Source organism: Nocardia vinacea (genome assembly GCF_035920345.1).
GTDB classification, from domain to species: domain Bacteria; phylum Actinomycetota; class Actinomycetes; order Mycobacteriales; family Mycobacteriaceae; genus Nocardia; species Nocardia vinacea_A.
On the sequence record NZ_CP109149.1, the window covers coordinates 6,594,442 to 6,652,112 of the forward strand.

The window sequence follows — 57,671 nt, forward strand, 5'->3', positions numbered from 1 at the left end:
CTCGGTGCCGGTCTGGCGTTCCTCACCCTGACCGCCGTGGACCAGTGGCTGCGCACCCGGCGAAAAACCGCAGCGGCCGAGGGCAGAACCGGTCTGCGGCTGGCCCTGATGATCGCCATCGGCATCGGCCTGCACAACCTCGGTGAGGGACTGGCCATCGGATCCGCTTATGCGGTCGGTGAATTGGCGCTCGGCACCTTCCTGGTGATCGGGTTCGCCATCCAGAACACCACCGAGGGCCTCGCGGTCGTCGCCCCGCTGACCGAACGCCGCCCACCGCTGCTGCCCCTGCTCGGTCTGGGCCTGATCGCCGGAGCCCCGGCAATCGCGGGCGCGGTCCTGGGCGCGACGGTGAACAACGCCGAACTGTCCGCGCTGTTGCTGGGCGTCGGTGTCGGCGCGATCATTCAGGTCATCGTGCAGATCGCGCCGAGTCTGCGGGAACAGCCGGACGGGAAGTTCACCGCGGCCACGCTCGGTGGGGTCGTGGTCGGTGTGCTGGTGATGTATTCGACCGGACTATCGGTGAGCGCATGACCAGCACGCCACGTTCGGACCTACCGCTGTGTTCAGGGTGCACGCGGCGCAGCATGCTGATCGGGGTAGGTGCCGCCGCTGCAGTAGCCGCGGCCGGATGTGCCAGCAGTAGCGCGGAATCCGAGCCGCTGCGGATACCACTGACCGAGATCCCCGTGGGCGGCGGGCGCGTGTATTCGCGACAGGGCGTGGTCGTGACCCAGCCGAACCCGGGTGAGGTCCGGGCCTTCTCGTCCGTATGCCCCCATCAGGGCTGCGCCGTCGCCGAGGTCGCCGACGGAACCATCGAATGCCCCTGCCACGGCAGCAAATTCAGTATCACCGACGGGTCGGTAATGCACGGTCCTGCCCGCGAAGCGTTGGAGACCCGCACCGTCACCATCGAAGCGGCAGAGATCGTCATCCAATAGCGCCGCCAACCGACCAGGCTTCCCGGCGGCGGCGAACGCTGCAAACAGCCCACCATCACCGATCATCGCCCCCGCCGGCAAGAACAACAGCGCCGTGTACGGAACGGTCCCAGCCGCGGCGCCCGACAGCGAAACGCTGACCAAGAACACCGCACCCCGCCGCCGGTTAGAATTGGCTCAACCGGTTATGCGTTCGATTCGGACAGTGTTTTGGTCGAACGTGGTGACGGGAGTGTGGGATATGAGCACGCACGAAGGACCCGTTCTGCGGTTGGGTCGTAGGACACGGGTGCTGTTGATCGTCCTGCCGGTGGTCGTCGTGTCGTTGCTGGTGATTCCCCGTCTGACCGGCGCGTATGTGCACTGGTTGTGGTTCGGTGAGGTCGGCTATCGCGGTGTCTGGCTCACCGTATTGCTCACCCGTTCGGTGTTGTTCGTCGTGGTCGCGATGTGCGTCGGCAGCGTGGTCTTCACAGCGATGTGGCTCGCGTTCCGGTTCCGGCCGCTGTTCGCCGCGCCCGCGGAAGTCGACGTTCTGCGGCCGTATCGCGGCGTCGTGCTGCGGTGGCCGATGCGGTTCGGGCTGGGTATCGCCACCGGCATCGGCGTGCTGTGCGGGTTGGTCGCGCAATCGCAGTGGATGACAGTCCAACTGTTCCTCCACGGCGGTTCGTTCGGTGTGGACGATCCCGAGTTCGGACACGACATCGGGTTCTACGTCTTCGATCTGCCCTTCTACCGGCTAGTGGTGAACTGGGTGTTCGTCGCGACCGTCCTGGCTTTCCTCGCGAGCCTGGTGACCCATTACCTACTCGGCGGGCTGCGGCTGTCTGGAAACCCGAAGGGCATTCTGCGCGCCGCGCGCGTGCAACTCGCGGTGTTGGTCGCGATGTTCATCGTCGTGAAGGCGGCGGCCTACTGGCTCGATCGGTACACGTTGCTGTCGAGCAGCCGCAAGGAGCCGACGTTCGCAGGCGCCGGCTACACCGATATCAACGCGGTGCTGCCCGCTCGCCTCATTCTCTTCGCCATCGCGGTCCTGTGCGCCGCGGCCGTATTCGCCGCGGTCGTGGTGCGGGACCTGCGGATCCCGGCGATGGCCGCCGCATTGCTGCTGTTGTCGTCGATTCTGGTGGGCGGTGTGTGGCCGCTGGTGGTGGAGCAGTTCTCGGTCCGCCCGAACGCCGCCGACATGGAACGCGTCTACATCGAACGCAATATCACGGCGACCCGGCAGGCGTACGCGATCGGCGGCGACCGGGTCGACTACCGCGCCTACCCCGGGGTCGGCACCAAGCCGCCGCCGGAGGTCCCCGCGGACCTGACCACGATCGCCAACGCCCGTCTGCTCGACCCGAACGTCCTCTCACGCACCTTCACCCAGCAGCAACAGCTGAAGAACTTCTACAGCTTCCCGACGAATCTGGACCTTGACCGATATCGCATCGACGGGCAACTGCGCGATTATGTGGTGGCCGCCCGCGAATTGACCCCGAATGCGTTGAGCGGCAACCAGACCCACTGGGTCAACCGGCATACCGTCTACACCCACGGAAACGGATTCGTCGCCGCGCCCGCCAACCGGGTGAACGCCGCCGTGCGCGATGCCGTGGGCGATGCCGCGGCAGGCAACAGCGGCTACCCGATCTACTCGGTGAGCGATATCGCCTCACAGGAGTCGGGACATCAACTGATCCCGGTGGACCAGCCCCGCATCTACTTCGGCGAGGTGATCGCGCAGGCCGACCCGGACTACGCCATCGTCGGCGGCGGCGCGGAACCGCGCGAGTACGACACCGACACCACCAAGTACACCTACGCCGGAACCGGCGGTGTACCGATCGGGAACTGGTTCAACCGGCTGGCCTTCGCCACCACCTATACCGAGCGCAACATCGTGTTCTCCAAGGCGATCGGCCCTGGATCGAAGATCATCTTCAACCGCGACCCGCGCCACCGCGTCGAACTCGTCGCGCCGTGGCTGACCACCGACAACAACCCGTACCCCACAGTCGTCGACGGCCGCATCGTCTGGATAGTCGACGCTTACACCACGATCGACGGCTACCCATACGCCAAGCGGAGTTCTCTCGAAGCCCTCGCGCCGGGAAGCGACACCGGCATCCGGCATCCCCGCGAGATCTCCTACCTCCGTAACTCGATCAAGGCCACCGTCGACGCCTACGACGGCACGGTCACCCTCTACCAGGTCGACCGGAACGATCCGGTGCTGGCGGCATGGATGCGGGTCTTCCCGGGCACCGTCGAACCCGAGGAGTCGATCACCGCCGACCTGCGGGCGCACTTCCGGTACCCGGAGGACCAGTTCACGATCCAGCGCGAGATGCTGGCCAAGTATCACGTGGACGAACCGCGAGAGTTCTTCACCACCAACGCCTTCTGGTCGGTGCCCAGCGATCCGACCGTAGACACCAACCCGCACCAGCCCCCGTTCTACGTCCTACTCGGCGAGCCGGGCACCGCGCGGCCGTCGTTCCGGTTGTCCAGCGCGATGGTCGGATTCAACAGGGAATTCCTGTCCGCCTACGTCTCGGCCGATTCCGATCCCGAGAACTACGGCAGGATCACCGTCCTGCACCTGCCCACCGACACCCTCACCCAGGGACCCCAGCAGATCCAGAACTCGATGATCTCCGACACCAGGGTGGCCTCGGAGCGCACCCTGCTGGAGCGGTCGAACCGGATCCAGTACGGCAATCTGCTCACACTGCCGATCGCCGACGGCGGGGTGCTCTACGTCGAACCGCTGTTCACCGAGCGAATCTCGACGACACCGAACGGGTCGACCTTCCCCCAGTTGGCACGGGTCCTCGTCAGCTATCGCGATCCGGGTACCGGTGGGGTCCGCGTCGGCTACGCACCGACCCTTGCCGAGGCGCTCGATCAGGTGTTCGGCCCCGCCACCGGCCGAGCCGCCACCGCACCCGGCGGCAGCCCCGCCGCCCCGCCGCCGCAGAGCGAACCGCCCCCCGTGCCGATACCGGTCCCGCCCGCGACCACGCCGCCCCTGGACCAGGCGAAGATCGACGAACTCAACGCGCAGATCGAGGCCGTCCGCGAGGCCCTCGAACGCCTCCAGAACCAGGTGGACCAACTCGGCCGACCCGGTCGATGACACTCCTCGCGGCGATATCCCCGCACTGCAATTACGCCTGATCGACGGATCCGAGACTTCTGCGTGTCAGCTCGGCAGCATTGGTTGTCGCGGCGGGCCGCCAACATTGTGCTCAACGCGAATCCGTGCGGCACCGCGACAACCAGCCAAACCTGTCCCGACAGCGACCCACAACCCGAAGATCTGAAGCCAACGAGGAGGCGTTTTACGGGGAACTTCTCCCGAGCGTTGGCACACTTGGGTGCCAACCACCGGTTCCGAAACCATCAAAACATCCTCTGACCTGGAGCCGCCTGGGGGAATCGAACCCCCGACCTTTTCATTACGAGTGAAGCGCTCTACCGACTGAGCTAAGGCGGCGTGCCTTTCGGCCACGCGAGTCTATCGTCCCGACGGTCGGATCGCGAAAACGGGTGGTAGCGGTCACGCGGTTTGGGCGGAGATGAGGGTGGCGACCATGGCGGCGAGGGCGAAGCGAGGTTTGACGTTGATGTCGAGGGCCTCGCGGCAGGCGAGGACGGCTTCGATGGAGCGGAGCAGGCCCTCGGGGCGGACGCGGTCGGCGAGGTCGTGGATCTGGTCGGACATATCGGGGTGGGTGAGGGTGACGCCGGAACCGTTGCGGGCGGCACCGAAGCGGACAGCCAGAGCGTCACGGTAGACGCCGGCGACGTCGATGAGCGCGCGGTCCAGGGCATCTCGGCCGGTGCGGGTGGCACGGGATTTCTGCCTGCGCTCCAGGTCCTTGAGCACACCGGCCGAACCTCGGGTCGCGCCGGCGGCGCCCTTACCGGTGCCGCCCGCGCCCATTGCGGTCGCCAGTTCTTCGCGCTCACGTTCGTCGCGGGCCGCACTCATCTGCTTGGCCTCATCGTCGGCGGATTTCACCAATTCATCCGCGGCGGCATACGCGGCACCCGGCCGCGAAACCGCGCCCACCAACGCCAGCGCCCGCTGCCGACGAGCACGCGCCTCCTCATCGGTGGCCAACCGCCGAGCCCGCCCGACATGACCGCCGCTCACCGATGCCGCCCAGGTGGCGGTCTTCTCATCGAGCTTGTCGCGCTCGCGCAGCACCCGCGCGATGGCGGGCACCGAGGGCGTCACCAGATGTACATGCCGACAGCGCGACCGCAGCGTCACGGAGATGTCCTCCGGATCCACCGATGGCGCGCACAGCAGGAATACCGTCCGATCCGGTGGCTCCTCGACCACCTTCAACAGCACATTGCCCGCCGCCTCGGTCAACCGGTCGGCGTCCTCGATCAGCACCACCTGCCATCGACCGGTACTCGGCCGACGCGAGGCGATCTGCACGATCTCGCGCATCTCCTTGGTGCTGATGCTCAGCCCTTCCGGAATCACCCGCCGCACGTCGCCGTGCGTTCCGGCCATCGTGGTCGTGCACGCATGGCACCGACCACATCCGGGCTCCCCTTCGTCCGTGCACTGCAACGCGGCCGCAAAGCACAGCGCCGCAACGGATCTCCCCGATCCGGGCGGGCCGGTGAACAGCCACGAATGCGTCATCGCGCCATTGCCGGTCCCCCCGCGCGCGGCGACCGCGGCCGCCCGCAATTCGGACTCGACCGCATCCTGCCCAACCAGCCGATCGAAGACACCCGCCACGCGCTACACCCTAGCCGCCCCCTCCGACAGCCCTGCCCGGACGGCCGAACGGATCCGAATCAAGCTCGCTGGTAGGTGGTATTAGCACCGTCGAGCGCCTCCCGAAGGATGTCGGCGTGCCCACTATGGTGGGTGATCTCGCGCAACACGTGCAGCAGCGTGAACCGCACGGTCCACCACACGCGGTCGGGCGTCCACGGTGTCGTCGGAGTCGGGATGGACGTGCTCAGATCCGGCTCGGTGCGAATCAGCTTCGCGGTCGCCTCCGCCACCTCGTCCCAGGTGGCCAGCAGTCCCGCAACGGTATCGTCGGGCGCCATCACATATTCACCCTCGAATTCGGCCAGTTCCTGCTTCGCCGTCTCATCGCGCTCGACGATGACCTTTGTCCAGTGCCGCTCGCAGTTGACGACATGGTGCAGCAGTCCACCGAGCGTCAACTCGCTGACGGTTGTGCGCTGCCGTGCCTGCTGCTCGTCGAGACCACGCAGGGTGATTCGAAACAGCTCGCGCTGACTGTCGAGTGCGAGGATGAGATCTTCGCGTTCCTGATCGATGGCCATGGCGGTCCCCTTCTCGTTCGAGCTTCGATACCGGGGCGAGGCTACGGCAAGGCGCCGACGAAACCGTCAGGACTTCTTCGCGGCCGTTTTCTTGGCGGTGGTTTTCTTGGCGGCGGTCTTCTTCGCCGCCGTCGCCTTCTTGGCCGGAGTTTTCTTTGCCGCCGCCTTCTTTGCCGTCTTCTTCACCGGACCACGCGCGCGCCGATCGGCGAGCAGTTCCGAGGCCCGCTCATCGGTGATCGAATCGACCTCGTCGCCCTTGCGCAGGCTGGCATTGGTCTCACCGTCGGTGACGTACGGACCGAAACGCCCGTCCTTGATCACCATCGGCTTACCGGTGGCCGAATCGTTCCCGAGCTCGCGCAACGCCGCAGCACTGGCGGCCTGGCGTCCGCGCCGCTTGGGCTCGGCGTAGATCTTGAGCGCCTCGTCCAGCGTCACGGTGAAGATCTGGTCTTCGTTGACCAGCGAACGAGAATCGGTGCCCTTCTTCAGATATGGGCCGTAGCGCCCGTTCTGCGCGGTGATCTCCTCACCGGAAGCCGGGTCGGCGCCGACAACGCGCGGCAGCGACAACAACTTCAGCGCATCGTCGAGCGTAATCGTCGCCAGATCCATATCTTTGAACAGCGATCCGGTCCGCGGCTTAGGTGCCGCAGCCTTTTTCGCGGTCTTTTTCGCGGGCGCGGGCCCGTCCTCGGCCGCGGGCTCCGGCAGGATCTCGGTGACGTACGGCCCGAAACGTCCTTCCTTGGCGACGATTTCGTGTCCCGTCGCCGGATCGGTACCCAGCGTGCGTCCCTCCTGCGGTGTCGAGAAAAGCTTCTCGGCGACGTCGGGGGTCAGCTCGTCCGGCGGCAGATCATCGGGCAGATTCGCCCGCTGCGAAATCGAATCCCCTTCCGGGTCATCGGGATTGGCGACCATCCGCTCCAGATACGGCCCGAATCGACCGACCCGAACCACGACGTCGCGACCCTCGCCATCGACGAACAGCTTGATCGAATTGACCTCGCGGGCATCGATATCATCGAGCCGCTCACCGACCATCCGCTTCAGACCGCCGGAGCGCGCGACCGAACCCTCGACACCGTGATCGCCACCGAAATAGAAGCTGGACAACCAATTTCCGCGCTGCTCACGCCCGCCGGCGATGGCGTCGAGATCGTCCTCCATCGCGGCGGTGAAGTCGAAGTCGACCAGCCGACCGAAGTATGCCTCCAGCAAACCGACCACCGCGAAGGCGACCCACGACGGCACCAGCGCACTGCCGCGCTTATACACATATCCGCGGTCGAGAATCGTCTTGATGATCGACGAATACGTCGAAGGTCGACCGATGCCGAGGTCTTCGAGCGTCTTGATCAACGAGGCCTCGGTATACCGCGCGGGCGGATTCGTGCTGTGCCCGTCGGGATTCAGCTCCACCGCCGTGACGCGCTCGCCCTCGTCGAGCGCGGGCAGCCGGGATTCGGCGTCGTCGGACTGACCGCCCGCCTCCTCGTCGACACTCTCGACGTAGGCCTTGAGGAAGCCCGGGAAGGTGATGGTCCGACCGGAGGCCGAGAACACGCATTCCTCGCCGGTCCCGGCGACACCGGTGATCCGCAGCGTCAACGTAGTGCCCCTGGCATCGGCCATCTGCGAGGCGACCGTGCGCTGCCAGATCAGTTCGTAGAGCCGGAACTCGTCATTGTCCAGCCGCGCATGCAATTGGCCCGGGGTCGCGAAGGTATCGCCCGCCGGGCGGATCGCCTCGTGCGCCTCCTGCGCGTTCTTCACCTTGCGGGTGTACTGCCGCGGCGTCGGGTGCACATATTCCGCGCCGTACAGCTGGGTCGCCTGCGACCTGGCCGCGGCGATCGCCGACTCCGACAGCGTGGTCGAGTCGGTACGCATGTAAGTGATGTAGCCGTTCTCGTACAGCCGCTGCGCGACCCGCATGGTCCGCTCGGCATTGAACCGCAGCTTGCGGCCCGCCTCCTGCTGCAGCGTCGAGGTCATGAACGGCGCGTACGGCTTACGCGTATATGGCTTGGCCTCCGCTGACGAGACCACCAGATCGGCGCCCTCGAGCGCCTCGGCGAGGCGGCGGGCATACGGCTCGTCGAGTACGACCACGCCATTGCCCTTGAGCTGCCCGTCCGGTCCGAAGTCCCGGCCGGTGGCGACCCTGGTCCCGTCGACGCTGACCAGTCGCGCCCCGAAGGTCCGCGGATTGGTGGCATCGCCGTTTTCCCCGCCCGCATCCAGCTTCGCCGCGATATCCCAGTACTCGGCCGAGCGGAATGCCATCCGCTCGCGCTCGCGCTGCACGATCACCCTGGTCGCGACCGACTGCACCCGGCCCGCCGACAGCCGCGGCATGACCTTCTTCCACAGCACCGGGCTGACCTCGTAGCCGTACAACCGGTCCAGGATGCGCCGGGTTTCCTGCGCATCGACCAGATCGTTGTCCAGATCGCGGGTATCGGCCGCGGCGGCCAGAATGGCGGGCTCGGTGATCTCGTGGAACACCATGCGTCGCACCGGCACCTTGGGCTTCAACGTCTCCAACAGGTGCCAGGCGATCGCCTCGCCCTCACGGTCGGGGTCGGTGGCGAGGTAGAGCTCGTCGGCATCGGCCAGCAGACTCTTGAGCTCGGAAACCTTGGCCTTCTTATCCGGACTCACCACATAGATGGGTTCGAAGTCGTTGTCGACGTCGACGCCGAGGCGCGCCCAGGACTGGCCCTTGTACTTGGCGGGCACGTCCGCCGCACCGCGCGGCAGGTCCCGGATATGACCGACAGAGGCCTCGACCGTGTAATTGCGGCCCAGATAGGGCGCAATTTTGCGGGCCTTGGTCGGGGACTCGACGATCACGAGACGACGCAGGGGACGGCCCTGGTCGGCTGCACCGCGGTCTCGTGTTGCCACCGGCGAATACACCTTTCCTTATCGACCCGCGCGGCGCTTTTTCGCGCTGTGCGCGGCTGGGGCAAGCGGCGGCGACGGGGAGTGACGTTGCCACCAGACACGTTTATACCTTGACGCGACGTGTGGCCGAGCGCTTGCGACTCGAACCACAGAGCGTACCTGCGTCGCTGGTGATCAGTATGCAGTGCCCGTCGCGATACGACCGCACCGCAGGTACGCGTCGGTTTTGTCTTACCCCAGATATAGCTCGTCCCTCACCTCCGTTACCGGTGGTGAGGGACGAGCGAATTGTTTCGACGCTCAGCTGAGCGCACGAACTCCGGTGGCCTGTGGGCCCTTGGTGCCCTGGCCAACTTCGAACTCGACCTTCTGGTTCTCCTCGAGGGTGCGGAAGCCCGACCCTTGGATCTCGGAGTAGTGGACGAAGACGTCGGCGGAGCCGTCCTCGGGCGCGATGAAGCCGAACCCCTTCTCCGCGTTGAACCACTTCACAGTTCCCTGTGCCATTCTGTTCCTTCTCTTTTCTTACCGGAACGGCGGACAAGTAGGTTCATCCACCGGGTCCGTTCCGACCGATGTACTGTTGGTTCCCCCTGCAGGAAAGCACCAAGCACATCGTTCGCAACATCGATCCTGCTGACGGTTTGGACTTTGGATCCGTCCCTCGAACACAGAAGCTTGCGACCAGGAACTAGTGAACCATGTCTTCGAGCAATTCAACAGTCGAGTTACCGACAATTTGCAAAAAAGTTGATCTTGCGAATGCGCAGGTGAGGGACACAATGCCAGAATCCAGACTTGTGGTTCGTTTGCTTACGGATAACCGAGCCAGTGTCTGGCAAACAGCCTGTGACCCAGGTCGCTATTTGGTATCGAAATGGCAGGCACGGCTTCCCAAGCGCACACGTTTCACACTTTCTGCGCGTGTCGCGGAGCCCGAGTCGTGAATCCGACCGAACCGCTAACTCCGCCACGCGCCAGCAACGGCCGAAGTTACGGGGCATCGTTGCTGAATCGTGTCCTTGATGCGGCGCCCGAGGACGACCCCCGCCTCACCCATGTCGTCGAGCTCGCCGCACGGCCCGCAGCCACGACTACCTGGCCAGATTGGGCCGCGCCCGACGTCGTCGCCGCGCTGCGAGCCGCCGGAGTCGAGGCGCCGTGGACTCATCAGACCAGCACCGCGGACCTCGCCGCGGGCGGCAGGCACGTTGTCGTCAGCACCGGTACAGCATCCGGGAAATCGCTCGGCTACCAACTACCGGTGCTCACCGCATTGCGCGAAGATCCACTCGCCACTGCCCTTTATCTGGCGCCGACCAAGGCATTGGGTGCTGACCAGCTTCGGGCAATAGCGGAATTGACGCATGAGGGGCCGTTGCGGGATGTCCATCCGGCCACATACGACGGGGACACACCGGCCGAGGTCAGGCAGTGGGTGCGGGCGAATGCCCGCTTGATCCTCACCAATCCGGACATGCTGCACGTCGGCATGCTGCGCTCACATCAGCGCTGGGCCAGGGTGTTGCGCAGGCTGCGCTATGTGGTGGTCGACGAATGCCACGCCTACCGGGGCGTATTCGGCTCGCATGTGGCGCTGGTGCTGCGCAGGCTGCGGCGGATCGCGGCACATTACGGCGCGGATCCCGTATTCATACTGTGCTCGGCCACCACCGCCGAGCCCGCGGCTGCGGCATCCCGGCTGATCGGCGCGCCCTGCGTTGCGGTCACCGAAGACGGATCGCCGCAGGGCTCGCGCACCATCGCACTATGGGAGCCGCCGCTGTTGACCACCCTGACCGGCGAAAACGGTGCGCCGGTTCGGCGATCCGCGACGTCGGAGGCGGCGAGGATCATGGCCGATCTGGTGGTCGAAGGCGCGCGCACGCTCGCATTCGTCAGGTCGCGGCGGGCCGCCGAGCTGACCGCGATCGAGGCGCGCAGGCTCCTCGCCGACGTCGATCCAGAGCTCAGCAAACGAGTCGCCGCCTACCGGGCAGGTTATCTCGCGGAGGATCGGCGCGAACTGGAGGCCGCGCTGTCGGACGGGTCGCTGCTGGGGGCTGCCACTACGAATGCGCTCGAGCTCGGCGTCGATATAGCGGGGCTGGATGCGGTCGTGATCTCGGGTTTTCCGGGTACGGTCGCCTCGTTCTGGCAGCAGGCCGGGCGCGCGGGCCGGCGCACGCAGGGATCGCTGGTGCTGCTGGTGGCCAGAGACGATCCGCTGGACACCTTCCTGGTCCACCACCCTGAGGCGCTGCTGGACAAGCCGATCGAGGCCACCATCACCGATCCGCACAACCCCTATGTACTGGGTCCGCAATTGCTGTGCGCGGCGCTGGAACTGCCGCTCACCGACAATGAGGTCGATGAGCTCGGGGCGGGTGAGGTGCTCACCGATCTCGCAGGTCAGGGGTTGATTCGACGCCGGAACGGTGCGGTGCGCGACGGTAGCGCGCGCTGGTTCGCGACGGCCGAGGCGCAGCCGCACGATGCCGTCGACGTGCGCGGTGGCATCGGCACACCCATTGCCATCGTGGATGGCGAGACCGGCAGATTGCTCGGCACGGCCGATGCTGGGAGAGCGCGGGCGACGCTACACGAAGGGGCCGTTCACCTGCATCAAGGCGATACCTATCTGGTCGATGAGCTGGATCTCGAGGGCGGAGTGGCCTTCGTGCGAAGCACCGATCCCGGTTGGACCACCAGCGCCAGACAGGTCACCTCCATCGCCGTCGACGCAGTGACCGAGCAGCGCCGCCACGGCCGAGTGACGACCGCATTGGCGCAGGTCAGCGTCACCAGCCAGGTGATCGGGTATCTGCGCACGCTGCGCACCGGCGAAGTGTTGGACCTGGTCGAGCTGGATATGCCGGAGCAGACGCTGCCGACCCGCGCGGTGCTGTACACGGTGACACCCGAACTGCTCGCCGCGGCAGGCCTGGATACGCCACGGGTGCCGGGTGCGCTGCACGCCGCCGAACATGCGGCGATCGGCCTATTGCCGCTGGTCGCGACGTGTGACCGGTGGGATATCGGCGGCGTTTCAACCGCCGACCATCCGGATACCGGGCTGCCGACAGTGTTCGTCTATGACGGGCAGCCCGGTGGTGCGGGCTTCGCCGAACGCGGGTTCGCGCAGCTACGTCGCTGGTTGTCGGCGACGCTCGCGGTGATCGAGACGTGCACCTGCGCGGTCGGGTGCCCGTCCTGCGTGCAGTCGCCCAAGTGCGGCAATGGCAACCATCCGCTGGACAAGGCCGGTGCGGCCCGCCTGCTGGCCGCGGTTCTGGGCGAATTGGCCGCCGGTACGGGCAACTGAACAGCGCGGCGAAGGCGCCGCGCCCGATTCGTGACAGCGCCGACCTCCGAACGTGATCGCTTGTCCACCTTTCCGGATGGTCACCAGGGGTTATAGGCGCATGTCGCCGTGCCTCGCCCTGCGATGCCGAGCGCGTCGGACCGTCGAATAAAGAGGATTAGATTCATGTTAACTGAGGTATTGCCACGGACGTTACCGCCCGACGTGCAGATTCATTCGATTGCGTTCTGCGGTTACTAAGTAAATGAGGCAATGGCGTATTTATTCGAGCATCGCAATTACCGAATTCCGGCATCGTGAAAGTACCACTGGCGAGTGTAAGTACGTACCGGTCACGCTCCGACTTCTACAGGTCCGGCACGAGCAACCGCGCGAACAGTCCGCTTTCCTAACAGACCCATTGGTACATTCTCTTCAACAGTGACAGTCGCATCCCACTGCACGACTTCACACTGCTGAATCCGCACTCCCATCCGTTGCGCGATCTCCGCCGCTTCCGTACATCCGACATCGGCCCCGCGCGCGAGTTCCCCCGCCGCCGCCAATGCCGCCAAATCCGCCGCAGCCTGCGCCCGGTGCCGCGCCACAACAACCGCCCCAACCTGAGCGATCAATAGCGTCGCGCCGATCAGCGCAGCCAGCGCCAGACAGGCGAACGCCGTCGCGACACCCTCGTCCCGCCGCACCGTGACGCCACGCCGGGCTGCACCACCCAGCGCAAAGACACTGCGCCCATTGGCGGCTCGGCGGCCTCCGGATGCAAATGCTCGGCACACGCGGCCGACTAGGCCGTCCGTGGCCCGCCGCGGGGATGCGCAAGGTCCGTGCGCATCGCCCAACGCGAACGCGATGTACCAACGGGCGAGGCGACTGGCCCCGATGGCGCAGCGGGCACGTGTGGTTCGCCCGTCGGCGATGTCGCTTCGGTTGTGGTCGCCTCGTTGGCAGGGTGGGCTGTTCGGCGGAGCCGCTTCTACTGCTCGGTCACTGGGCATCCTTACTGCCGCGGTTCGGTCGCGCGGCACGTCGCTGTCTTTCATCTGTGTTGCGCCCGGTGGCACGTCGCGGTCCGTTGGTCGGCCGTTGTTGGTCACGGCTCGGCTCCTGGCTCGCGGGTGGCGACAGCCTCGGCGTGCAGGACCAGTAAGGGCAGCAGGGGTGCGCGGGCGGAGACCGCCGCGACTACCCGGTCGCCCTCACTGCGCAGCGAGATGTCGGCGGTCGGCGGAGCTACCCGCCGCGCCGCCGACACCGCATTCGCTTGATCCCCGCGGGCAGCCAACCGGGCCGCTTCGCGAGCGGCGTCGACACAGCGCACCTGCGTCGACGCCGCGAGCAAGGCACCGACGCACAGCACCACCGCAAACACGATGGCAACGAGCGCGATCGCCGCCTCAACCGTCACCGCACCCCGATCGTCACCGAGATGCGTTGCACCACAGTAGTTTAATCGACAACTACCCTCCGCTACACCGCGGTGTTCAACGCCTTGTCGATGATCTTCGTCAGCGCGTTCACAATGCTGTCCCCGGTAACCACCCCATAGAGCACGGCCCCGAACGCCGCAGCCGCAATAGTCCCGATCGCATACTCCGCCGTACTCATCCCGTCGTCCGCGACCAGCACCCGCAGCACCCGAGCCCGAATCTCCATGCCAACGGCCCCCAGCCGAAGCACCACCCGATCCCGCATCATCCCCATTCGCACTGTATTCCCCTCTCATTCCCGCCTGCGCGGCCACTCCGCGCCGACACACTCTTCCCCGCCGTGCGCACCCCGGCACCGCGGCGCGCAGCCCACCCCTCCCGAGCAAAGCACTCGGCAGCTCAGCAACGGCACCTTCAACGCCGCCGCGTTCGACAGCCCCGTGCGCCCCCCGCACCGGGGCGACAATGTCCCGCGTGGCTACTCCGCGCCCATATGCTCTTCCCGGCCGCGCACGCCCCAGCACCGCACCACACACCTCGACGCTCCCGAGCGCAGCATTTGGTAGCTCAGCAACAGCACCGTTGGCAGAGCCGTGATCGACAGCGCCCCGCGCGGCCGTCTCCAGCCCGACAAAGTCCGGCGCGATCGCGCCCAGGTGGGTACTGCTCCGAGTGGGCGTCCCCATCCCGGCACTGCGCGGCGTGATCGTCCATAGCTCAACACCGGTCCGAGCAGCGGTCCCAAACCCGACTATGCCCGGCGGAGGCGTCCCCGGATCGGCGTTGTTTCGCACGGCAGTTCCCGGCTGCGGCAGGCTCGCACCAGTCCGCCTCCGAGGACGCGGCCGATGACGACGATGTCGGTACAGACGAAGGCCGATAGGTAGCAGAGCAGTGCCCCGCTCAGCACGGCTGGGCTCTGTAGATCCCAGCTCGGTAGCGCACCGTGCTGCGCTGTCTGTGGCAGCAGAACTGTCGGAACCGGCAGCGCCTCGCTCGGTCGTTCGTAGCTCCGTCGTTCGCGAACCCGTCGCTCGTGATGCAGTACTTCCCTGCGCTGTAGTTCTCACAGCAGTCCGCCTCCGAGGACGCGGCCGGCGAGGCCGACTACTACGGGGACGATGCCGAGGCAGACGAAGGCTGGGAGGAAGCAGAGGCCTAAGGGGCCGCCTATGAGGACTCCGGCGCGTTCGGCGCGGGCGGCGGCCGCATCTTCGACTCCGCTGCGGCGCTGTTCTGCCAGTTCGCCGATGGCGCTGGCGAGCGAGGCGCCGGAGCGGGCGGAGCGCCGGGCCATGCGTGCCAGTGAGTCGACCTCCTCGGCACCCGGTTGGTCTGCGCCGTCGCGCGCCACCTGATCCCAGGCGGTTGCCGCGTCCGCACCCAGTGCCAGCAGGTCGGCTGCCTTGCGTAATGCCGCGCCCAGGGCTGGCGGCGCGCTCGGTGCCACCGCGCGGGCTGCAGATGCCATCGGCAATCCGGCTCGTAGGCAGGCGGCCAGCAGGTCGAATATCGAGGCTATGGCCAGCGGATCGCTGTTGGTGCCGCGTGGAGATGACGGGGCGACCGGCTGTGGGCCCGCCTCTCGCAGCGTCCGCAATCGCCGATTCACCGCAACTCGTCCGGGCAGCACGAACAATGCCATTGCGAGCAAAAGCACTGGTGCACTGGACATTCCAGCCATACGCAAACCCTTCGAAACTGTGTATAACCAGCAGATTTGATTCATACGAAGACCTTTCGCGTGATCGCGTCGGTCCACAGCAAGCCGATACACGCCAATGCCGCGCCGAGTGGTAGCAGCACAGTTCCGGCACCCGGGCTCAGCAGCACGTGCAGTGGAGCGGCACCCATCAGTTGTCCCAGGCCGATACCGAGGAGCGGTAGGCCCGCCAAGACCGCCGCTGTGGCGCGAGCACCGGCCAGTGCGGCTGTGATGCGCGTGCGAAAACGGATGCGCCCCAATAGGTCCGCGCGAGCGGCCGAGAGCAGCTCCGCCAGAGCGAGACCGTGGTGCTCGGCAACCTGCCACGCGTCGGCGATCCTGGCGAGTTCCGCATCGACGATCGAATCGGAATCGCGCAACCCGTCCGCGCCGGAACCACCGAGTCTGCTGCGCGCCGCGCTCACCGCGAAGACGCGTGCGGCCTCCCCGCGCGACTCCTGCGCGGCAACCTCCGCCGCCGCACTCGGATGCGCACCCACCCGCAGCTCCCCGATCACCGCCTCGAGCGCGTCCAACAGATAAGCGCACTCCGCACTGCGCCGCCGTTCCCGCCTCGCCCACCGCACCCGAATACCGACCGTTCCCCCAACCAACACCGCCGCAACCAGCGGACCGATTCCAACGGCCAACGCCCCCACGATGACAACACCGATCGCCACCCGAAACCCACTGCCCCGACCGAGCGTTCGGACATCGCCTGATGCCGTGAACAGGCTGGTGAACCGCCGCCGCGAACTCGGCGGCGGCGCCAGCAAAATCCCGATCGCCAGACACACCAATCCCGCGATCATCGACCGAGCCGTTCGCCGACCAGGCACCGCGACGGTGCCATCCGACCAGCAATTCCCGAGTGCACCGCTGCCGCGATCAGGCTGGACCGCAACGCTGCCGGAGTCGCGTCCACAAGGAGCACCGGCACCGCATCCGACGACGGGGCCGCAAGCACGCGCGACAACGAAGCCGTCCGGGTTATGAGCGCTGTGCGCTGCATTCCCGCATTCACCGGTCGAGCCGTTCGTCGAGGAGGCGAATGAGGGTGGGGGCGGCCGGGGTGGGGGCTTGGTCGGAGTGCCAGGCGGCGGTTATGGTGACGCGGCCTTGGGGGTCGCGGTCTACGATGCCGATTTCGCGGAGGCCACGGGAGCCGTCGGCTCGGCGGTGGACGTGCAGCACTACCTGGACTGCTGCGGCGAGTTGGCTGTGGAGGGCGGCTCGGTCCATACCGCCCAGTGCGGCAAGGGCTTCCAGACGGGCGGGGACCTCGCGTGGTGAGTTCGCGTGGACCGTGCCCGCGCCGCCGTCGTGGCCGGTGTTCAGGGCGGTCAGGAGGTCGACTACCTCCGCGCCACGAACTTCGCCGACGACGATTCGGTCGGGGCGCATTCGCAGGGCCTGCCGGACAAGATCGCGGACGGTTACCGCGCCGACGCCCTCTACGTTCGCGGTGCGCGCGACCAGGCGCACGACGTGGGGATGTGGGGGTGCCAGTTCGGCGGCGTCTTCGACGCAGATGATGCGTTCGTCGGCGGCGACCTTGGCCAGTAGGCCGGACAAGAGCGTTGTCTTGCCCGCGCCGGTTCCACCGACCACCAGGAAGGCGAGTCTGGCCCGAATGATCTGCTCCAGTAGAAGTTTCGCGTCGGCGGGTACCGCGCCCGCCGCGGCGAGCGCATCCAGTCCCTGTGTCGCCGGACGCAGCACGCGTAGCGACAGGCAGGTGCCGCCGTGTGCCACCGGCTCCAAGACCGCGTGCAGCCGGACTCCGAACGAATCCCCCAGTGCCGCTTCCCTTCCGGATAACCGGCCGTCGACCCACGGTTGTGCGTCGTCGAGCCGCCGCCCGGCCGACAGCGCCAACCGCTGTGCCAAGCGGCGCACCGCAGCCTCATCCGGAAAGGCGACCGAGGTTCGTTCCAGCCCACGGCCCCGGTCGATCCACACCGCATCCGGCGCAGTCACCAACACATCGGCGACCCGGGGATCCTGCAGCAGCGGCTCCAACAGCCCCGCTCCGGTCATCTCGGTCTGCAACAGCCGCAATGCCCGCAGCAGATCGGTATCACCGAGTACACCACCGGCCTCGGCTCGGATAGCAGCCGCCACCTGCGCCGGATCCGGATCTCCCGACGCACCGGACAGCCGTTCCCGCACCCGATCCATCAACTCCGACGTAACCAACGCACTCACCGCGAACCCCTCCCAACCGAAGCGGCAAGAACCTGCCGCAACGTCCGGCGCATCGCCCACGCACTCGAAGCCGCAGATCGCCCAGCACCGAGCACCTCATCCGACAGCGCAGATCGCCCCATGCCGAGCACCGTCGGGACAGCGCACGCGGCGTTCCGATACCGCTGCAGCAGCTCGTATTCCATCGGCGCACGCGCCCCACCACGGCGCACCGGATTCTCACGCACCGCCGCGCGGACCCGAAACGACGGCTGGGACGTCGACGCACTCATCGCAGCGCCTTCCCGGCCGGAGCGCTGAGCACCCCGAGCACTGCGTCCGCAGCGTCGCGGAGAGGCCCGCGGCGCAAAGTAAGCCCGCCGCGTTCGAGGCGGGCGGCCAGTCCGGGTTGGGTTCGGACGGCGGCTAGGAGGGGGAGGTCGAGGACCTCGGCGACCTCCGGGCCGCGGAGTCCGCCGGGTGCCGGGCCGCGGACTACCAAGCCCTGGTTGGGATTTCGCTTACCGATATGAGCGGCGACCGATTCGGCGGCGGCTACGGCGCGCAGGCGGGCGGGGACGACCAGGACGACGAGGTCGGCCGCGTCGAGTATCTGGTCGGCGTGGGGGCCGCGTTCGCCCGAGATGTCGCATATCACCAAATCGCCTGCGGCACGGCCCGCTTCGATGACGGCGCGGACGGCGGCAGCGCCGATTTCGGCGGGCAAGCGTCCGGCACCGCCGCGGCCGCAGGACAGCACCGCCAGTCCCGGGACGGCTGCCGGCAGTGCGCTGTGCAGTGCGGCGGCCGACACCCGACCGTCCTCGATCACCAGATCCGGCCAGCGCAGTCCGGCCCTGGTTTCGATGCCGAGCAGCAGGTCGAGACCGCCGCCGAGGGGTGCGCCGTCGACGAGCACGGTGTCGCGCCGGAACCGCTCGGCGGCGGATCGCAGTCCGGTCGCCGCGGCCAATGTAGAGGCGCCCGCACCGCCGCTCGCACCCGCGATCGCGACGACAACACCGTCACCCACGCGATATTCGCCGTGCTCAGCAAACTTCTCGATAAGTCCGACCGCGGCACCGGGCAGCGCGATGACACGCTCGGCACCGACAGCCGCGGCGGCCTGCCAATCGGTCAATCCGGGCTCCCCGTCTGTCACCAACACGATGCCGATCCGTCGGAGGTAACCGGCCCGTGCACAGCTCTCGGCCGCCCCCGTGTCGAGGATCACCAGAGGTGCCGCCACCCAGGCGTGCCGACCGACAGAGAGCGCGCGCTCGTCGAGCGCGCGCTCTGCGGCCGCCGCGACCCGGCGCACCTCATCGCGCAGCCGGGTGTCCTGGATGAGCACGAGCGCGGGCGGCGGTGTGAGTGCCGGGGCGGCTTCGAGATTCATGCAGGTCAGCGTGCTCGAAGACGAAGCCGAGCAGAAGATGCAATATGCCGAATGTGGATAACTCGGGGGGTGTGGATAAATCCGGAGGCCCGAAACCGGGGAAACCTACCCCGAAATAGAGGACGGCCCCAGCCGGGGGGGGAGGAGGCTGGGGCCGTCGGGTTCAGCCCCGGGGGGTCGGGCTGAACGCGCCTGGACTATGTCCAGGTGCCAGCAATACTACACCCAAGCCCGGGCCACAACGCAAGTCTGTATTCGGAGAACTTTGTGGCCACCACCGGCCCGGCGTCCCCGGGGCAAACCCGCCGAACGAACCAGACGCGCGACCCGTCCGACAGCGTCGCCGCGGCATGCATATTCTGAACGAGTGACGGCCGATGGCGACCAGACAGAGCTCGAGGACCAGACGGCACGGGACGTGACGGCAACGGAGCGACCGAGCGCCGGTGGCGAGCGCGTAGCCGCTTTCTTCGATCTCGACAAGACGGTGATCGCGAAATCGAGCACCTACGTGTTCAGTAAGCCCTTCTACGCACAGGGCCTGCTGAACCGGCGCGCGGTGCTGGAGAGCAGTTACGCCCACTTCCTGTTCATGCTCTCGGGCGCCGACCACGATCAGATGGAGCGCATGCGCGCCAATCTGACGAATATGGTCGCGGGCTGGGATGTCGAGCAGGTGAAATCCATTGTGGCCGAGACACTTCACGAACTCGTCGACCCGCTGATCTATGCCGAGGCCGCGGATCTCATTGCCGACCACAAGATCCGGGGACACGATGTGGTGATCGTCTCGGCCTCGGGCGAGGAGATCGTCGGTCCGATCGCCGAGGTGCTGGGCGCCTCGCATACCGCGGCGACCCGAATGGTGGTCGAGGACGGCCGCTACACCGGCGAGGTCGAATTCTATTGCTACGGTGCGGGTAAGGTGACCGCGATCGAAAAGCTCGCCGCCACTGAGGGTTACGATCTCTCGCGGTGTTATGCCTACTCCGATTCGGTGACCGATCTACCGATGCTGAGCGCGGTGGGGCATCCGACGGCGGTGAACCCGGATCGCAATCTGCGACGCGAAGCGGTGGCCAAGGGCTGGCCGATTCTCACGTTCTCCAACCCGGTCTCGCTGTGGGCGCGCTTCCAGAGTCCGTCGTCGACCACCCTTGCCGCGACGGCGGCGGTCGGGCTGAGCGCGGTGCTGGCCGGTGCGATCAGCTACCGGCTGTTGCGCCGGCGCCGCTGAGCTATTGCTGTCCGGCGCGGGCCGCGCGGCCGGGCTGTTGAGGGGCGCGGCGGAGGGCTTGCTGTCATAACACAGAGGCCGCTGCGACCAGGCATTTAATCACGAAACGCCGGTAAACACGCCGGTTATTGAATGTTTTCCCAAGCCTTGATGTGAGGGCAGTCACAGTGTAGAAATGTAACTACGGAAGGACGGAAGGCCTGAGCGGAGCCGGAAGAGAAGGCTCAGCTCCCCGACCCCCCCCTTCCCAGCACGGGCACCAGGCACCCACGCGGAGCGCGCCGCGACAAGGGCAGAAGCGTTGTGGGCCTGCGAGATCCGGGTTTTCGACGGCGAAGGCCTCGCACAGGTTGCGGGGATGAACCGGCGGAGTTCGGATAATCGCCGAGGCCGCAGAACACAACCCACCCAGCACGCTTGGTAACCGGGTATCCGTGCTAGCGGGCGGTGAGGTCGTCAACGACAACGCCGCCCGCTTTGATGTGTGTAGACCCCTATCCGGATGCCGCGTCGGCGATCGATGTCGCCTCCCGCGCACCGTCTTCGAAGGCGCCGCAGCACAGGATCACCCAGCCGCCCACCGCATCCGGAGCACCCGAGCCGAATCCGGCCGCCGCGTCCAGATACTGCTGACGCCGCCGCAACCAGAACACCTCCGGTACGCCGAGGCTGTGCGGGTCCAGCCCACTGGACGCGGCCACCAGTCGCGAGGCCGCCCGCGCCACGATGCCATCGGCCGTACCAAACGGCCGCAAGGTCAGTAGTTCACCGTGCACGACCGCCGCGATGACCGGCGCTGGCGCCTTGGATCCGAGCACGGTCTGCACCAACAGGTCGAGCCGTTCGGCCACACCGCCGTCACCGCGCGGGCGCCCGAGTAGCTCCTCTTCGGTGACCAGATCGGCCGCGGCCAGCAGATGCAGCCGGGCCAGCGCCTGCAGCGGCGCGCGCTGCCAGGTGCCGACCAGATTCCGCAGCGCGTCACCGTCGAGCGCCTGCCCGACCCGCAGCGAGCCGGCCAGAATCGGATCCGCGACCCGGCCGTCGGCAGGCAGTTCGGTACTGCCGCCCTCGATCGCGGCGGATGAGCGCGCGGCCCGCACCGCCGCCTCGGCGGCCGTGGTCGGCCAGCCCCGCCGGTTCGCCTTGTGCCGATGCACCGCGGCAAGCGCGTCACGCGCCTTATCGGCGGCTTCGCGCACACCTGGCAGATCGACGAGGGGCTGTAGCGGATCGGTCACCGTGCTGATTTTGCCGCGCCCGCACCGCGACCGATCCACGACCCCCCTGGTCAGCCTGCCAGCAGGTCCCGTCCGGGAATGGCATCCAGCAGGCGGCGGGTGTACTCCTCCTCGGGGTTCTGGAACACCTCGTCGGTTGTGGCCGCTTCGACGATCCTGCCGGTCTGCATGACCAGGACGTCGTCGGCGATCTGGCGGACGACGGCCAGGTCATGGGTGATGAACAGATAGGACAGACCCAGCTCGGCTTGTAAGTCGTTGAGCAGCTTGAGGATCTGAGCCTGGACGAGGACGTCGAGCGCGGAGACCGCCTCGTCGCACACCACGACCTCCGGGGAGAGCGCGAGCGCACGGGCCACCGCGACACGCTGGCGCTGGCCACCGGAGAGTTCATTGGGGTAGCGGCGCATTACCGAGGACGGCAGCGACACCTTGTCCAACAGATCGCGCACCGTTGCCTCGCGTTCCTTAGCCGTGCCGATCTTGTGCGTACGCAGCGGCTCCTCGATGGTGCGGTAAATCGAGTACATCGGATCCAGCGAACCGTAGGGATCCTGGAAGATCGGCTGCACTCGACGACGAAAAGCGAACGCGCCCTTACGATCCAGTTTCGCAACTGCACGACCGTCGAAGGTCACCGAACCCGATGCCGGTTCGAGCAGGCCCAGAACCATCTGTGCCACAGTCGATTTACCCGATCCGGACTCGCCGACAATGGCAGTGGTCGTGCCGCGCTTCAGCCGGAACGACACATCGTCGACCGCGACGAAATCCGTCGACTTCCACGGCGTACTGCCCCGAATCTTGAACGCCTTGGTCAGATTCTGTGCGACCACCACGTCATCGGAGACCGCCGCGATTTCCGTATCGGCCGCCGCGACCTCTTCCGCGACCTGTACGGCCTGCTTACGCACTTCTATGCGCTCACGCACCGAGGACAGCCGCTGCGAGGCGAGCGAGGGCGCGGAATTCACCAGCTTCTTGGTGTACAGATGCTGGGGTTCGCGCAGAATCTGCAGTGCCGGACCGGATTCCACGACCTTGCCGCGATACATCACCACCAGGTGCTCGGCGCGTTCCGCGGCCAGGCCGAGGTCGTGGGTGATGAGCAGGACCGCGGTGCCGAGTTCGCTGGTGAGTCCGTCGAGATGGTCGAGGATCTGCCGCTGCACCGTCACGTCGAGGGCCGAGGTCGGCTCGTCGGCGATCAACAGTTTGGGACGGCACGCCAATCCGATGGCGATGAGCGCGCGCTGGCGCATACCGCCGGAGAATTCGTGCGGATACTGGTTCACCCGATGCGCCGCATCCGACATCCCGGCTTCCTCGAGCAGTTCGATGGCGCGCTGTTTGGCCGCCTTACCCTTGGCAATGCCATTGGCCTCCAAGGTCTCTCGGATCTGGAATCCGATCTTCCACACCGGGTTCAGATTCGACATCGGATCCTGCGGTACCAATCCGATACCGCTGCCGCGGACCGCGACGACCTCCCGCTTCGACGCCTTCGCCAGATCCTTGCCGTCGAACCTGATCGAGCCGGAGGTGACCTGCCCGGTGCCGGGCAGCAGGTCGATAATGCTGTGCGCGGTCGTGGATTTTCCGGATCCGGATTCGCCGACAATGGCGACGGTCTGGCCCGGATAAACCGTCAGACCGACGTCGCGAACCGCCGGAATCTTCTTGCCCTCGGAGGAGAAGCAGACGTTGAGATCCTCGATCTCGAGCAATGGTTTATCCGACATCGCCGTGGTCACCTCTTCCTCGCCTTCGGATCGAGCGCGTCCCGCAGCGCGTCGCCGAGCAGGATGAAGCTCAGCACGGTGAGCGCCAAAGCCGTTGCGGGATAGAACAGAATCGGCGATCCGCCGCGCAACTCGTGCTGGTTGGTATTGATATCCGAACCCCAGGACACGATCGTGCGCGGCAGACCGACGCCCAGGTAGGACAGCGTTGCCTCGGTGACGATGAACGCGCCGAGCCAGATCGTGGTGACCACGATCAGCGGCCCGGCCGCATTCGGCAGCACATGGCGCAGCAGCGTGCGTATTCGAGAGACACCCAATGCCTTTGCCGCCGTGACATATTCGCTGTTCTTCGCCTCGATCACCGCACTGCGCGCGATACGTGCCGCCTGCGGCCAGGTGAATGCGGCCAGGATCAGGATGACGGTCCAGATCGTGCGCGAATCCAGCAGCTGCATGATGACGATCGCGGCCAGCATCAATGGAATCGCATAGAAGATCTCCGCAATGCGGGACACCACCGAATCGAGCAGCCCCCCATAGAAGCCCGCAAGGGCCCCGAGCGTGCCGCCGACGAGCAGGAATACCGTGGTGGCACCCAAGCCCGCCATTACGGAAGCCCGTGCGCCGTAAACGGTTCGGGTATAGACATCGCAGCCCTGTTTATCGAAACCGAACGGATGTCCGGGCCCGCGTGGATCCATGCTGTAATCGCCGTTGCAATAGCGCGGATCCTGATCGGAGAACAGGCCGGGCCACAGCACCACGATGGCGATGAACACGATCAGCACCGCGGCCACGATGAAGATCGGATTGCGGCGCAACTGCCGCCACGCGTCCTGCCAGATGCTGGTCGGCGAACCGGTATCGACGACCTGATCGGTGGCGAGCACCTCGACTTCATCGGGCGGCGCGACGAAATGCTGCTGCCGGTCCGGAGCTTTCTTCTCGAGCTCAGGCATATCGGATCCTCGGGTCGAGCGCGGCATAGAGCAGATCGATGATCAGATTCGAGATCAGGAAGATCACGATGAGCACGGTCACGAATGAGACCACCGTCGGCGGCTCACCGCGGGTAATCGCCTGGTACAGCGTCCCACCCACACCCGGGATGTTGAAGATGCCCTCGGTAACGACCGCGCCGCCGATCAACGCACCGAGATCGGCGCCGAGGAAGGTGATCACCGGAATCATCGAATTACGCAGAATATGCACGGTGACCACGCGCGGGCGACTGAGTCCCTTCGCGGTCGCGGTGCGCACGTAGTCGGCGGACATATTCTCCGCCACCGAATTTCGGGTCAGCCGCAGCACATAGGCGAACGAGAGCGACCCGAGAACGAATGCGGGCACGAGCAATTCACCGACGCTGGCCTTACCCGTGACGGTCACCGGCGCGATACCCCACTTCACACCCAGTACGAACTGGGCGAGGAAGCCGATCACGAAGATCGGCACCGCGATGATGATCAGACTGACCACCAGCAGCGTGGAATCGAACAGCTTGCCTTTGCGCAGTCCCGCGATCAGGCCGAAGACGACACCGAAGACGCCCTCGACGAGCACCGCCATGAATGCCAATTTGATGGTGATCGGGAAGGCGCGGGCGAGTTCGTCGCGCACCGGTCGACCGGAGAAGGCCGTCCCGAAGTCGAGGGTGAAAATGCCCTTCAGGTACAGCAGATACTGCACGATGAACGGACGATCCAGGTGATACCGCGCACGCAGTTGGGCCTCGACGGCAGGCGTCATCGGCTTGTCGCCGGCCAGCGCGTGGATCGGATCGCCCGGAACTAAGAAGACCAGTGCGTAGATGAGCAGCGTCGCCCCGAGGAAGACGGGGATCATTTGGAGCAGACGCCGCACGACATACCAGGCCATTTCGTCTCCTGGGTGAGCGGCGCGGTCGTGCCGTCGGTAAGGGCGGCACGACCGCGCCGAGCGGCTACTTCTCGATGTTTTCGAAGTCGAACAGACCATTCCAGGCCAGGTCCGCCTTCTTCACCTTGTCCGAACGTCCCGCCGCGGCAAGATAATCGATCACCGGGATATCGGCCATATCCTTGATCAGCAACGCCTGCGCCTGCGCCACGATCTTGTACGACTCCTCCAGCGTCGGCGCGGCCAGTGCGGCGTCGAGCAGGTGGTCGAATTCGGGGCTCTTGTAGTCGACGTTATTCGTCTCGGAGTAGCTGTAGTACTGCGAGGTGAGGAACTGCAGCATGGTCGGGTAGTCACCCTGCCAGCCGTAGCGGAACGCCTTGCCGATCGTCTTCTGGTTCACCAGATCTCGGATGTTCTTGAACGTCGGATACGGCGCGCCGACGGCATCGATACCGAGGGTGTTCTTGATGCTGTTGGCCACGGCCTCGATCCATGCCTGGTGGCCGCCGTCGGAGTTGTAGGCGATTTCGTAGCGCCCCGACCACGGCGAAATGGCGTCGGCCTGCGCCCAGATCTTCTTGGCCTCTTCGGGGTTGTACTTCAACACCTCGGAGCCGGGCAGGTTGCCGTTGAATCCGGGCAGGGTGCTCGAAGTGAAGTCGCGCGCCGGAATCTTGGTGCCGTTGAAGATGGTGTCGCAGATCTGCTGCCGGTTGATCGCCATCGAGATGGCGCGGCGACGCAGCAGGCCTTCCTCACCGCCGAAGTGCGGGACATTGGCTTGGACGCCGATGTGCTGGTTCTGCGCGGACGGCTCCAGGATCGCGCGATCGCCGAGGTCCTTCTTGTACGAAGTCAGCGCGCTGTCCGGAATGGTGTCGAGGGTATCGAGATTGCCTGCCTGCAGGTCCGAGTAGGCGGTGTCGAACGACTGGTACATGACGAACCGCAGACCCTTGTTCTTGGGCGCGCGTCCGCCCTTGTAGTCCGGGTTGGGCGTCAGGTCGATCTTGACGTTGTGCTCCCAGGTCTGGAACTTGTACGGGCCGTTGCCGATCGGATTCTCACCGAAGGCCTTCATATCCTTGAACGCGGCATCGGGCAGCGGATAGAACGGCGCGTAACCGAGTTCGGTCTCGAAGTCGATGGACGGTGACTTCAGCTCGACGGTGAAGGTTCGGTCGTCGACCACCTTCAGACCCGACATCGTTTGTGTCGTTGGCTTTTCCGCCGACACCTCGTCGAATCCGACGATCGGGGTGAACGCATAACTCTGCAGCTGACCGTTGGTGCCGAGGGCGCCGTAGTTCCAGGCGTCGACGAACGACTTCGCGGTCACCGTGCTGCCGTCGGTGAACTTCCAATCCGGCTTGATGGTGATCGTGTAGGTCTTGCGGTCGGTCGTCTTGATGGACTCGGCCATCTCGTCGTGCGCAACGCCCTTGCCGTCGTAGTACTTCAGACCCGCGAACAGCCGGTCGACGACGCGGCCGCCCATATTCTCGTTGGTATTGGTCGGCACCAACGGATTCTGCGGCTCACCACCGTTCGTGGTGACGATGTCGGCGTCGGCACTATCGCTCGACGAACATGCGGACAGTCCCAGGCTTGTGGCCAGCAGGACTGCCGCGGTCAACGCTGTAGCTCTGTTGAATCTCAACGCGTTCTCCCGATTTCGAGACAGGCGAAGGGGATCCGCGACGACGCATGAGTATCTGCCCAGCGCGCCTCGACTCGATCCGCCTTGGAATGCCTGGGACGTTAGCTATTCGAAGCAGCCTTGTCACCGGATTGACAGAGGTTCGTTCCACTTGTTACCAATCCGGCAACATAGTCGAAACGCGCTAAACATTAGGGAGAAGACAGCCATTCGCCGGAAGTATGCCTCCGTTGGGGCTTCCGGCATCCGGAGCTGGTTGGTCTATGACGATAGCTACCGAAGGCCCGGTTTGTCAGCGGATCGCGCAGGATACCCGCCGCGGTGACGGGATGGAAACCCAATGGACACAGCAGGCGCGGGCTGGATCACAGTTGGTTACTGTCGAAATCGACTGCGACTGCCAGCACCACGGGGCTACGTAAGGAAGAGACGAGATGACCGAAACCACCGACCACCGGGACTCGTACCCGCCGACCGCGGAGTTCGCCGCGGCGGCGAATGCCGACGCGTCGTTGTACCAGCGGGCCACGGCGGATCGCGACGCGTTCTGGACCGAGCAGGCCGACCGGCTGCACTGGGAGCAGCCGTGGACACAGGTGCTCGACTGGAGTGACGCGCCCGTCGCGAAGTGGTTCGTCGAAGGCAAGCTCAATGTCGCCTACAACTGCGTGGACCGCCATGTGCTCGACGGGCACGGCGATCAGGTCGCCATCCATTGGGAGGGCGAACCGGGCGACTCCCGCGACATCACCTACGCCGAACTCCTCGCCGAAGTTTCCCGCGCCGCAAACTATCTGACCGAACTCGGGCTCGAAGCGGGCGATCGGGTCGCCATCTATATGCCGATGGTGCCCGAGGCGATCGTGTCGATGCTGGCCTGCGCCCGACTCGGACTGACGCATTCGGTGGTATTCGCCGGCTTCTCCCCCACCGCGCTGCGCCAGCGCGTCGACGACGCGAGCGCGCGGTTGATCATCACCACCGACGGTCAGTGGCGTCGCGGTAAGGCCGCTCCGCTCAAGGAGGCCGTCGACGAGGCGCTCTACGCCAATGGCGATGTGCCGCACTCTGTCGAACATGTACTGGTGGTGCGCCGCACCGATATCGAGGTGCCGTGGACCGAGGGCCGTGACCTGTGGTGGCACGAGACCGTCGCGCAGGCCGCTCCCGAACACCAGGCACAGGCCTTCGACGCCGAGCACCCACTGTTCATCCTCTACACTTCCGGTACCACCGGTAAGCCCAAGGGCATCCTGCACACCAGCGGCGGATATCTCACCCAGGCGTCCTACACCCACCACAATGTCTTCGACCACAAGGCCGGACAGGACATCTACTGGTGCACCGCCGATATCGGCTGGGTCACCGGGCACACCTACATCGTCTACGGACCGCTGTCGAACCGGACCACCCAGGTCGTCTACGAGGGCACACCGAACTTCCCGGATGAGCACCGGCACTGGAATATCGTCGAAAAGTACGGCGTCACAATCTATTACACGGCACCGACGCTGGTGCGCACATTCATGAAGTGGGGTAGGGAGATTCCGGCCGCGCATGACCTGTCCAGCATCCGGGTGCTCGGCAGCGTCGGCGAACCGATCAATCCGGAGGCCTGGCGCTGGTACCGCCAGGTGATCGGCGCGAACACCGCGCCCATCGTGGACACCTGGTGGCAGACCGAGACGGGGTCGATCATGATCTCCCCGCTGCCGGGCGTCACCGCCGCCAAGCCCGGTGCGGCGATGACCCCGCTGCCCGGAATTTCGGCGAAGGTCGTCGACGAGGAGGGCAAGGCGGTCGAGCTCGGTGAGACCGAGGCCAACGGCTACCTGGTGCTCGATCAGCCGTGGCCGTCGATGCTGCGCGGCATCTGGGGCGATATGGACCGCTACCGGTCCACCTACTGGGAGCGCTACGCAGAACAGGGCTGGTACTTCGCCGGTGACGGCGCCAAGCTCGATGCCGACGGCGATCTGTGGGTGCTCGGCCGGGTCGACGATGTGATGAATGTGTCGGGTCACCGCATCTCCACCGCCGAGGTCGAATCCGCACTGGTCGGTCACTCCGGGGTGGCCGAAGCCGCCGTGGTGGGCGCCAGCGATACGACCACCGGCCAGGGCATCGTCGCCTTCGTGATCCTGACGGCCGAGGCCAAGGACACCGGCGACGCGCTGATCGACGAACTGAAGGCGGAGGTGTCGCGGGAGATCAGCCCGATCGCCCGGCCCCGCGAGATCCATGTGGTGCCCGAGCTGCCCAAGACCCGCAGCGGCAAGATCATGCGGCGACTGCTGCGCGATGTCGCGGAGGGCCGCGACTTGGGCGACACCTCGACGCTGGTCGATCCGAATGTTTTCGAGGCGATTCGGGCCAGCCGCGCCTGAGCCGGCACATCGCGTACAGCCGGTGACGGAATTCGTCACCGGCCGTACCCGTTAGAATTGCGTAAGGTGTGCCGGGAAGCCTGGTCGGCATGCGGTCGTGTACCTGAAAGCCGGTTCGGTGGGATTGCGCGTCCGCGGTCGGAGTCCACCCTGGCGGAAGGTTTCCCGTGATCACCCAAGTTCGCTCGGAGCTGACGCGCTATCTACGCACCGAAACCGTTGGTGGCGCGATACTTATGATCGCGGCTGCTGCCGCGTTGCTGTGGGTGAACTCGCCGTGGGGCCAGAGCTACTTCACCGTCACCGAGTACGCCCTGCCGATCAAGGCACTGCATCTGGATCTCACCGTCGCGGACTGGACCAAGGACGGTCTGCTGGCCATCTTCTTCTTCGTCGCCGGATTGGAGCTCAAACGCGAGCTGGTGGTCGGCGAACTCGCCGATCCCAAGCGGGCCGTGCTGCCGATCATCGCGGCGGTCGGCGGCGTGGTCACTCCGGCACTGATTGCATTTGCCGTCGGATTCGGCGTCGACGGGATGGACCGAGGCTGGGCGATCCCGGTGGCGACCGATATCGCGTTCGCGCTGGCCGTGCTCGCCATGACCGGTTCCCGGATCCCGGCCAGCGCGCGGGTCTTCCTGCTGAGCCTCGCGGTGGTCGACGATCTGCTCGCCATCATCCTGATCGCGGTGCTGTTCACCACGACGCTGTCGGCGCTGTGGCTACTGGCGGCGGCAGGCTGTTTCGCGGGGTGGGCGCTGGCCCAGCACAAGCGGATCTCCACACCGCTGCTGTATGTGCCGCTGGCGCTGATCTCCTGGTACGCGCTGCACGAGGCGGGCATCCATCCGACACTGGCCGGTGTCGCGCTCGGTCTGCTCACCAGGGTGCGCAAGGACCCGGGCGAAACCGGAGCCCCGGCAACGCGGCTCGAGCATATGATCCAGCCGATCTCGGCCGGGCTCTGTGTACCGCTGTTCGCCTTGTTCGCCTCCGGAGTTCCGTTGGACGGCAAGGTTTTCCAGCAGCTGTTCAGCGATAGGCTGTCGCTGGCCATAATTCTCGGATTGCTACTGGGCAAGACCGTCGGCATCTTCGGAATCAGCTGGGTGGCAATCCGATTGGGCATCGCGAAGCGTCCGGCCAGCCTGGGCTACCGGGACATGTTCGCCCTCTCGGTGCTCGGTGCGATCGGCTTCACCGTTAGCCTTCTGGTGGCAGAACTCGCGCTGACGGACGTCGGTGACGGCTCGGCCGTCGAATTGGCGAAGGCCGCGGTGTTGGTGACGTCAATGACGGCGTCGCTCGCGGGTTCGGCGCTACTGTTGCGGCGTGGGCGTGTCCACCAGGCGCGGCGGGACGCGCGTGCGATAGAACGAGAGACTGAGGCGGAAGCAGTGCCGGGACAGGGAGAAGGGTCGACCAAGTGAGTTTCGCCCAAGATAGGAATGGGACGCAGCGCGGTAACGGGGACGAGTCGCGTCGCGACCGCACCGTGACCTCGATTCCCCTCTCGGACGCCAACCCGGCTGGGTCGGCGAGCTTCGGTACCCTGGTCCGCGATGCCACCGAGCAGATGTCGACGCTGGTGCGGGCCGAGGTCGAGCTGGCCAAGGCCGAGGTGACCGGGGAGATCAAGAAGGGGCTGCAGGGCAGCGTCTACTTCATCCTCGCGTTGACCGTGCTGCTGTTCAGCACCTTCTTCTTTTTCTTCTTCCTCGGCGAGCTGCTCGATGTCTGGCTGGCGCGCTGGGCGGCGTTCCTGATCGTGTTCCTGCTGATGATCGTCGCGACGGCGGTGCTCGCCCTGCTCGGCTATCTGCGGGTCAAGAAGCTGCGGGCGCCGGAGAAGACGATCGATTCGCTCAAGCAGGCGCGCACGGTGCTGCCGAGCGGATTCGGCTCGCACGAGGAACACCTCGCGCTCGCGGAGCCGACGCAGTCGAAGTCGCTCGAGCATCCGTCGAAGTAGGCGGTCGGGCGGCGCGGCAGCGTCGACTAGGTGGTTAGCCGGACCCCTACTAGGCTCGGTCGGCGTGTCGTCGAACTCATTTCCCGATCCGTCCAGCGTCCGTTACGACGGTCCGTGGACGCATCGGGACGTGCACGCAAACGGCATTCGCTTCCATGTCGTCGAGGCCGAGCCGGACCGCCCGGACGCACCGCTGGTCGTCCTGCTGCACGGATTCGCCGACCTCTGGTGGTCCTGGCGGCATCAGCTGACCGGACTCGCGGAACTCGGCTACCGCGCGGTCGCGGTGGATCTGCGCGGCTACGGCGACAGCGATAAACCGCCGCGCGGCTATGACGGTTGGACGCTGGCCGGTGATATCGCCGGCCTCATCCGCGCCATGGGCTATTCCGAGGCCACGCTGGTCGGACATGCCGACGGCGGCCTTGTGTGCTGGACGACCGCGGTGCTGCATCCACGACTGGTGCGCTCGATCGCACTGGTGAGTTCCCCGCATCCGGCCGCGCTCAAGAGCTCGGTACTGCGGGACCGGCGTCAGCGCCGCACCTGGCTGCCGAATTTCCTGCGCTATCAGCTGCCGCGCTACGGCGAACATCTGCTGACCACCGGCAACGGCTTCGAGGTCGAGCGGCTGCTACGCCAGCGGGTGAGCCGAACCTGGTCGGGCACCGCCGAATTCATCGATACGGCCGATCGGATGCGCTCGGCCATCCAGATTCCGGGCGCGGCGCACTGTGCGCTGGAGTATCAGCGCTGGGCCTTCCGCAGTCAGTGGCGTCCGGATGGTCGGCGGTTCATGGCCACCATGCGGGTGCCGATCCGCATTCCGGTGCTGGCCATGCGCGGTGAACTCGACGGCTACATCCTGCCCGCGACCTTCCAGCGCGGCCGCCGGTTGTCACCACAGCGGCGACAGGTCGTGATTCCCGGCGCGGGTCACTTCGCGCACCAAGAGAACCCGGAAGCGGTCACGATGGAGTTGGCCAAGCTGCTCGGGTAGCCGGTTCCTGCCTGGACAACTCGTCGAGCAGCGTGGTCCGGACATGCCGCGCCACTGCGATGCATCCGAGCGATGCTCAGCGTCGGCACCGGTTTCACGCAGGCCCGTCGGATCGACCGTGCCGGCCGATCCGACCATTGTCGGCGCCGCATGCAAAGGACCGGTGCTCGAGCGTTGGCGGCCCGCGGTCATGCCTTGGCGACCGCCGGAACCTTGGGCACTGTGGCCGAATTGGGTCCGACCCGGGCGGGCGACCGGCTCGCGTAACCAGTCGCCTCCAGCCGGTCTCAGCTCAGTACACAGGCTCCGGTCTGAATCTGCGTATTCGACCCGGGCGCAGCCTCCACTTGCGCACGCACCTCGTTCAGCGTCAGCACATAACCGGTGTCATCGTCGGTGACAGCCGCACCGAAGACCACCCCGAGCACCTGCCCCTCGGTATCCACCAGCGGCCCACCGGAATTACCGGCCCGCACCAAACCACGGACGGTGTAGACCTCACGCTCCACCGTGCCGTTGCGGTAGATGGTCGGCCCGGTCAGATCCAGTGTCTCGCGCACCCGAGCCGCGCTGGCCGTGTACGGTCCGCCGCCCGGGTAGCCGAGCACGATGGCGCTGTCGCCGGAGTGCGCGGGCGAGGGCGCCTGCGGGACGATCGGGGCGGTGAGGCCGGGCACCGCGAGCACCGCGACATCCTTGGACGGATCGAACAGCACCACCGTCGCCTCGAGCGGCCCGCGCGCGGTATCCACGCTGACGCTCGTCGTACCCGCGACCACGTGCGCATTGGTCATCACGCGTTCGGGCGCGATCACGAAGCCGGAACCCTCCAACGCCCGCTGGCAGCTCGGCGCCACGCCGCGGATGCGCAGCACGCTCTGCTGCAGCGAGGCCGCGACCGGGCTGGCGAGCACGCTGGGGTCAGGCGGTTCGACCGCAGCGATCGGCGCGCGACCGAACGGTCCGATGACATCCGGCAGCCCGGATGTGTTGAGCAGTTTGGAGAATTCGTTCGGCAGCCGCCGCAGCCAATTCGGGGACACATCGTTGACGTCGGCGAGCACCTTCGAACCATTGATGGCCGCGGCGATGGCCGGCTGAGACGAGGTGGCCAGTGGCAACGCCAGCAGCCATGCGGTGACCAACACCGCGACCGCCTGCAGCACCGCGCCGACGACGCTGTCCACGCTGCGGGTGAACGGATGCCGCATACCGCCGCGGGCGGCCCGGCCGAGCACCATGCCCGCGACTTCACCGACGATGACCAGCACCACGATCAACAGCACGCCGGTGAGCACCCGGGGTCTGCCCTCGTTGACATGGACCAGGATGTGCGGCGCGATGAGAATGCCCGCGACCGCGCCGAGTACGACGCCCAGGAAGGCCAGCGCGGAGGCCACCGCGCCCTGCCGCCAACCGGAGGAGGCGGCCAGCAGCGCGAGCAGCACCACCGCGATATCGAGCCAAGCCGATGAGCTCATAACGTCATCCCTACGGCCGCCAGCGCGGACTCTAGATCGCGAACATCGCTGTGGTCCCAGTCCCGTTCCCACCCGGCGGCCTTGCAGATGCCCGCCAGAATGCCGCCGGTCAGGCCCCACACCAGCATTCCGTCCACCTGGAATGCCGGACTCTGATAGCCGAGGCTGCCGCGCACCATGAAGCGATTCGCCGGATCCAGCAGATCGGCGAGCGGCACCCGCACGACACGTTCGGTCTCGATGTGGTTGACCACGTGGACCGCCCTCGGGGTGTGCCAGTAGGCCACCACCGGGGTCACGTCGAATCGGGACGGGGGCACGAAAAGCTTCGGCAGTACCGCAAACGGTTCGACGCCCTCGCGCGCCAGCCCGGTCTCCTCACAGGCCTCGCGCAGGGCAGTATCGATCGGTCCGGAGTCGCCGGGATCGACCGCTCCGCCGGGAAAGGCGACCTGGCCGCGGTGCTGGCGCATGGTGGACGCGCGCTGGGTGAGCAGCACATCCGCATTCGCGGGCAGCCCGCCCGGCGTCTCGGGATCGGCTTCGGGCGAACCACTGAACAGCACGAGCACGGCCGCTTGCCGCGGTGTGGTGCTGATCGTCATGGCCCGCCGCACCGCCCGCGCCAAGGACAGTGTGTCGGTGGAATCGGTATTCGGGTCCGCCGCTCGGCGCAGCCACCGCGGGATGCTGTGCGGCACGGAGATCTCGGTCATGCCGCAACTCCCAAATTATTCGCGACCGTATCGGCGATATCGTCGACGCCGTTGAAGGCCCGCACCACCACCTCGGCGACCGAACCATCGGCACGCAACAACACCGATACCGGCAGCACCGCGGGCGCACCGACCGCGGTTCGCACCTTGGTGCGCGGGTCGAGGACGCCGGGCAACGTCACCTTCAGGTCGGTCAGCAGCGCGAGCGCCCTCGCCTCATCCGGATCGCTGTGCACGGTCAGCACGGTAATCGCGTTTCCGGCCCGTCGCGCGTACTCCTGCACATCCGGCAACTCCTTGGCACACGGTCCACACCAGTACGCCCACAGGTTCAGCAGTGCCGGTTTGCCCGCGAGTGCGGCCGCCAGGTCGACCGGTTTGCCGTCGGACAGACAGGTCAGGGCGAGTCCGGCAAGCGGCCCGCGTCCCACCGTATCCGCCGCGGGCGTCGGACAATTCGCGAGCCCGGCGGCGGTGCGCGCCTCGACCGATGAGCTCGCAAGGGAATTCGCCGGGTGGTCGCCGCTCGTCGCGGTGTCGTCGTTATCGCGGGGCCACAGCGCGACCGCCAAGGCCACAACGGTGATCAACCCTGCCAGCGCCAGGCGCGCCGCGACAGGTATTCGTCTCACCGGCCCACCAGCTCGAGCAAATGCTCCGCCTCCGGACCCTTCACCAGCTTGGCCGCGGCTTCCGGATCGGTCACCCCGAGCCCGAACGACGGGCAGTCCTTGGCCAGAATGCAGACACCGCATGCGGGCTTGCGGGAATGGCAGACCCGACGCCCGTGGAAAATCACGCGATGGGACAGCATTGTCCATTCCTTGCGTTCGATGATCGCGCCGATGGCGTGTTCGACCTTCACCGGATCTTCCTCGGTGGTCCACGCCCAGCGGCGCACCAGCCGACCGAAATGGGTGTCGACCGTAATGCCGGGCACCCCGAAGGCGTTGCCGAGGATGACGTTGGCAGTCTTGCGGCCGATGCCAGGCAACTGCACCAGTTCGTCGAGGGTGTGAGGCAATTCACCATCGAAGCGTTCGACCAGCGCCTGCCCGAGCCCGATCAGCGAACTGGTCTTGTTGCGGAAGAAGCCGGTCGGCCGGATGTATTCCTCCAGCTCGGCACGGTTTGCCTCGGCATAGGCGCGGGCATCCTGATACTTCGCGAAGAGCGCTGGTGTGGTCAGATTCACCCGCTCATCGGTGCACTGCGCGGAAAGTATTGTCGCAACCGCCAATTCGAGCGGTGTAGTGAAATCCAGCTCACAGTGCGCGTCCGGAAAAGCCACCGCGAGAGTGCGGTTCATCCGGCGGGCCCTTCGGGTCAGGCCGAGTTGGGTTTCCGCTTGTCGCGCTCGGGATTTGCGCTTCGGCGCGGGGACCGCGGCGGGTTGCGCATCGGTCGCCTCGACGGCAGGCGCAGGCCCGCTCACGGCAGCTGTGGAGGGGGAGACACGCACGCGTCCACCATACGGAACCACCCCACAACGGTGCCCTCCTAGATCTCTTGCCGTGTTCCATCTGAGACCTAGACCGTGTTTACTGCTCGTCATGCAAGGACTCGCTGTGGTGCTCTTCCCAGTGGTGCTGATGCTATTTGCACTGGGCATGGAGCGGGTCGAGAATCGGCTCCGCAAACTTCTCGAACCCGACGAAGAGGTTCAGCAGTACCTGGACAAGGCAAGCAACGCCGAAGTGAAGGAGCTGACGAAGCTCGGACTGCCCGCCGCGGTGGCACGGATGCGCAGGCGCCGGTCCCGTGGCGAAGAGCTGGACGTCGCACGCGCCAGCTGAATCCCCTACCAACCGGTACCTGGCACGCCGCGCAATCCACTCGTTACGTGGTGTCTGTCACTACGCTGCTGTAATGCCGCGTAGACTGCGCTGTTGGCCGAATCGCTTCGGTCCAGGACAGAGCCATTTCCCATAAGGAGCACATTCGTGGACGAGGCCCTCGCCAGAGCAGGCATCTTCCAAGGCGTAGAGCCCACCGCGGTGGCGGCTCTCGCCAAACAACTGCAGCCCGTGGATTTCCCGCGCGGCCATGTCATCTTCAACGAGGGCGAGCCCGGCGACCGGTTGTACATCATCACCACCGGAAAGGTGAAGATCGGACGGCGTTCCCCGGACGGCAGGGAAAACCTGCTGACCATCATGGGTCCGTCGGACATGTTCGGTGAGCTGTCGATCTTCGACCCGGGTCCGCGCACCTCGACCGCTACCACCGTGACCGAGGTCCGTGCGGTCACCATGGACCGTGACGCACTCAAGTCCTGGATCGACCAGCGGCCCGAGATCGCCGAGCAACTGTTGCGCGTTCTCGCCCGTCGTTTGCGCCGCACCAACAACAACCTGGCCGACCTGATCTTCACCGACGTCCCCGGCCGGGTCGCCAAGGCGTTGCTGCAGCTCGCACAGCGGTTCGGCACCCAGGAGGCCGGTGCGTTGCGGGTGACCCACGACCTCACCCAGGAAGAGATCGCGCAGCTGGTCGGCGCCTCCCGCGAGACCGTGAACAAGGCTCTGGCCGACTTCGCGCACCGCGGCTGGCTACGGCTGGAAGGCAAGAGTGTGCTGATCTCCGACTCCGAGCGCCTGGCCCGCCGCGCGCGCTGACGCTCGAATCCGAGTGGCGACGGACACCCGGCCGCTACGAAGACGCGTCGCGGCAGGTGGCCGCCGCGGCATCTGAGCGCGAAAGCACGCTGAGTTCAGCTACCACATGAACTCAGCGTGCTTCGGTGTTTCTAGTTCTGCTCGGCGCGCAGGTACTCCAACTGCGCTTGCACCGAACTGCGTGCCGCCGGCCACAGCCGCTTGTCGACATCGGCATAGACCTTGCGCACGACCGACATCGCACCCGCGTTCGGGCCGAGCACGCGCAATGCCTCCCGCACCTGATCGAGCCGCTCCCGCCGATGCGCGATGTAGTACCGCGCGATCGGTTCCAGATCGGGATGATCCGGACCATGTGCGGGTAGCAGCGCGCGTCCCGCACCCGCCTCGACCAGCTTGTCCAGCGATGCCAGGTAATCGGCGAGGGTGCCGTCGGTGGAATCGAGCACGGTGGTGCCGAAGCCGAGGATGGTGTCACCGGTCAACACCGCGTCGTCGAGTACGAAACTCACCGAATCCTTGGTGTGGCCGGGGGTGTCGAGGACGATGATCCGCAGTCCGGCGGCCTCGATCACCTCGCCGTCGACCAGCGGCGCATCCGAATCGCGCAGGAATTCGGCGGTCCTGGCCCGCACCGGCGTACCCGTCAGCTTGACCAGCCGGTCGATACCACCGGTGTGATCGTGATGCCGGTGGGTGATCAGGGTGAGCGCGATATTGCCGTCGGTGACGCGGGCGATCGTCTCGCTGTGCGCCTTATCCTTCGGTCCCGGATCGACGACGACGTATTCCGATTGTCCCGGCGCGCGCAGCAGCCAGGTATTGGTGCCCTCCAGCGTCATCTGGCCGGGATTGTCCGCGAGCACGACCGCCGCGGTCGGCGTGACCTGCCGCAGCTGGCCGTATGCGGGATGGGTGAGCGTCATCGAACCTGTCTAGCGCACTTCGGCGATCAGCTCGACTTCGACGGGGGTGTTGCGGGGCAGTTCGGCGACGCCGACCGCGGAGCGCGCATGCACGCCCGCATCACCGAAGACCGCGCCGAGCAACTCCGAGGCACCATTGATGACCTGCGGCTGATCGGTGAATCCCGGTGCGGAGGCGACGAATCCGACCACCTTCACAATGCGCACCACCGCGTCGAGCCCGACCAGATCGTGCACCGCGGCAATCGCGTTCAGCGCGCAGAACTTGGCCGCCTCCTTGGCTTGATCGAGCGAGACCTCCGCGCCGACCTTGCCGGTCGCCGAGAGCTGGCCGTCCACGAACGGCAGCTGGCCGGAGGTGTAGACCAGCGATCCGGTGCGGATCGCCGGAATGTAAGCGGCGACCGGTGCCACGACCGGTGGCAGGGTCAGGCCGAGTTGGGCGAGGTTCTTCTCCCACTGGGTCATATGTGCAAGTCCCTTCGGTTACTTGGGGCGCTTGAGGTAGGCGACGTGCTGTTCACCGGTCGGACCGGGCAGCACGGTCACCAGTTCCCAGCCGTCGGCGCCCCACTGGTCCAGGATCTGCTTGGTCGCATGCGTCAGCAGCGGAACGGTGGCGTACTCCCACACCTTCGAATCACTCATGACAGTAACTTTGGCAGCGCCTTCGGCGCTGCGTGTTCGCGGCCCCCTTCTGTCTCGCGTCCGACCCTTTCGAGCGACCTGCAAGCAGTCGCTAGCGGCGCCGTCGAGACTCGCGCCTTCGGCGCATGCGCTTCGACGGCTCGGACGCGAGACGGGCCGCGAACGGGTCGCTCGTAAAACTCGCTCTGTCGTGGTTGCTGATGGCGGATCGTTCGGCACCCGATGCACAGGCGGGGGATGGTCGATGCCCGCATGCGCTTCGGCCCCTCGGCCGCGAGAAGGCCACGAATGGGTCGCTCGTAAGACTCGCTCCGTTGTGATCGATAGAGCAGGTATCTCACCCTGCGGCAAACTCGGCTCCAACTGTCTGAGGCAGAATCACTGAAAAATGAGGCGCTGACCATATCGCTGGGACGCGACGTCAGAACGGGTTATAGGCTCGCGATCGTGGGAGTACCAACAGCAGTGCCTATTTCGGCGGAGCCGGGGCTGGAAACGGGTTGGCCGGAGCGCGCGGATAAGGCCCGCCTGCACTATGTCTCCGGCAAAGGGGGAACCGGTAAGTCGACGGTCGCCGCCGCGCTGGCACTCGCGCTGGCCGCGGGCGGACGGCGGGTGCTGTTGGTCGAGGTGGAGAGCAGACAATCCATTGCCCAGCTGTTCGATCTGCCGCCGCTGCCGCCCACCGAAACCCGGATCGCCACCGCGGACGGCGGCGGTGAAGTAGTCGCGCTCGCACTGGATATCGAGCACGCGTTCCTCGAATACCTGGATATGTTCTACAACTTGGGCTTCGCCGGGCGGGCGATGCGCCGGGTCGGCGCCATCGAATTCGTCACCACGATCGCACCCGGTCTGCGCGATGTCATCCTGACCGGCAAGATCAAGGAATGCGCGGTCCGGGTGGATAAGCAGGGCAAGCCCGTATTCGACGAAATTGTCGTCGACGCACCGCCGACCGGACGGATCGCCAGCTTCCTCGATGTCACCCAGGCCATGGTCGAGGTGGCCAAGGGCGGGCCGATCGCCTCGCAGGCCGAGGGCGTCTCGAGGCTGCTGCACTCCGATCAGACGATGATCCACCTGGTCACCCTGCTGGAGGCGCTGCCGGTGCAGGAAACCGCCGACGCGGTCGCCGAACTCACCGCCAATGACCTGCGGATCGGCACCGTCATCGTGAACCGGGCGACCAAGGGCCAGCTACCCGCCGACGTGCGCAACAACGCCGCACACGGCGATATCGACCGCGACGCCATTCGCGCCGGCCTCACCGAGGCCGGAATTTCCCTGTCGGACCAGGACTTCCAGGGCTTGATCACCGAAACTGTCGAGCATTCGGCCACTTTGCGGGCACAGGACGAAAGCGCCGCCGAACTCGCGAACGTGGATGTCACGCGGATGTATCTGCCCGCGCTCGCAGACGGCATGGATCTCGGTGGCATCTATGAACTTGCCGAACATCTGAGCAAGCAGGGGGTCCGATGAGCAATTCGAATGTGGCCACGCCACTGGATGTTTCGAGCATTATCGCCGATCCCACCGCGCGGGTGGTGGTCTGCTGCGGCTCCGGCGGCGTCGGCAAGACGACCACCGCGGCGGCGATCGGATTGCATGCGGCCGAGCAGGGTCGCAAGGTCGTGGTACTCACCATCGACCCGGCACGTCGACTGGCCCAGTCACTCGGTGTCGCCGATCTGGACAACACCCCGCAGCGGGTGGCGCTCGGTCCGGAGGCCAAGGGCGAATTGCACGCGATGATGCTCAATATGCGGCGCACCTTCGACGATATGGTGCTCGAGCACACCAGTCCGGAGAAGGCGGAGCAGATTTTCGCCAACCCCTTCTATCAGACGGTCGCCTCCTCCTTCGGCGGTACGCAGGAGTACATGGCGATGGAGAAGCTCGGTCAGTTGGCCGGGCGCAAGGAGTGGGACCTGATCGTGGTCGACACTCCGCCGTCGCGCAATGCCCTCGATTTCCTCGATGCGCCACAGCGGCTCGGAAACTTCTTGAACGGCAGGATGATCCGGGTCATCATGGCTCCTGGTCGCGGTGTCACCCGATTGGTGACCGGTGCGATGAGCCTGGCCGTGCGCGGTGTTTCGACCATTGTCGGCGGCCAGATGCTCAAGGACGCGTCGAATTTCCTGCAGTCGCTGGATTCGCTGTTCGGTGGTTTCCAGGATCGCGCGGACCGCACGTACGCGATGCTCTCTAAGCCGGGCACGCACTTCCTGGTGGTTGCGGCCGCCGAACCGGATGCGCTGCGCGAGGCGTCGTTCTTCGTCGACCGCCTCTCGACCGAACGCATGCCGCTGGCCGGACTGATCTTGAACCGGACCCACCCGATGCTCAGTTCACTGTCCGCCGATCATGCGCTGACCGCCGCCGATCAGCTCACCGAATCCGATCCGCTTACCGCCGCGGTGCTGCGCATTCACGCCCAGCGGGTCGCTACCGCCAAGCGCGAACAGCATCTGCTGCACCGGTTCACCGGTGCGCATCCGCGGGTGCCGATCGCCTCGGTGACCGCGCTGCCCTTCGAGGTCTCCGATCTGGAGGCACTGCGTGCCGTCGCGACGCAACTCACCGATGCGCACCCGGTCGAGGTGACCGCCTGAGGCGTGGTCGGCAGCGAAATCGACTGAGCGACTGTGTCATTCTGATGTCGGTTTGATATAGACCATTAACGAAGCCGAGCCCGCAATCGCGGGCTCGGCTTCATCTCCAGGATTAGATTGCAATTTGATGTTGACGCTGGGCTTGGAAAAAGTCCGCCCAGGACGTCACCTCCGGATGCTGCTTGAGCAGCGCACGACGCTGTCGTTCGGTCATTCCACCCCACACGCCGAATTCGACTCGATTGTCGAGTGCATCGGCCCCACACTGCATCAGCACCGGGCAGTGCCTGCAAATCGTCGCCGCCTTGCGCTGCGCCGCGCCGCGAACGAACAGTTGATCAGGGTCTACTTCCTTGCATCGGGCCTGGGCTACCCAGGCGATCCTTGCTTCGGCCTGCTCTACGTCCAATCGAGCGATGGGGGTTGTCATGTGCATTTGGTGTGCCCCTTTGCAGTCCGAACACCGGGTCAACGGCGCTCCAGAATCGCGTGCCAGTGTCGCAGCAACCCAAACCCCGCTGCGAACTGCACCACATTCCACTTTGAGTGTTAGCTCTATCACACTGGGTTCTCAATCTAGGTAAAGGTATGGCTTCTGCGCAAGACCGTCCCGAGACTTTTTGGTACGTCCGTCCCTGCAACCGTGATCCAGAACCGGGCGGTCGACTCGACCCGCGGCCCGCCCCTCCGCGACACGCCGGAATCCATCCCGCGACACGCCCAATCGGGGCAGACTGCGCCTCGCCGGCGCTCAGCTCCGCCAGCCTCATGCGGGGCTGTGTCTATTGCTCACTCGCTGCGCTCGCTCGAGAACTCCAGGATCCGAGCTACTGGCAAACACACCCGAGAGCGCCGAATCGGCACCCCGTAGTCTGGGTCCGTGCCGATCACACATACGCTCGCGAGGCTGGCCGGCAGCTGCGCGCTGGCCGCCGTGCTCGTCGCCGGGTTGTTGTTCCCTCTCGCAGGCGGTTTCGGGTTCGTCTCCAACCGCGCCGCCGACGCCGTCGACAATGTGTCTGCAGAGCTGGTGGAGGGCACCGTCCCCGCCGTCTCGACCATGGTCGACGCGAATGGAACGCCCATCGCCTGGTTGTACGAGCAGCGCCGCTTCGAGGTCCCCAGCGACAAGATCTCCAACGATATGAAGTTGGCGATCGTCTCCATCGAGGATCGGCGCTTCGCCGAGCACGCGGGTGTGGACTGGACCGGCACCATGCGCGCGTTCGTCACCAATACGAGCAGCGGCGAGGTCCAGCAGGGTGCCTCCACCCTCGATCAGCAATATGTGAAGAACTTCCAGCTACTCGTCGTCGCCAAGACCGACGCCGAGCGCCGGGCCGCCATCGAGACGACTCCCGCGCGCAAACTGCGCGAGATCCGGATGGCGCTCACCCTGGACCGGGAGCTGACCAAGGACGAGATCCTCACCCGATACCTGAATCTCGTCCCGTTCGGTAACTCCTCCTACGGCATCCAGGACGCGGCGCAGACCTACTTCGGCATCGACGCCGCGAATCTGAATGTGCCGCAGTCGGCGATGCTCGCGGGCATGGTGCAGTCCAGCTCGAAGCTGAATCCCTACACCAATCCCGAGGGTGTGCTGCAGCGGCGCAATACCGTGTTGGACACGCTGATCCAGAACATCCCCAGCCGCGCCGAGGAATTCCGCAAGGCCAAGTCCGAACCGCTCGGCGTGCTGCCCGAGCCGAAGGGGCTGCCGCGCGGCTGCATCGCCGCCAACGATCGTGGGTTCTTCTGCGACTACGCGATGCAGTATCTGGCCAATGCCGGTATCAGCCGCGAGCAGATCAATACCGGCGGCTACACGATCAAGACCACGCTCGATCCGGCTCTGCAGGATTCGGTGAAACGTTCGGTTACCGAGGCCGCGAACCCGAACCTCGACGACATCGCCCAGGTGATGTCGGTGGTCGGGCCGGGACAGGATTCGCATCCGCTGCTGGCCATGGCCAGCAGCCGCACCTACGGCCTGAACCGCGATGCCAACGAAACGGTGCAGCCGCAGCCGTATTCGATGGTGGGTGACGGCGCCGGCTCGATTTTCAAGATCTTCACCACGGCCGCGGCCATGGAAAAGGGCCTCGGTATCAACGCCCAGCTCGATGTGCCCGGCCGGTTCGAGGCTAAGGGCATGGGTAACGGTGGTGCGCGCGGCTGCCCGCCCGCCACCTACTGCGTACAGAACGCGGGTAACTACAAGTCGCCGATGTCGGTGACCGAGGCGCTGGCCACGTCGCCGAATACCGCGTTCGTCAAGCTGATCCAGGCTGTCGGGGTCACCCAGACCGTCGATATGGCGGTGCGCCTGGGCATGCGCTCCTATACCGAGGCGGGCAGCTCGGGCCACGGTAACCAGAGCCTGGCGGACATGATCAAGGAACAGAACCTCGGCTCGTTCACCCTGGGCCCGGTCGCGATCAACCCGCTGGAGCTGTCGAATGTGGCCGCCACCTTGGGCTCCGGCGGCCGGTGGTGCCCGCCCTCGCCGATCAAGGAGGTGATCGACCGCTCCGGCAAGACGGTGCCGCTCACCCAGCAGGCGTGCGAGCAGGTCGTCGATCCAGGACTGGCGAACACCCTCGCCAATGCGATGAGTAAGGACGACATCAGCGGTACGGCGGCCGGCGCTGCGCAGGCCACCGGCTGGAACCAGCCGCTGTCGGCCAAAACGGGAACCACCGAGAGCCACCGCTCCTCGGCGTTCCTCGGCTTCACCAATTCGCTTGCGGCCGCGGCCTACATCTACGGCGACAGCCCGACACCCGGTGAGATCTGCTCGTTCCCGCTGCGCGGCTGCGGCGACGGAAATCTCTTCGGTGGTAATGAACCCGCTCGCACCTGGTTCAACGCGGTCAAGTCGGTGATCGGGAACTTCCCGCCGCCCGCACTGCCACCGCTGGACGACAAGTATGTGCGCGGGTCGAACCAGGCCCAGGTCCCCGATGTAGCGGGCATGACCCAAGGTCAGGCGACCGCCGCACTGGTCGCCGCGGGCTTCCAGGTCTCGCCGGTGAACGGCACCGGTGCGCCGCCGAAGGGCACGGTGATGGGGACAGCGCCGAATGGGTCGGCGATTCCCGGGTCGGTGATCACGATCTATATCAGCGACGGGACGGATCGTGCGCCCGCGCCGGCCCCCGGACCGGCGCCTGCGCCCGGTCTTCCGATTCCGGGCATTCCCGGCATACCGGGATTCCCGAGTATTCCGGGATTCCCAGCCCCTCGATAACGCTTCATAAATACGAAAGCCGCCGACCTGGATCCCGGATCGGCGGCTTTCTTCTATACGGCTACAGACGCGACTTCACGGCGGCCGAAATGCGGGAGCCGTCGGCCTTACCGGCGGCGATCGCGGTGGCGGCTTTCATGACCTGGCCCATCTGCCGCATGCCCGGTCGCTCGCCGAGTTCTTGGGCGACCTGCGCGATCGCGGTATCGGCGACGTAGGCGACCTCGGCGTCGGTCAGCTGCGTCGGCAGATATTCATCGATAATGCGCGCCTCGGCATGTTCATTGGCGGCCAGTTCGCCACGCCCGGCCTGGGTGTAGACCTCGGCCGACTCGCTGCGCTTCTTCGCCTCTTTCTGCAGTACGGCGATGACCTCGGCGTCGGAGAGCTCACGTGCCTGCGAGCCCGCGACCTCCGCGGTCTGGATGGCGGCGAGCAGCATCCTGAGGGTGGCGAGGCGCAGCGTGTCCTTGGCTTTCATCGCGGCGGTCATATCCGCACGCAGCTGCGATTTGAGTTCCGACATGTGCCACACGGTAGCCGTTTCCCCGTTCCCGGCCCACTACATTCGGCGCTCGACCCGGATTCACCTGATTTCCCCATAGCGACTGCTTGCAGGTCGCTCGAAAGGGTCAGCAGCGACTGCTTGCAGGTCGCTCGAAACGACCAGTCGACCGCTTGTGCGGAAACACACTCAGCGTTCCGCACCGGGGTCACCTATGCTGGGCAAATGCCCGTAATCTCGACCTCCGCTATCCGACGAACCGCGTTGGGAGCCGCCGGGGCCGCGGTGGCCGGTATCGGCTACGCCTCGCTGATCGAACGAAATGCCTTCGTACTGCGCGAGGCCACGATGCCCGTGCTACAGCCGGGCTCGTCGTCACTACGGGTGCTGCACATCAGCGATCTGCACATGATGCCTGGTCAGAAGCTCAAGCAGCAGTGGCTTCGGGAGCTGGATCGGCTGGAGCCGGATCTGGTCATCAATACCGGCGACAATCTTTCGCACCAGAAGTCGGTGCCCGCGGTGGTTCAGGCCCTCGGCGGATTGCTTTCCCGCCCTGGCCTTTTCGTTTTCGGCAGCAATGACTATTTCGCGCCGGTCGCGAAGAATCCGGCGAAATACTTCAAGAAGGACCACCGCCGGGTGTACGGCGCGCCGCTGCCGTGGAAGGACCTGCGCGCGGCATTCACCGAGCGCGGCTGGCTCGATCTGACTCATGTCCGCCGTGATGTCGAGGTCGCGGGCATTCGAATCGCGAGCGCGGGCGTCGACGATCCGCATTTGCAGCGCGATCGGTACGACACCGTCGCCGGTGCGCCCAACCCGCTCGCCGTGCTGAGCATCGGCTTGACCCACTCCCCCGAGCCCCGGGTGCTGGACCGCTTCGCCGAGGACGGCTACGACCTGGTCATGGCCGGACATACGCACGGCGGCCAGCTGTGCCTGCCCGGGTACGGTGCGCTGGTCACCAACTGCGGTATCGATCGCTCGCGGGTGAAGGGCTCGTCCAAGTGGGGCGCGCATACCCAACTGCACGTCTCCGCGGGTCTCGGTACCTCGCCGTGGGCGCCGTACCGCTTCTGCTGCCGGCCCGAGGCGACGCTGCTGACCCTGGTCGCCGCACCGCCGAAACGTCCCAATGCCGATAGCGGACAGGGCGTTTCACCCTCGGAAGCCATCGCCCACTGAATTCCGCTGAAGAGCGCATCTGAGAACTCTGTCGGTGGCCTACGGCAGACTGATCTCATCCGAGGCGCAGAGCACCACTGCCCCCGGGTCCGGGAGCCCGAAGCGCGAGCCCCGGTGATCAATGCCCGTGGACGGGAGGGCTCTGGCCTGCATCGCGGTGTGGGTGAAACCAACCCGGATGAAGCGGGAACCAACGTGCGCACCAGGTGGTGTGCACTGCGGACATCCGAGAAGGATGGTGTCGGGAACCATCGATAGAGGGTTTCCAGACACGCTGTAAGGTCCTTTGCCGAGACTGACGTCAGGCAGGGGACAGTGTGAGTGATTTCGACGACCGGCGCGAAACCGGTACGCCGTATCAGCAACAGCCTTATGGCGCAGAGCAATTCGGTCCTGCACTGGGACAGCCGGGATCCGAGACGCAGTCGGGGACCGACGCGGCGCACGACACATTCGGTGCGCCGGTCCACCTCGATCCGGCCGCACTGTCGCCGTTCGGCCCCGAACCGACGGCCACACCGTGGAACGGCGGCGTCGCACCGGCCCTGCCCATGCCGTGGCAGCCTGAGCAGCAAACAGTAAGTGCCCCTGGTCAATTCGATCCGACCCTGCAATGGGCGCCGCAACCCGCTCCGGCATGGCAGCCGGGCTCTACGACGCAATTCCAGCCCGGCGCAACACCATCCGGACCGTATGGCGGTATGCAAGCGCCCCATGGCCCGGGCGGTGGCTCGAATGCGTTCTTCGGTGACCGATTCGCCTCTGACTTGGCCGCCGCGTCGAGCGCGAACCGATCGGGCCACGGGCGCCGCACCGCATGGATCGCCGCCGCGGTCGCGACGCTCGTGGTCGCGGGCGGGGCGACGGCGGCGATCGTCACGGCCAACCACGGCTCGGATGACACTGCGCAGAATCCGGTTCCGTCGATGGTGAGCGCACTCACCCCCACGGGTTCACATACGTCGCCCCAGCCGACCACCACCAACCACGCCCCCGCCAATAAGGAGACCCCCGTCGTACCCGGTTACCAGGTCGTGGTGGCCTCGGACCTCGGGGCCGCCTATGACGTACCCGCCGACTGGACGGTGGCCCCCGACGGCAAGGTCGGCGGCTTCGGCGAACCGCCGAACGCTGTCACCGGCAAGGGGCTGGCCACCGAGGGGAAGAGCTACTGCCCCGGCTCGACCCGCACCGTGTCCTTCCTGACCGGCTCCAAGGACACCGATTCGGCAACTGCCGCAACCGAACTCGGCACCAGGACCGCCCAGATCGCCTACACCAACTCACCGGGCGGTACCCCGGGCGCCGCACAGCCGCTCCGCTCGCTCGACGGCTCCCAGCAGGGCATGTTCGTGGAGACCAAGGGCACCGCGACCAAGGTCAATCCGGGCTGCGCAACCGAGTATTCGGTCTACACCTTCGCCACCCCCACCGATAGCGGCAATTTCGTCATGGTGATCGCCGCCGACACCGGCGTCCCCAACGCCGTCGACGCGGCCACCGCGATGCGTATCTTCACCAGCATTCGCCCCCACGAAGGCTGATTGACCTGCGGGTTTAACGTCTGGACGTGAGCTGTTGTAAGCTACTCCAGGTTCGCTTCACGGGGTGTGGCGCAGCTTGGTAGCGCGCTTCGTTCGGGACGAAGAGGTCGCAGGTTCAAATCCTGTCACCCCGACTCGTGGTTGAGACGAATGGCTCCGCCCCCGGCCCGCACAGGTCGGGGGCGGAGCTGTTTTCGCTGGTCGGCCCGACGGTCCGGGGTCGGCCACCACACCGCGCAGGCAATGACCGCTAGTAGCCCGCACACCAGGGCGAGCAAGCCAACGATCACGAACGCATCCATCGTTACCTCCCGAGACTTCTCGTAGGTGCACCCGGCGCCGGGGGCGGATCGCCACCGACCGGCGGCGGTAGACGGGCGGTGTGCCTGAAGTACGGGCATCGACCCGGCGCCGGGGCTGATCTCCAGCCTGCGGCAGCGATGTGTCGTGCGATAGCGCGGCGGCGTTGCCAGGTGTTGCTGTCTGCTCCACCTCACTGTGCACCGCTGGTGAGAATTTCCGGAAGTAGGCGCGCCGATAACGGACCGAATGGACGCTCGGCCGTTCCGATATGTCCCCCGATGTCCCATATGGGCGGTGAGCAGACTCTTACCGCTTGCTAACGTGTGGTCATCTCGACGAAACGCGAGGTCCATAGCGTATACATGCATGTCGACACGGGTGGCCACACTGGCGGATGCGGCGGGACGGCCGCTGCGGGACGTTGTTTATACGACTTTGCGCGGCGAGTTGATGAACGGGGATATCCGGTTCGGCGAGCGCCTGACCGAGCCCAAGCTGTCGACCCGGTTCGGTATCTCGCGGACGCCGGTCCGCGAGGCGCTGACCATGCTGTGCTCGGATGGACTGTTGCAGCGGGAGGAATACGGCTTCACTCCGGTACGGCCGAGCATTCCGTTGATCCGGGACCTGTACGAGCTGCGAATCACCTTGGAGCTCGGCGGAATTCAGCGCGCCATCGATAGTCCGGCGGTCGTGCACGATCATGCGCTGCTGGCGGCCGAGCGCGAAGCCTGGCTGGCCCTGCGTGCGGATCCGCCCGAGCAGGAGCCCGGTTTCGTGGTGCGCGACGAGGAGTTCCACGTCACGCTGTTGACGGCGGCGGGCAATGCCGAACTGGTGCGCTCACTGAAGTCGGTGAATTCGCGGATCCGGCATGTTCGGATGTACGACTTCATGGTCAACAACCGGATCGAGACCACCATCGCCGAGCATCTGGGAATTCTGGATGCCGTTCTGGCACAAGATCTTCCGCTGGCATATCGGCTGCTACACACCCACATCGGCGAATCGCTCGATGTCGTTCTCGATCGGGTCACGCGGGCCATCGCCGCGATGTCCCTGGCAACTGAATAGGGAGTTTTCGGTGACACTGGAATTCGATACGGTTCTGGTCGCCAATCGCGGCGAAATCGCCTGCCGGATCATGCGGACGGCGCGTGCGCTCGGCCTGAAAACCGTCGCCGTGTACTCCGACGCCGATGTCGGTGCGGCACATGTCGAAATCGCCGATGTCGCAGTACATCTGGGGGCGAGTCCGGCGGCGGAGTCCTACCTGCGTGCCGACCTGGTTGTCGAGGCGGCGCTGTCGACGGGTGCGGGCGCGATTCATCCCGGATACGGATTCCTGTCGGAGAACGCGGATTTCGCTACAGCGGTGACCGATGCCGGGATAGCGTTCGTCGGTCCGACGCCGGAGCAATTGCGCATCTTCGGCGACAAGCACACGGCGCGGGAGACAGCCGAAGCCGTTGGGGTGCCGCTGATTCCGGGTAGCGGACTGCTCGAATCGGCCGAGCACGCGGTGGCCGAGGCCGAACGCATCGGCTATCCGGTAATGCTCAAGGCGGTCGGTGGCGGCGGCGGTATCGGCATGCAGGCCTGCGGTAATGCCGATGAGCTGCGGTCGGCGTATCTGCGCGTGCAGCGTTTGGCCGCGACGAATTTCTCCTCGACCGGTGTTTTCCTGGAGCGGTTCGTGGCGCGGGCCCGGCATATCGAGGTGCAGCTTTTCGGTGATGGTCGCGGGCGCGTGGTGAGCCTCGGCACCAGGGATTGTTCGCTGCAGCGCCGCAACCAGAAGGTCATCGAGGAAGCGCCCGCACCCGGACTCGCACCGGAACTGTCGGAGCAGTTGCTCGCGGCGTCGCGGGAGTTGGCCAGGTCGGTGCGGTACCGATCGGCGGGCACGGTGGAGTTCGTCTACGACGTCGAGCGTGGTGTGGCCTCGTTCCTGGAGATGAACACCCGGCTGCAGGTCGAGCATCCGGTGACCGAGGCAGTGACCGGGGTCGATCTGGTCGAGTGGATGATGCGGCTGGCGGGCGGGGACAGCTCGATGGTCGACGAACTGCCCGAGACTGGACCGGCGATCAGCGGATGGGCCGTGGAGGCGCGGGTCTATGCCGAGGATCCGGGACACGCGTACCGACCGAGCGCCGGGTTGATCACGGCCGCGACCTTTCCGGCGGATACGTCGTCGCTTCGGGTCGATACCTGGGTCGCGACGGGCACCGAGGTCAGTCCGTACTACGACCCGCTGCTGGCCAAGGTGATCGCGTCGGGGACCACTCGCGACGCGGCCTTCGCGGGATTGAGCGATGCGCTGGCCGCGACCAGGATCTACGGGGTCCAAACGAATCTGCCCCAATTGCGGGCGGCGAGTGCCGATGCCGTGGTGCTGGACGCGGACCACGTCACGACGACACTGGCCGATATCCGACCCGCCAGCCATCGCGTCGATGTGCTGCGCGGTGGCACGATGACCACGATCCAGGATCATCCGGGTCGAATCGGCTTGTGGCAGGTCGGAATTCCGCCGTCGGGTCCGATGGACGATCTGTCGTTCACCCTGGCCAATATCGCCGTCGGCAACCCCGCAGGTGTGCCCGCGCTGGAATGCACGCTCCATGGGCCACAGGTGCGTTTCGCCGATGACTCAGTGGTGTGTGTGACGGGTGCGCAGACGCCGGTCACGGTGGATGGGCAACCGGTCCCGATGTGGCAGCCGGTAGCGGTCCCGGCCGGGTCGGTGCTCGATATCGGCGCACCGTCGGACGCCGGATTGCGCACCTACCTCGCGGTACGCGGCGGCATCGATGCGCCGCTCTATCACGGCAGCGCCGCCACCTTTACCCTCGGCGGTTTCGGCGGCAGCACCGGGAAAGCCCTGGTCGCGGGGGATGTGCTGGGAATCGTCGGGAATCGGCCCGAACTCGCTGAGCCACAAGCGGTTCCGCTCGACGAGCGACCCGAATTCAGGCACGTCTGGCAATTGGCCGTCGGTATCGGACCGCAGACCGCACCCGCCTATTTCACCGATGCGGATATGGGCCAATTCTATTCGCACCCTTGGAAAGTCGGCAGCCACGCGAACCGCACCGGCATTCGGCTGGAGGGTCCGAAGCCGACCTGGTCGCGCACCGACGGCGGTGATGCGGGACTGCATCCGTCGAATCTGCACGACAACCCGTACAGCGTCGGAACATTGAATGTCTCCGGCGATACCCCGATCCTGCTCGGCCCGGACGGTCCGAGCCTCGGCGGCTTCGCCTGCCCGCTCACCGTGATCTCGGCGCATCGCTGGAAACTCGGCCAGTTGCGTCCCGGCGATACCGTCCGCTTCGTGCCCGTCGACGATGACCGAGCCACAGCGCTGCGCCGTTCGAACGCTGCGCGGGCCAAGGCCGACGCCCCAATGGATCTTGCTGCCGCACGGAGCCTGCTCACCGGTTCCCGCGAGCCGGTCGGACTGGATGATCGCGGCATCCTCGGCACCGTCGCGGCGGGTGCGGATCGCCCGCAAGTCGCCTATCTGCGTGGGGGCGATGACAATATTCTGGTCGAATACGGCGAGATGGTGCTGGATCTCGGTCTGCGCATGCGGGTGCACGCACTCGCCGAGGCGCTGGCGGGTACCGGACTGCCCGGCGTCATCGATGTGACACCGGGTGTCCGTTCGCTGCACATCCATTTCGATCCCGAAGTGCTGCCCCAGTATCGGCTGCTCGGCACGCTGACCGAGCTCGAGTCCGAACTGCCCGCAACCCATGATCTCGTGGTGCCCAGCCGCACCATCCGATTGCCGCTGTCGTTCGACGATCCCTCGATTGCCGAGGCCATCGATCGATACCGCAGCGGGGTCCGCGACACCGCGCCGTGGTTGCCTTCGAATACCGAATTCATCCGCCGCATCAATGGACTCGACAGCGTCGAAGATGTGCGTGCCGCGGTCTTCGCCGCCGAGTACCTGGTGCTCGGCCTGGGGGACGTCTACCTCGGTGCGCCACTAGCGGTTCCGCTCGATCCGCGGCACCGGCTGGTCACCACCAAGTACAACCCGGCGCGCACCTGGACGCCATCGGATGCCGTCGGCATCGGCGGCAAGTACCTCTGCATATACGGCATGGCATCACCGGGCGGCTATCAGCTGATCGGCCGGACGGTGCCGATCTGGTCCAGCTACCGGCAATCCGCACCGTTCGAAACAGGCACCCCGTGGCTGTTCCGATTCTTCGACCGCATCGTCTGGGAACCGGTGACACCCGAGCAGTTGCTCGAACAGCGCGCGGCCGCCGCGGCGGGCCGTTTCGACGCCGAGGTCAGCGATGGCACCTTCGCACTCGCCGATCACCTGCGGCTACTCGCCGAAAATGCCGAAGCCATAGCGGAATTCGAGACCAAACAGGCCGTCGCCTTCGAAGCGGAGAAACAGGCCTGGCGCGCCGCAGGGGAATTCGAGCAGAGCACGATCGTCGAAAGCGTGCCGGAACCCGCTACCGACCCACTGGCCGGATTACCGCCGGACGCAACGGTGGTCACCGCACCGATGATCGGCAATGTCTGGCGGGTGGAAATCGAGGTGGGCCAGCGTCTCGGCGCTGGCGATCCGGTGGCCATCCTCGAGGCGATGAAACTCGAACTGCCGGTGCACAGCCCGGGCACCGGCACGGTACTGAAGGTACTGGCCACCCCAGGCGCGAAAGTGGAACCGGGAACCCCACTAGCAGTGATCGGAGCCGCCGAATGACCGCAGGCGTCCTAGGCAATACCGAAGTCCACGGCACGCCGACCGCGCGGGTCGCCGCCGCGTATCGGCGCATCGCGGAGGTCGATCGGCCGGAGGTGTGGATCACACTGCGCGCCGAGGCCGATGTCGCCGCCGAGGCCGCAGGCGTCGAACAGCGGCTCGCCGCAGGTGAATCCTTGCCGCTGGCAGGGGTATTGGTTGCGGTCAAGGACAATATCGATGTCGCGGGACTGCCGACCACCGCGGCCTGCCCCGAATTCGCCTACACCGCCGAGGTCACCGCGGCGGCGATCGAGCGCCTGGTCGCGGCGGGCGCATTGGTTCTCGGCAAGACCAATCTGGATCAGTTCGCAACCGGGCTCGTCGGTACGCGCAGCCCATACGGCGCGGTTCGCCATGCGCACGATCCGGAGTTGATCTCCGGCGGGTCCAGCTCCGGATCGGCAGTCGCCGTAGCTCTCGGTATCGCGGATATCGGAATCGGTACGGACACAGCGGGTTCCGGACGCGTACCGGCCGCACTGCACGGAATCGTCGGTATCAAAGCCACTTTGGGGATCATCCCGGCACACGGCGTGGTTCCGGCGTGTGCGGACTACGACGCAGTGACGGTCTTCGCCACCGACCTCGACAGCGCGGTCGTGTCGGCCGCGGTCATGGTCGGACCGGAGCCTCGGGATCCGCGCAGCCGGTCCTGGCCCGCCGATGTTCCGCTCGCCGCACCGCAGACCATCCGGCTGGCGATCCCCCGCGCCAAGGATCTCGTCGCGCTCAGCGATTCGTACCGAGATGCGTTCGCCCGCACTGTATCCGCGGTGACCAGCGCCGGGATAACGACCGAAGAGGTCGATATCTCCGAGATGCTCGATGCCGCACTCCTGCTCTACGACGGCGCGATCGTCGCGGAACGCTATGCGGCCGTCGGCACATTCCTCGATACCGCGCCGGCCAGCACCGATCCCACCGTGACGGCCATCATCAATGCCGCGCGAGCAACGACCGGCCCCGGATTCGCGGCTGATCTGGATACCTTGGCGCGAGCCAAGGCTGCGGCGGCGGTGATATTGCAGGGGTTCGCCGGACTGCTCTTGCCGACAACCACGGAGCATCCGAGTATCGCTGCGGTACAAGCGGATCCGTTCGGCATCAATCGACGGATGGGCACCTTCACGAACTTCTGCAATCTCCTGGATATGGCGGCCGTGGCCGTCCCCGGCCTACCCACCGCGACCGGCGCGCCCTTCGGCGTGATGGTCGTGACGCCCGCCTTCGCCGATCAGGTCGCCGTCGATATCGCCGCCCGCATCATCGGTGAGGACAACGCCCCGGCACTGGTCGAAGACGGTGTCGAACTGGCCGTCTTCGGCGCGCACCTGCGCGGCCAGCCGCTGCACTGGCAGTTGGAAGAGATCGGCGCGCGGTTCACCGGCGAGATCCGCACCACCGACGCCTACCGCCTGACCGCACTCGACACCACACCTCCGAAACCGGGACTGGTGCGCCACGGCCCGGGACTCGGTGCGCCGATCCTCGGCGAGCTGTTCCGCGTATCGGCGGCGGGACTCGGCCGCTTCCTCGCCGCGCTGCCCGCGCCGATGGCGCTGACCAGTATCGAATTATCCGACGGACGTGCGGTCATCGGCTTCGCCTGCACTTACGATGCCGCAAGTACCGCCACCGATATCACCTCCTACGGCAGTTGGAAGGCCTACCTGCAGAACCAGAACTAGCCGCTGACTCAACCGTCTTACACATTTGTACTAGACAAACGTGCAACTGCTCTGTTAGACATATGTGCAAGACATTCGAGTCAGTGAGGAACAGATCATGAGCAACACCAACCCCGCCACCATCCGCCCGCGGGTCCTCGTCTGCGGCGGCGGCATCGGCGGCAATGCCGTTGCCCTGCAACTGCTCCGTGCCGGGATCCGGGCCACCGTGGTCGAGCGGGCGGCCACGCCGCGCCCCGGCGGGCAGGCCGTGGATCTGCGCGGGCCGAGCGTCGAGGTGGCGGAGCGGATGGGGCTCATGCCGGGCATCCGCAAATCCCAACTGGACGAGCGCGGCATGGTGTTCGTGGACAGTGAGGGCAAGGAACTGCTGCGCATGGCCGCCGAGGTCTTCGAGGGTAAGGGCGCGGTCGCCGAGATCGAGATCACCCGAGGCGACCTGAACCAGGTGCTGCTCGATCTGCTCGACGAGGCGGGCGGCGTCGACTACCGCTACGGCGAATGGGTTACCGAGATCAGCCAGGACGATGCGGGCGCGGATGTCACCTTCGCCTCCGGCAGCACCGAGCGGTTCGACATCGTGATCGGCGCGGACGGACTGCATTCCTCGACCCGGCGCCTGGTCTTCGGCCCGGAGGAGGATTTCTCCACCTACCTCGGCGGCTACATGTCCTTCTTCACGCTGCCGACGCCCGACTATGCGGAGCAGCATTGGATCGCGATGAACTCCCTGGTCGGCGCGACCGGTGTGGGCCTGCGCCCGGATGCCGATCCGGCCACCTGCAAGGCGCTGGTCGTCATTCGCGACGCCGCGAATCCAGCGCTGCGTCGCGATGTCGCGGCACAGCAGCAGCTCATCCGCGAGCGACTGACCGACGGCGGCACGATCGCGAGCACCGTCCGCGATGCCATGGCCACCGCCGACGACTTCTACTTCGACGAACTGGCGCGCATCGACGTCCCGCACTGGTCCAAGGGCCGCGTGGTGCTGCTCGGCGACGCGGGTTACTGCGGTTCGCCGCTAACCGGACAGGGCACCGCGATGGCACTGGTCGGCGCGTACGTCCTGGCCGGTGAAGTCGCCGCGCACGCAACCGATCCCGAAAAGGCGCTGGCCCGCTACGAAGAGGTGCTGCGGCCGTTTGTCGCCACCGCGCAGGAGCTGCCGCCGGGTGGTCTGCGGTCGATGACGCCCCAATCGCGCTTCGGCATTCGCGCCGGTCTGTTCGTCAGCAGACTGATGACCACCAAGATCATGAAGCCGCTCATGATGAAGATGCTCACCAAAACCGAGAGCTACGAACTGCCCGACTACTCGGTCCAGACGGTCGGCTGACCGCTCGAAGCCCGGCCGGGCCGGTCACCCCTCGTGAACCGGCCCGGCCACATACACCCTTGGATGGGATCGTCGGCACGCACCGAATGGTTACCTTCGGCAGCGGCGACTGATTCGCCGGTCAGCTCCGGGAAGAGCCATCCGAAGTGGTTGCCCCAGATAAAGCGCCAGCGGGCCGGTCACCCCTCGTGGACCGGCCCGGCTGGCACTACCCCCGTGACGCGACCTGTTACCCCTCGTGAACAGGTCGAGTCCGGTTCCCCACCCCCGGTGGTGGCTTGTGTTGCGGTGTTGACACAAACAATGCCGTCGCGGGCTTGTTGGGCACTTAAGAAGACCTTGCAGGAACAAAACCGCAGGTAGTCACACTATTTGTGGAAGATCCCGACAAGTTTGCGGCGCGGTGGCGCGAATCGGCGGATGATGGTGGATAAGGGCGCCAGTGAGATTGGAGCGGCGATGGAAACCGTGGTTGTCTGGGTGTTGGCCTGCCTGCTCTATTGGTGGGGCCTGTTGTAGTTCCGAGGCATGGGGCCCGTGGAATCCTGCCCCCCGCATACGAAAAGCTCCGCCTCCGACCGAAATGGTCAGGGGCGGAGCTGTTTTCGGAGCTGAGCTGTCAGCCGTCCAGTCCGGCGCGGACACCTTCCTCGACGCGCTTACCGAGCTCGGCGTCCACGTTCTTCCAGTATTCGAAGACCCGGGACAGCACCGGCTCGCGCACACCGCCGAGCACATGGCCGACGATATTGTCCACTAGACGATCTCGCTGCTCGTCGTCGAACACCGTACGGACCAGGGTGCCCGCCTGGGCGAAGTCGTCGTCCTCGGCGTGCTCGATATAGCCGGAGCGTACGACGGTCGGGGCGAACTCCCAGACACCGCCATCGGGCGCCCGCTCCGGATCCGCATGCGGGCCGCCGAACGAATTCGGCGCGTAGACAGGTACATTCGCGTCGTTGTAGTCGTAACGCATCGCGCCCTCCTTGGAGTAAGAGTTCACCTCCGCGGCGCGTGCGCGGTTCGGCGGCAGCTGCGCGTAGTTGGTGCCGATGCGGTAGCGGTGCGCGTCCGCGTAGGCGAATACCCGGCCGAGCAACATTTTGTCGGGCGAAAAGCCTATGCCGGGAACGACATTCGAGGGCTCGAAGGCGGCCTGCTCGACATCGACGAAGTAGTTGCCAGGATTGCGGTTCAGGGTCCACTTGCCGACCTCGATCAGCGGGTAGTCCCGATGCGACCACACCTTGGTCAGGTCGAACGGGTTGAAGCGGTAGCCCTCGGCCTCGGCGACCGGCATGACCTGCACGTACAGGGTCCAGCTCGGGAACTCGCCGCGGTCGATCGCCTCGTACAGATCGCGACGGTGGTAGTCGGCATCCGCACCGGCCAGGCGATCGGCCTCGGCCTGGGTCAGGTGGTCGATGCCCTGATCGGTCTTGAAGTGGTATTTCACCCAGAAGCGCTCGCCCGCGGCATTGATCCACTGGTAGGTATGCGACCCGTAGCCGTTCATATGACGGTAGGTCTTCGGGATACCGCGGTCGCCCATCAGCCAGGTGACCTGATGGGCGGTCTCCGGACGCAGGGTCCAGAAGTCCCACTGCATATTGTGATCGCGCAGGCCGCTGCCGGGCAGGCGCTTCTGCGAACGGATGAAGTCCGGGAACTCGAGCGGATCCTTGATGAAGAAGA

Annotated in this window: 47 protein-coding genes and 2 tRNA genes (2 of these 49 only partly in view); 21 read left to right on the forward strand and 28 right to left on the reverse strand. The window is 66.0% G+C overall.

Features of this window, described 5'->3' with window-relative positions; translation table 11 throughout:
- The 3 genes from OIE68_RS30110 to OIE68_RS30120 form a co-directional block, all read left to right on the forward strand.
- Nucleotides 1-537 carry the final stretch of a ZIP family metal transporter gene (locus OIE68_RS30110; RefSeq protein ID WP_327094406.1) on the forward strand. Its footprint begins 645 nt before the window's first position, so only the last 537 of its 1,182 coding nucleotides appear in the window; the start codon falls outside the window, past its left edge; the stop codon is at nt 535-537.
- 53 nt (nt 538-590) lie between these two features.
- The gene (locus OIE68_RS30115) at nt 591-947 is read left to right on the forward strand and encodes a Rieske (2Fe-2S) protein (protein ID WP_327094407.1); all 357 of its coding nucleotides are present in this window, start codon (nt 591-593) and stop codon (nt 945-947) included.
- 241 nt (nt 948-1,188) lie between these two features.
- On the forward strand, nt 1,189-4,083 hold the full coding sequence (locus tag OIE68_RS30120) for a UPF0182 family protein (RefSeq protein WP_327094408.1): 2,895 nt from the start codon (nt 1,189-1,191) through the stop codon (nt 4,081-4,083).
- Between the two features lie 284 nt (nt 4,084-4,367).
- Here the strand turns inward: OIE68_RS30120 and OIE68_RS30125 are convergent.
- The 5 genes from OIE68_RS30125 to OIE68_RS30145 form a co-directional block, all read right to left on the reverse strand.
- Nucleotides 4,368-4,443: transfer RNA gene (locus OIE68_RS30125), tRNA-Thr, on the reverse strand.
- Between the two features lie 63 nt (nt 4,444-4,506).
- Complete coding sequence (locus OIE68_RS30130) at nt 4,507-5,712, reverse strand: DNA polymerase III subunit delta' (protein ID WP_327094409.1); 1,206 nt, start codon at nt 5,710-5,712, stop codon at nt 4,507-4,509.
- A gap of 59 nt (nt 5,713-5,771) precedes the next feature.
- The gene (locus OIE68_RS30135; protein ID WP_327094410.1) at nt 5,772-6,275 is read right to left on the reverse strand and encodes a DinB family protein; all 504 of its coding nucleotides are present in this window, start codon (nt 6,273-6,275) and stop codon (nt 5,772-5,774) included.
- A gap of 66 nt (nt 6,276-6,341) precedes the next feature.
- Entirely contained in the window at nt 6,342-9,140 is a 2,799-nt protein-coding gene (gene topA / locus OIE68_RS30140; protein WP_327101858.1) for a type I DNA topoisomerase, read from the reverse strand.
- A gap of 354 nt (nt 9,141-9,494) precedes the next feature.
- Nucleotides 9,495-9,701 carry a cold-shock protein gene (locus OIE68_RS30145; RefSeq protein ID WP_011206895.1) on the reverse strand — a complete coding sequence of 69 codons (207 nt, stop codon included), beginning with the start codon at nt 9,699-9,701 and terminating at the stop codon, nt 9,495-9,497.
- A 499-nt stretch (nt 9,702-10,200) separates the two neighbouring features.
- Here OIE68_RS30145 and OIE68_RS30150 point away from each other — a divergent pair, with 499 nt between their 5' ends.
- Entirely contained in the window at nt 10,201-12,519 is a 2,319-nt protein-coding gene (locus OIE68_RS30150) for a DEAD/DEAH box helicase (RefSeq protein ID WP_327094411.1), read from the forward strand.
- A 332-nt stretch (nt 12,520-12,851) separates the two neighbouring features.
- Here OIE68_RS30150 and OIE68_RS30155 read toward each other — a convergent pair whose 3' ends face one another.
- From OIE68_RS30155 to ssd, 8 genes are all read right to left on the reverse strand, one after another.
- Nucleotides 12,852-13,559 carry an Rv3654c family TadE-like protein gene (locus OIE68_RS30155; RefSeq protein WP_327101859.1) on the reverse strand — a complete coding sequence of 236 codons (708 nt, stop codon included), beginning with the start codon at nt 13,557-13,559 and terminating at the stop codon, nt 12,852-12,854.
- A gap of 50 nt (nt 13,560-13,609) precedes the next feature.
- Nucleotides 13,610-13,924: a TadE family type IV pilus minor pilin gene (locus OIE68_RS30160; protein WP_327094412.1), complete on the reverse strand. Its 315-nt coding sequence runs from the start codon at nt 13,922-13,924 to the stop codon at nt 13,610-13,612.
- 62 nt (nt 13,925-13,986) lie between these two features.
- The gene (locus OIE68_RS30165) at nt 13,987-14,172 is read right to left on the reverse strand and encodes a DUF4244 domain-containing protein (protein WP_329414237.1); all 186 of its coding nucleotides are present in this window, start codon (nt 14,170-14,172) and stop codon (nt 13,987-13,989) included.
- An 840-nt stretch (nt 14,173-15,012) separates the two neighbouring features.
- Nucleotides 15,013-15,621: a type II secretion system F family protein gene (locus tag OIE68_RS30170; RefSeq protein ID WP_419150576.1), complete on the reverse strand. Its 609-nt coding sequence runs from the start codon at nt 15,619-15,621 to the stop codon at nt 15,013-15,015.
- A 50-nt stretch (nt 15,622-15,671) separates the two neighbouring features.
- On the reverse strand, nt 15,672-16,463 hold the full coding sequence (locus OIE68_RS30175) for a type II secretion system F family protein (protein ID WP_327094414.1): 792 nt from the start codon (nt 16,461-16,463) through the stop codon (nt 15,672-15,674).
- 208 nt (nt 16,464-16,671) lie between these two features.
- Nucleotides 16,672-17,859: a TadA family conjugal transfer-associated ATPase gene (locus OIE68_RS30180; RefSeq protein ID WP_327094415.1), complete on the reverse strand. Its 1,188-nt coding sequence runs from the start codon at nt 17,857-17,859 to the stop codon at nt 16,672-16,674.
- Nucleotides 17,856-18,131, reverse strand: coding sequence for a hypothetical protein (locus OIE68_RS30185; RefSeq protein ID WP_327094416.1), 276 nt, complete (start codon nt 18,129-18,131; stop codon nt 17,856-17,858). Before OIE68_RS30185 ends, OIE68_RS30180 begins: the two co-directional genes overlap by 4 nt.
- Nucleotides 18,128-19,237: a septum site-determining protein Ssd gene (gene ssd / locus OIE68_RS30190; RefSeq protein ID WP_327094417.1), complete on the reverse strand. Its 1,110-nt coding sequence runs from the start codon at nt 19,235-19,237 to the stop codon at nt 18,128-18,130. Before ssd ends, OIE68_RS30185 begins: the two co-directional genes overlap by 4 nt.
- A 418-nt stretch (nt 19,238-19,655) precedes the next feature.
- Between ssd and OIE68_RS30195 the strand changes: the two genes are divergently transcribed.
- Nucleotides 19,656-20,474: an HAD-IB family hydrolase gene (locus tag OIE68_RS30195; protein ID WP_327101861.1), complete on the forward strand. Its 819-nt coding sequence runs from the start codon at nt 19,656-19,658 to the stop codon at nt 20,472-20,474.
- Between the two features lie 494 nt (nt 20,475-20,968).
- On the opposite strand, the gene OIE68_RS30200 is transcribed toward OIE68_RS30195, so the two are convergent.
- The 5 genes from OIE68_RS30200 to OIE68_RS30220 all read right to left on the reverse strand — a co-directional run bounded on the left by OIE68_RS30200 (nt 20,969) and on the right by OIE68_RS30220 (nt 27,001).
- Nucleotides 20,969-21,715: an oxidoreductase gene (locus OIE68_RS30200; RefSeq protein WP_327094418.1), complete on the reverse strand. Its 747-nt coding sequence runs from the start codon at nt 21,713-21,715 to the stop codon at nt 20,969-20,971.
- Nucleotides 21,716-21,765: 50 nt separating this feature from the next.
- Complete coding sequence (locus tag OIE68_RS30205) at nt 21,766-23,457, reverse strand: ABC transporter ATP-binding protein (RefSeq protein WP_327101862.1); 1,692 nt, start codon at nt 23,455-23,457, stop codon at nt 21,766-21,768.
- 8 nt (nt 23,458-23,465) lie between these two features.
- On the reverse strand, nt 23,466-24,419 hold the full coding sequence (locus tag OIE68_RS30210; RefSeq protein ID WP_327094419.1) for an ABC transporter permease: 954 nt from the start codon (nt 24,417-24,419) through the stop codon (nt 23,466-23,468).
- The gene (locus OIE68_RS30215; protein ID WP_327094420.1) at nt 24,412-25,338 is read right to left on the reverse strand and encodes an ABC transporter permease; all 927 of its coding nucleotides are present in this window, start codon (nt 25,336-25,338) and stop codon (nt 24,412-24,414) included. Before OIE68_RS30215 ends, OIE68_RS30210 begins: the two co-directional genes overlap by 8 nt.
- 64 nt (nt 25,339-25,402) lie before the next feature.
- A complete protein-coding gene (locus tag OIE68_RS30220; protein ID WP_327094421.1) occupies nt 25,403-27,001 on the reverse strand; it encodes an ABC transporter substrate-binding protein in 1,599 nt (532 codons plus the stop codon).
- Nucleotides 27,002-27,435: 434 nt separating this feature from the next.
- Here OIE68_RS30220 and acs point away from each other — a divergent pair, with 434 nt between their 5' ends.
- The 4 genes from acs to OIE68_RS30240 all read left to right on the forward strand — a co-directional run bounded on the left by acs (nt 27,436) and on the right by OIE68_RS30240 (nt 32,360).
- Nucleotides 27,436-29,388 (forward strand): acetate--CoA ligase, encoded by a 1,953-nt coding sequence (gene acs / locus OIE68_RS30225; protein ID WP_327094422.1) that lies wholly within the window; start codon nt 27,436-27,438, stop codon nt 29,386-29,388.
- 170 nt (nt 29,389-29,558) lie between these two features.
- Nucleotides 29,559-30,818, forward strand: coding sequence for a Na+/H+ antiporter NhaA (gene nhaA, locus OIE68_RS30230; protein WP_327101863.1), 1,260 nt, complete (start codon nt 29,559-29,561; stop codon nt 30,816-30,818).
- Nucleotides 30,815-31,360, forward strand: a complete 546-nt coding sequence (locus tag OIE68_RS30235; RefSeq protein ID WP_419150577.1) for a phage holin family protein — start codon at nt 30,815-30,817, stop codon at nt 31,358-31,360. Before nhaA ends, OIE68_RS30235 begins: the two co-directional genes overlap by 4 nt.
- Nucleotides 31,361-31,424: 64 nt before the next feature.
- Nucleotides 31,425-32,360 carry an alpha/beta hydrolase gene (locus tag OIE68_RS30240; protein WP_327094423.1) on the forward strand — a complete coding sequence of 312 codons (936 nt, stop codon included), beginning with the start codon at nt 31,425-31,427 and terminating at the stop codon, nt 32,358-32,360.
- A 287-nt stretch (nt 32,361-32,647) separates the two neighbouring features.
- On the opposite strand, the gene OIE68_RS30245 is transcribed toward OIE68_RS30240, so the two are convergent.
- From OIE68_RS30245 to nth, 4 genes are read right to left on the reverse strand one after another with little or no spacing between them, the layout of a single operon-like run.
- Nucleotides 32,648-33,841, reverse strand: coding sequence for a MarP family serine protease (locus OIE68_RS30245; protein WP_327094424.1), 1,194 nt, complete (start codon nt 33,839-33,841; stop codon nt 32,648-32,650).
- Entirely contained in the window at nt 33,838-34,557 is a 720-nt protein-coding gene (locus OIE68_RS30250; RefSeq protein WP_327094425.1) for a CoA pyrophosphatase, read from the reverse strand. The genes OIE68_RS30245 and OIE68_RS30250 overlap by 4 nt, the downstream gene beginning before the upstream one ends.
- Nucleotides 34,554-35,189, reverse strand: a complete 636-nt coding sequence (locus tag OIE68_RS30255; protein WP_419150578.1) for a TlpA family protein disulfide reductase — start codon at nt 35,187-35,189, stop codon at nt 34,554-34,556. The genes OIE68_RS30250 and OIE68_RS30255 overlap by 4 nt, the downstream gene beginning before the upstream one ends.
- Nucleotides 35,186-36,019: an endonuclease III gene (gene nth / locus OIE68_RS30260; RefSeq protein ID WP_419150579.1), complete on the reverse strand. Its 834-nt coding sequence runs from the start codon at nt 36,017-36,019 to the stop codon at nt 35,186-35,188. The genes OIE68_RS30255 and nth overlap by 4 nt, the downstream gene beginning before the upstream one ends.
- A 91-nt stretch (nt 36,020-36,110) precedes the next feature.
- On the opposite strand from nth, the gene OIE68_RS30265 reads away from it, so the two are divergent.
- Both OIE68_RS30265 and OIE68_RS30270 read left to right on the forward strand, forming a co-directional pair.
- On the forward strand, nt 36,111-36,353 hold the full coding sequence (locus OIE68_RS30265) for a hypothetical protein (RefSeq protein ID WP_040686056.1): 243 nt from the start codon (nt 36,111-36,113) through the stop codon (nt 36,351-36,353).
- Between the two features lie 147 nt (nt 36,354-36,500).
- Entirely contained in the window at nt 36,501-37,175 is a 675-nt protein-coding gene (locus tag OIE68_RS30270) for a Crp/Fnr family transcriptional regulator (protein ID WP_040703546.1), read from the forward strand.
- A gap of 131 nt (nt 37,176-37,306) precedes the next feature.
- On the opposite strand, the gene OIE68_RS30275 is transcribed toward OIE68_RS30270, so the two are convergent.
- From OIE68_RS30275 to OIE68_RS30285, 3 genes are read right to left on the reverse strand one after another with little or no spacing between them, the layout of a single operon-like run.
- Entirely contained in the window at nt 37,307-38,101 is a 795-nt protein-coding gene (locus OIE68_RS30275) for an MBL fold metallo-hydrolase (RefSeq protein ID WP_327094426.1), read from the reverse strand.
- Nucleotides 38,102-38,110: 9 nt separating this feature from the next.
- Nucleotides 38,111-38,569: a RidA family protein gene (locus OIE68_RS30280; protein ID WP_040686054.1), complete on the reverse strand. Its 459-nt coding sequence runs from the start codon at nt 38,567-38,569 to the stop codon at nt 38,111-38,113.
- An 18-nt stretch (nt 38,570-38,587) separates the two neighbouring features.
- Nucleotides 38,588-38,749, reverse strand: coding sequence for a DUF4177 domain-containing protein (locus OIE68_RS30285; RefSeq protein ID WP_085998464.1), 162 nt, complete (start codon nt 38,747-38,749; stop codon nt 38,588-38,590).
- Between the two features lie 465 nt (nt 38,750-39,214).
- On the opposite strand from OIE68_RS30285, the gene OIE68_RS30290 reads away from it, so the two are divergent.
- Together OIE68_RS30290 and OIE68_RS30295 are read left to right on the forward strand one after the other, a co-directional pair.
- Nucleotides 39,215-40,234 carry an ArsA-related P-loop ATPase gene (locus OIE68_RS30290; RefSeq protein ID WP_327101867.1) on the forward strand — a complete coding sequence of 340 codons (1,020 nt, stop codon included), beginning with the start codon at nt 39,215-39,217 and terminating at the stop codon, nt 40,232-40,234.
- Nucleotides 40,231-41,370, forward strand: coding sequence for an ArsA family ATPase (locus tag OIE68_RS30295; protein WP_327094427.1), 1,140 nt, complete (start codon nt 40,231-40,233; stop codon nt 41,368-41,370). Before OIE68_RS30290 ends, OIE68_RS30295 begins: the two co-directional genes overlap by 4 nt.
- A gap of 112 nt (nt 41,371-41,482) precedes the next feature.
- On the opposite strand, the gene OIE68_RS30300 is transcribed toward OIE68_RS30295, so the two are convergent.
- Entirely contained in the window at nt 41,483-41,806 is a 324-nt protein-coding gene (locus OIE68_RS30300; RefSeq protein ID WP_040686051.1) for a WhiB family transcriptional regulator, read from the reverse strand.
- 444 nt (nt 41,807-42,250) lie between these two features.
- On the opposite strand from OIE68_RS30300, the gene OIE68_RS30305 reads away from it, so the two are divergent.
- Nucleotides 42,251-44,623 (forward strand): penicillin-binding protein, encoded by a 2,373-nt coding sequence (locus tag OIE68_RS30305; protein WP_327094428.1) that lies wholly within the window; start codon nt 42,251-42,253, stop codon nt 44,621-44,623.
- A 61-nt stretch (nt 44,624-44,684) separates the two neighbouring features.
- Here OIE68_RS30305 and OIE68_RS30310 read toward each other — a convergent pair whose 3' ends face one another.
- Nucleotides 44,685-45,149, reverse strand: a complete 465-nt coding sequence (locus OIE68_RS30310) for a GatB/YqeY domain-containing protein (RefSeq protein ID WP_327094429.1) — start codon at nt 45,147-45,149, stop codon at nt 44,685-44,687.
- 204 nt (nt 45,150-45,353) lie between these two features.
- On the opposite strand from OIE68_RS30310, the gene OIE68_RS30315 reads away from it, so the two are divergent.
- The 7 genes from OIE68_RS30315 (at nt 45,354) to OIE68_RS30345 (ending at nt 55,976) form a co-directional block, all read left to right on the forward strand.
- Nucleotides 45,354-46,316 carry a metallophosphoesterase gene (locus tag OIE68_RS30315; RefSeq protein ID WP_327094430.1) on the forward strand — a complete coding sequence of 321 codons (963 nt, stop codon included), beginning with the start codon at nt 45,354-45,356 and terminating at the stop codon, nt 46,314-46,316.
- Between the two features lie 317 nt (nt 46,317-46,633).
- On the forward strand, nt 46,634-47,860 hold the full coding sequence (locus OIE68_RS30320) for a hypothetical protein (RefSeq protein WP_327094431.1): 1,227 nt from the start codon (nt 46,634-46,636) through the stop codon (nt 47,858-47,860).
- 60 nt (nt 47,861-47,920) lie between these two features.
- Nucleotides 47,921-47,994 (forward strand) — tRNA-Pro (locus OIE68_RS30325).
- Between the two features lie 535 nt (nt 47,995-48,529).
- On the forward strand, nt 48,530-49,237 hold the full coding sequence (locus OIE68_RS30330) for a GntR family transcriptional regulator (protein ID WP_327094432.1): 708 nt from the start codon (nt 48,530-48,532) through the stop codon (nt 49,235-49,237).
- A gap of 10 nt (nt 49,238-49,247) precedes the next feature.
- Nucleotides 49,248-52,910: an urea carboxylase gene (gene uca / locus OIE68_RS30335; protein WP_327094433.1), complete on the forward strand. Its 3,663-nt coding sequence runs from the start codon at nt 49,248-49,250 to the stop codon at nt 52,908-52,910.
- Nucleotides 52,907-54,640 carry an allophanate hydrolase gene (atzF, locus tag OIE68_RS30340; protein ID WP_327094434.1) on the forward strand — a complete coding sequence of 578 codons (1,734 nt, stop codon included), beginning with the start codon at nt 52,907-52,909 and terminating at the stop codon, nt 54,638-54,640. Before uca ends, atzF begins: the two co-directional genes overlap by 4 nt.
- A gap of 97 nt (nt 54,641-54,737) precedes the next feature.
- Nucleotides 54,738-55,976, forward strand: coding sequence for an FAD-dependent monooxygenase (locus OIE68_RS30345; RefSeq protein ID WP_327094435.1), 1,239 nt, complete (start codon nt 54,738-54,740; stop codon nt 55,974-55,976).
- Nucleotides 55,977-56,595: 619 nt separating this feature from the next.
- On the opposite strand, the gene OIE68_RS30350 is transcribed toward OIE68_RS30345, so the two are convergent.
- Nucleotides 56,596-57,671 carry the 3' portion of a catalase gene (locus OIE68_RS30350; RefSeq protein WP_327094436.1) on the reverse strand. 385 nt of this gene lie beyond the right edge of the window, so 1,076 of the gene's 1,461 nt are visible here — the last part of the coding sequence; its start codon lies beyond the right edge, outside the window; the stop codon is at nt 56,596-56,598.

Excerpts from the sequence above, each read along its gene's own strand:
- OIE68_RS30115 (WP_327094407.1), top strand. The coding sequence starts at position 591 with ATGCTGATCGGGGTAGGTGCCGCCGCTGCAGTAGCCGCGGCCGGATGT.
- OIE68_RS30120 (WP_327094408.1), top strand. The coding sequence starts at position 1,189 with ATGAGCACGCACGAAGGACCCGTTCTGCGGTTGGGTCGTAGGACACGG.
- OIE68_RS30135 (WP_327094410.1), bottom strand. The coding sequence starts at position 6,275 with ATGGCCATCGATCAGGAACGCGAAGATCTCATCCTCGCACTCGACAGT.
- OIE68_RS30145 (WP_011206895.1), bottom strand. The coding sequence starts at position 9,701 with ATGGCACAGGGAACTGTGAAGTGGTTCAACGCGGAGAAGGGGTTCGGC.
- OIE68_RS30155 (WP_327101859.1), bottom strand. The coding sequence starts at position 13,559 with ATGAAAGACAGCGACGTGCCGCGCGACCGAACCGCGGCAGTAAGGATG.
- OIE68_RS30165 (WP_329414237.1), bottom strand. The coding sequence starts at position 14,172 with ATGGAGATTCGGGCTCGGGTGCTGCGGGTGCTGGTCGCGGACGACGGG.
- OIE68_RS30170 (WP_419150576.1), bottom strand. The coding sequence starts at position 15,621 with ATGTCCAGTGCACCAGTGCTTTTGCTCGCAATGGCATTGTTCGTGCTG.
- OIE68_RS30175 (WP_327094414.1), bottom strand. The coding sequence starts at position 16,463 with ATGATCGCGGGATTGGTGTGTCTGGCGATCGGGATTTTGCTGGCGCCG.
- OIE68_RS30185 (WP_327094416.1), bottom strand. The coding sequence starts at position 18,131 with ATGAGTGCGTCGACGTCCCAGCCGTCGTTTCGGGTCCGCGCGGCGGTG.
- ssd (WP_327094417.1), bottom strand. The coding sequence starts at position 19,237 with ATGAATCTCGAAGCCGCCCCGGCACTCACACCGCCGCCCGCGCTCGTG.
- OIE68_RS30205 (WP_327101862.1), bottom strand. The coding sequence starts at position 23,457 with ATGTCGGATAAACCATTGCTCGAGATCGAGGATCTCAACGTCTGCTTC.
- OIE68_RS30210 (WP_327094419.1), bottom strand. The coding sequence starts at position 24,419 with ATGCCTGAGCTCGAGAAGAAAGCTCCGGACCGGCAGCAGCATTTCGTC.
- OIE68_RS30215 (WP_327094420.1), bottom strand. The coding sequence starts at position 25,338 with ATGGCCTGGTATGTCGTGCGGCGTCTGCTCCAAATGATCCCCGTCTTC.
- acs (WP_327094422.1), top strand. The coding sequence starts at position 27,436 with ATGACCGAAACCACCGACCACCGGGACTCGTACCCGCCGACCGCGGAG.
- OIE68_RS30245 (WP_327094424.1), bottom strand. The coding sequence starts at position 33,841 with ATGAGCTCATCGGCTTGGCTCGATATCGCGGTGGTGCTGCTCGCGCTG.
- OIE68_RS30250 (WP_327094425.1), bottom strand. The coding sequence starts at position 34,557 with ATGACCGAGATCTCCGTGCCGCACAGCATCCCGCGGTGGCTGCGCCGA.
- OIE68_RS30265 (WP_040686056.1), top strand. The coding sequence starts at position 36,111 with ATGCAAGGACTCGCTGTGGTGCTCTTCCCAGTGGTGCTGATGCTATTT.
- OIE68_RS30275 (WP_327094426.1), bottom strand. The coding sequence starts at position 38,101 with ATGACGCTCACCCATCCCGCATACGGCCAGCTGCGGCAGGTCACGCCG.
- OIE68_RS30280 (WP_040686054.1), bottom strand. The coding sequence starts at position 38,569 with ATGACCCAGTGGGAGAAGAACCTCGCCCAACTCGGCCTGACCCTGCCA.
- OIE68_RS30285 (WP_085998464.1), bottom strand. The coding sequence starts at position 38,749 with ATGAGTGATTCGAAGGTGTGGGAGTACGCCACCGTTCCGCTGCTGACG.
- OIE68_RS30295 (WP_327094427.1), top strand. The coding sequence starts at position 40,231 with ATGAGCAATTCGAATGTGGCCACGCCACTGGATGTTTCGAGCATTATC.
- OIE68_RS30300 (WP_040686051.1), bottom strand. The coding sequence starts at position 41,806 with ATGCACATGACAACCCCCATCGCTCGATTGGACGTAGAGCAGGCCGAA.
- OIE68_RS30310 (WP_327094429.1), bottom strand. The coding sequence starts at position 45,149 with ATGTCGGAACTCAAATCGCAGCTGCGTGCGGATATGACCGCCGCGATG.
- OIE68_RS30315 (WP_327094430.1), top strand. The coding sequence starts at position 45,354 with ATGCCCGTAATCTCGACCTCCGCTATCCGACGAACCGCGTTGGGAGCC.
- OIE68_RS30330 (WP_327094432.1), top strand. The coding sequence starts at position 48,530 with ATGTCGACACGGGTGGCCACACTGGCGGATGCGGCGGGACGGCCGCTG.
- atzF (WP_327094434.1), top strand. The coding sequence starts at position 52,907 with ATGACCGCAGGCGTCCTAGGCAATACCGAAGTCCACGGCACGCCGACC.
- OIE68_RS30345 (WP_327094435.1), top strand. The coding sequence starts at position 54,738 with ATGAGCAACACCAACCCCGCCACCATCCGCCCGCGGGTCCTCGTCTGC.